Below are 51,750 nucleotides of genomic sequence, written 5' to 3' on the forward strand. Positions count from 1 at the left end.
AATAACCCTCGTTATATCAAGCACAAAACCAATTTTATCTATTCCGGTAATTCGCACTCCGGTAAGAAATGAAATTTCGCCTTCCTGCCTCCATTTGGCTTTTACAATCCTGTTTCCAAACCTCGACATCAACTCACGGGCAATTTTACAGTTGGTACGATGGATATCAATGGTTTCATTATCACTAACCAAACCCACTACATCGTCGCCTGGAATGGGATTACAGCAATCGGAAATACAATAAATCACTTTGTCGAAATCGGCAATCAGAACCTGGGTGTCATTTTTCCCTTTAAGTTTATTTTGCATGCTCTCAGAAAGGTTTCTCGGCTTATCTTCATTTTTTTGCTTGGAAAAAGGCATCCGTATGTATTTCAGCCAGCTATTACTTTTGTCGGATTCGTGGCAGCTGTTTTTCAATTCCTTGATACCTACTTCGCCAAGAGCAACCTTGTAATACAAATCGGTAAGAGAAGATAATTTATTAAATTCCTGAAATCGTATAACATTACTTTTAATAAATTCTATATTCAACTGGTTAAAAATTTCCTCCAGTATTTTTTTTCCTTCGGTTGCACGTTGTTTCCTTTCTTCGCGGAGGGCTTCCCTGATTTTAGCTTTTGCCCTTGCCGTAATTACAAAATCAAGCCATTCTTCTTTGGGTTTTTCTTTTTTTGATGAAATGATTTCTACTTTGTCTCCGCTTGTTAGCTGGTGTTTAAGGGTTACCAGCTTGTTATTTACCTTAGCAGCAATGCAGGTACTTCCCAGGTTAGTATGGATGCTGTAAGCAAAATCAAGGGTTGTGGCATTGATAGGGAGTATCTTGGGGTCTCCCTTCGGAGTAAATACGGTAATTTCCTCGGGATACAAATTAAGTCTGACGGTTTCTACAAAATCAAGGGCATTTTCGTCGGCATTCTGTACAATTTCGCTGATACGTTCAAGCCATTGGTCCAAACCGCTGGGAGTATTACTTCTTTCTTTGTATTTCCAGTGGGCGGCATAGCCTTTTTCGGCAATTTCGTGCATCCTGCGGGTACGTATCTGTACCTCCACCCATTGTCCGTTATCGCTAACGACAGTAGTATGCAATGCTTCATAACCGTTAGCTTTGGGAATTGAAATCCAATCACGAAAGCGGTTGGGCAATGGATTATAAAACCGGGTAACTATGTTATACACTTTCAGACACTCATCCTTTTCAACGAACTTATCGTTGAGGTCATCATCAGTTGATAATTCGATAATTATACGAATGGCAAAAACATCGTACATTTCTTCAAATGCCACTTCTTTTTTTTGCATCTTTTTCCAGATGGAAAAAACAGATTTATCATGAAAAATTATCTCAAATGCGCTGTTTCGTTTTTGAAGTTCTTTAACAATAGGGCTGATGAAGTGCGCAATAAAAGCTTTCCGTTCTGGTTCGGTTTCTTTTAGCTTTTTATAGATTGCGTTATAACTTTCTTGCTGTGTAAACCTGAAGGCGAGATCTTCCAACTCACTTTTTATGGCATATAAACCTAAGCGGTGTGCAAGCGGAACATACAAAAAAGTAGTTTCTGACGCAATTTTTAGCTGTTTTTCATGTGCCATAAACTCGAGGGTTCGCATGTTGTGCAGCCTGTCGCCTAATTTTATCAGCATAACTCTTACATCAATAGAAAGGGTTAACAAAATTTTACGGTGGTTCTCATCCTGTATTGTCCCAGTAGAAGAATCGGAAATTTTTTTGATTTTTGTGAGTCCATCCGTAATTTGTGCGACTTTTTCCCCGAATGCATCGCGAATATCTTCGAGTGGATAACCTGCATCTTCCACTACATCATGCAGCAAAGCACAAATAATGGAAGTTTCGCCCAATCCTATTTCTCCTGCGCATATTCTTGCAACTTCGAGAGGATGATAAATATAAGGCTCTCCACTTTTGCGTCGCATATCTTTATGTGCTCGCAATGCCAGTTTAAACGCCTTTTGTACCATAGAAGTATCGCGAAACTCCTTTGTATGCATACGCCAGGTATTTAGCAACTTGCGATACCTGCGAATGATTTCTCGTTTTTCCTGTTCCGGGTCTATCTGGTACATAAAGGGTATTAAAAATGCGATTATGCGCTTACAAAATTAATAAAATGCGAATTGTATTTTACTTTAAGGCTTTTCATCTTTCAATAAATTTGCGATGTTAACTGCATACTAAAAATAATCCGTAGTAAAAATCTTCGGATATTTTATATTTTTTATTATCTCCATTGCAACCTAGACTGGAACTTATGGGATTTTCTTATCTTTGTGGCAGGATTTTTGTAAATATTTATCAAAACCAATACCATCTATACTATGAAACGAGCATGTTCGTTAAACACAAATACGGATGAAGATCTCACATGCGAGTTCCATCCGATTTTAAATTTAAAAATTATTTACGGATGAAAAAGTTAATTGTAAGCGTACTTTTTGTTGTATGCACCGTTTTTTCCTTTGCCCAAAAATTTGCCTATGTTGACACGGAATATATACTCAAAAACATTCCGGAGTACAATGATGCCCAAGCCCAGTTGGACGAACTGTCTATACAATGGCAGAAGGAAATAGAAACCCGTTTTGCGGAAATAGATAAGATGTATAAAGACTTTCAGAATGAAGCTGTATTGCTTCCCGCCGACGCAAAAAAGAAGAAAGAAGATGCAATAGTCAGCAAAGAAAAAGAGGCTAAAGATTTGCAAAAAAAGAGATTCGGAAAGGATAGTGACCTTACGAAAAAGCGCCAGGAATTGGTAAAACCCATTCAGGAAAAAATTTACAACGCCATTGAAGAGTATGCCAACGAAAGTGGCTATGCCGTAATTTTCGATAAATCGGGCAGCCTTACCATGCTATATTCGAATGGGAAATATGATGTAAGTGACCAGATTCTCGACAAATTGGGATACACGTATTCTAAAAGGACAGATGAAAGCCCGAAAAAAGAAAGCAGTAAAGGCGGGAATACTGAGGTAAAAAAATAAAATTCCTATCTTTGCCGTTCCAAATTTATTAATAAACACTTTTAACCCATGAAAAATACTATTAAAGCTTGTCTGCTGATAGGAATTTGTATGCTTACAATTTCGGTTTCTGCCCAAACCAATTCAAAGTTGGGACATCTTGATTTTGCAAAACTCTATAGCTTAATTCCAGGTCAGGATTCTATTCAGAAAATTTATTCTGATTATCAAAAAACAATTAAAGATCAGTTTGATGCTATGCAGGCTGAACTCGAAAGCAAATACAACGACTACCAAGCAAACAATGCTACATGGTCGGCTATTATCAAACAAAATAAAGAAAAAGAAATAGCAGATTTACAAGATCGCATGCAGGCTTTCCAGCAAAATGCCCAGCAGGATTTGCAAAACAAAGAATCTGAACTAACCGCACCTTTAATTGAAAAAGCTAAAAAAGCTGTTAGGGATGTCGCCAAAGAAAATGGCTTTACTTATGTTTTTAACAGTGGAGACAACGGCGTAACGATACTTTATACTTCCGACAACAGTGAAGATCTGATGCCTCTCGTTAAAAAGAAACTCGGAATAAAAGAAGAAAAGAAAGAAGTAAAAAAATAATACCATTTGTATATAGTTACAACAAAAGCTCCCGTATGCACAGGAGCTTTTTTTATAGGCTACACTTTTAGTATCAAAAACTTTATTATTCACTTTTCGTAATGTGCTTTTTGCTGCTTAGAATAAAAAAAATTATGTATAAATTATTGTTTTTAGTTGGTCTGTTGATGTGTACTTGTACTGTTTTTCCACAGGGACAATCCTATACCAACGAACAATTAGCCTTACAATACATGATGAACCGTGAATTCGACAAAGCAGTGGAAATTTATGAGGATTTGTATAATAAAAATCCTACCCAGTATTATTTTTCCAATTATACCTTTTGCCTGATAGAACTGCAGAATTATGAAAAAGCGGAAAAAATAATTAAGAAACATATTCGATCCCACCCCAAAGAACCCAAATTTTTGGTAGATTTAGGCTACGTATACAGCAAAGAAGGTGAGCAACGCAAGTCTGAAAATGCATATAATGAAGCTATTGAAAAAATGAAGCCCGACAGGCAGCAAATCACAGAATTGGCTAATGCCTTTTTGGTAAAACGGGAAAATGAAAGAGCCATCGAAACCATAAAAAAAGGAAGAAACCTGCTTCCCGATAAATATCCCTTCAGCATAGAACTTGCCGACATTTACGAAAGGCAGGAGGACTGGTCGAATTATTATAACGAACTGCTTGACCTGATTATATTTGATTATCAGTATTTGCAAAATGTGCAAAATAAATTGCAGGATAACCTTACCAATGACCCCGAAAACAAAAAAAATGAAGCTTTCCGGAATATTTTGTTGAAACGGATACAAAAATTCCCGGAACAACAATTTTATGCGGAACTGATGATTTGGTATTCTATTCAACAAAAAGATTTTGCCTCTGCCTTGTTACAAGCAAAAGCTTTAGACCGCCGGAATGGTGAAAACGGACAGCGCATCATGGAAATTGGCGACTTGGCAACCACCAATAAAAAATACGAACTTGCAGAAGATGCTTATAGTTACATTGTTACAAAAAAAGGGGAAGAAAGTCCCTATTATGTAAACAGTAGAATTGCTTTGCTCGAAACTCGTATGAACAGGCTGATTCCGGATTTTCCATTGAACAAAGAAAAAATGCTGGCACTGGAAAATGAAATGTACAGTACACTGAGTACTTTGGGGAAGAATCGCAATACCATTCCCCTGATGCGCGCCCTTGCCCGTTTGGAAGCCTTTTATCTTTCAAAAAACAATACTGCCATAGCACTATTGAATGAAGCCATCAATATCGAAAATATAAGTACCATAATTCAAGCCGAATGCAAACTTGACTTGGCAGATATCATGCTTTTTTCGGGTGAACAATGGGAAGCCACCCTTTTGTATTCACAGGTTGAAAAATCCTTACCCAACGACCCGCTTGCACACGAAGCCAAATTCAGGAATGCCCGTCTTTTTTATTTTATCGGGGAATTTAGTTGGGCGAAAGCACAATTAGACGTTTTAAAAGCAGCTACAAGCAAGTTGATTGCCAACGATGCTATGCAATTATCGCTTTTGATTGCTGATAACACCAATCCCGATAGCACCTCTACCGAACTTGCCATGTACAGCCGCGCTGATTTTCTTCTTTACCAAAATAAAAAAGAAATGGCTTTGCAAACCCTCGATTCGCTACTTACAAGTTTTTCTTCACACCCTATAATCAGTCAGGTTATTTTTAAAGAATCAGAAATCAGAATTTTACAAGGTCGTTATCTGGATGCCGATACGTTATTGGGTCAGATTTTGGTTACCTATCCTTACAGCATTCTTGCTGATGATGCGCTAATGAAACGTGCTGAATTGTATGAAAATCAATTCCAAAACCCAACGAAAGCCATGTACTTTTACCAGAAATTGATGACCAATTACCCCGGAAGCCTTTTTGTAGAAGAAGCCCGCAAACGGTTCAGGGCTTTAAGGGGCGATCTGGTAAATTGATGCAAATAATATCTGCATAGGGCTATTCTGGTTATCCTTTAAATAGTTGTTTCTTTGAACAGTGAATGATATTAGATATTAACATAACAAGACCGTTGCAAAATGCTACGAGAGTTAGTTTTCTAACTTTGTGTTGATAATTTTTGTTTTTCGTGATAAAACAGCTTTTTTTACTATTTTCGCTTCATTATATCTCAATAATATTACTGTAAATGAGGGGAAAAACTCTTATTTTTTAGCATTGGGAGATATATAGAAACACCCGCCAATCCAACCACGGATATTACGGACATGGCTGCCTGTGCCGAAATAGTACACAAACACAATACACTAATGATTAACGTTTTTTTTATCAGGTTGCGTAAAAAATTAAATTGAACTATTTGTTAATGAAGAAGGATACCATTTAAAGGTATCCTTCTTTGAAAATTTCCCAACTTTAAAACGGAAAAACCAATAGTGGCAAACGGGTATGGTACAACATCCGCTTTGTCATACTGGGATTAAGTAACCTTTGGATGATGTTCCGTTTGTGGGTGGTCATGGCTAACAGTCCGATATTATTATTGCGGATATAGGTTTCCAGGCTGTTAAAAACATTGTCGCCCACTATCATTTCGCATTCCACTTGCATTCCACCAAATTTATCTTGTAAAAATTGCTGCATTTCATTAAATTTGGCTTTATCCCAGGGCTTTTTTATGCCGAGACTTACATGTACACAATGTACTTTGGCATTAAACGGCTCAATGAATTGCAATAGTTCACTCAATGCAAGAAAGTCAGTATCATCAAAATCGGTAGCGTACAATACATTTAAATTTTTATTGACGCCTTCAAACTGATAATCGTGGGGGATGGCGAGCACAGGGATAGAAGATTTTTCAATGAGTTCGGCAGTAGTACCTCCCACAACAGATTTTTTGTCTCCCTTCCCGCGCATTCCCATTATAATGATATCAGGTTTATATTTTTGCGAATACATCATAATGGCTTCGGCAGGGATACCTTCCGCTATAGATTTGCTGATTTCCGGCATGTATTCCGATTTGGTTTTTACTTGGTTTACAACAATCCGTTTGTATTTTTCCAAAGCTTTTTGCATTTCTTTTCCGGTATCGGTTACCAAGGAGTAGGTATCGGCAAGCATGGGAAAAGTATGATCTTCATAGGGCGATGCAGCAAAACTGGGCTGAAGATAAGTGTGTAACAAACGGATTTTGGCTTGCAAAACCCTTGCAAGACCAATAGCAAAACGAAAACCAACAGTGGATTGCTCTGAAAAATCAACAGGAACCAGAATTTTTTTAATCTTTCCTTCTTTTTTGGCAAGCAATTTCAGGTCTTCACCATATTCCTGCTTTACATCTTCAATAATTTTCATAGCATGTTCCACGTCGGCTTCACGAATCATGATTTGTACCCCTGCCGAAACATCGGGCTGAATCATATTTTCATTCAGCGTGAAGCATTCAATATTCTCGGATTCAAATCGCGCCTGCAGTATAAGTGCTCTTGAATACGAATAAGTTGCAATGTGTAATATCCGGTTTTTCATGGCTAACATTTTTTCTCAAATATAATAAAAAAATTATAATGCTTCCTGTTTTTTTACAAATTTTAAAAAAGATGCAAGTGCTATAAAATCAATGGTGTATTGAACACCTAGTATTTGTACCTTTGCTGCCCTATTTATAAAAAATGAAAAGAGAAGAATCGTCCTTCGGGAGAAGGAAACCTGATGAAAAGCATTCTGATGAAAAATCAGTATCTGGCAAAAGACCCCGGATAACAACTTACGGAGTGAAAAAATCTGAACCCTCTTACAAGGAAAAATCAAGAGATAAACACGAACGTCCCTACAAAGAAAGAAAATCCGGGAAGGAAGACGGTGCAAAACCTTACGAACGTAAACCTTATGGCGAAAGAAGTCCTCGTCGCGAAAGTAATGACAAACCTTACGAACGTAAACCCTACGGAGAAAGACGTCCACGTCGTGAAAGTGAAGACAAACCCTACGAGCGTAAACCCTATGGCGAAAGAAGTCCTCGTCGTGAAAGTGAAGACAAACCTTACGAACGTAAACCCTATAGCGAAAGACGTCCTCGTCGTGAAAGTGAAGGCAAACCCTACGAACGTAAACCCTATGGCGAAAGACGTCCACGTCGTGAAAGTGAAGGCAAACCTTACGAACGTAAACCCTATGGCGAAAGACGTCCACGTCGTGAAAGTGAAGACAAACCTTACGAACGTAAACCCTACGGTGAAAGACGTCCTCGTCGCGAAAGTGAAGACAAACCTTACGAACGTAAACCTTATGGCGAAAGAAGTCCTCGTCGCGAAAGTGAAGACAAACCCTACGAGCGTAAACCCTATGGCGAAAGACGTCCTCGTCGCGAAAGTGATGACAAATCCTACGAACGCAAAAAACCGGAAGAAGAAAGCGACAGCAAGCCCTTTATAATCACAAGAAGTTGGGATGCAGGCGACGAAAAACCCCGCCGAAAAACAAAAGAATTCAAAGAACGCCCTAAAACCAGGTTCGATACAAAAAACAAATCTGATGAAGACGCTGATATGCACAGCAAAAAAGATGAAGACGGCTTAATCCGACTCAACAAATACCTTTCCAATGCAGGAGTGTGTTCACGCCGCGAAGCCGACGAATTGATTCAGGCAGGAGCCGTTTCCGTAAATGGAGTCATCATCACGGAACTGGGGCATAAAATTTCGCCCGACGACAAAGTGCAATATGGAGGTGAAACTCTTCATCGCGAAAAGTACCAATATGTCTTGCTTAATAAGCCCAAAGGATACATTACTACCCTCGACGACCCCGATGAAAGAAAAACCGTGATGCTTCTGGTTCAGGATGCCTGTAAAGAGCGCATTTATCCTGTTGGCAGACTCGACAGGAACACTACTGGGCTATTGCTGTTCACCAATGATGGCGAACTGACGAAAAAGCTGACCCATCCACGTTACAATATCCGGAAAATTTATCATGCTACCCTTGATAAATCCCTTACACATAACGATTTTTTACAACTTACCGAAGGTGTCGAACTCGAAGACGGTTTCATAAAAATAGACGAACTGGCTTATGTAGGTGAAGGGAAAAAAGAATTGGGGTTGGAAATTCATTCCGGGCAAAACAGAGTTGTCCGTCGTTTATTCGAACATTTGGGATACGATGTTGTTAAGTTAGATCGGGTTTCTTTTGCCGGACTTACCAAAAAAGACCTGCCCCGTGGAAAATGTCGCCATCTTACCCAACAGGAAATAAATTTTCTGAAAATGATGAAAGCGTAATCAAATTTTTACAATTTTCGCACCCCAAAATTAACAAACCGAACATTATGTACATGAAAAAGTTCATTATCATCTGTTTTATTTTCACTGGCATAATCACAATATCTGCCTTTGCACAACAATACCCCACCCGCGAGCAAATTAAAAAACACCCTTTAAAATATAAGGTGGATTACCGGATAGACAATATGGCCTACTGGAAAAGAATGGCTAACTTAGGACTGGTAACTACTGCTCCTATTCAAAAAGTACCCAAGGCTATATTTACAGGAAATAATATCAATTCTAAGAGTGTATTAACTACTAATTCACTGGACGTTTGTATTACTTCAGAAAATTCCACACAAAGTGAAAATTCTGTCTTTATAAGTCCTTTGAATCCAGATAATGCGCTCAACTCCAATAATTCAACCCCTTTACCCGCAGGAAGCGTTTACGGTGCTGACCATTTTATTACCAATGATGAAGGCAATACTTGGGATGGCTCCATTTACGGTGCCGGCGGCGGCGATCAGGGCGACCCGACAACTGCCATCGGAAACAATGGACATATGTTTGTTGGATTCATTCACAGCAACAACGGTCAGGGCGTTTCTCATTCTACTGATGGGGGAACCACCTGGACTTCGGTAGTTGTTGCACCGGGTCCTCCGGGTTGGAACAGCCTTCTCGACAAAAACCATTTATGGATTGACAATTCTACAACAAGTGTTTACGATGGTAATCTTTACGATGCCTGGACAAACTTTGGCGGTTCAAATAATAACCAGATTGAAATTTCCCGTTCAACCGACGATGGACTCACCTGGTCAGCCCCGCAAAGCATAAGCAATGCAGTTAGTGCAGGAAGCCATAACCAGGGTGTGAATATCAGCACCGGTCCTGACGGACAGGTATATGTTTGCTGGGTTGTGTATGATGCAGGTGTGATGGATGAAAAAGCCATTGGATTTACCAGATCAACCGACGGTGGGGTTACTTATCAGCCGGCAATCAGAGCCATAAACAATCTGAAAGGAATCCGTACAGGCGGAACGTCAAAAAATATGCGCGTAAACTCCTTCCCATCCATGACTGTTGACATCAGTAACAGCGGACATCGTGGTACCATTTACATTGTTTGGGCTAACAAAGGAGTTCCCGGAATAAACACCGGCAGCGACATAGATGTTTACCTTATTAAATCCACTGATGGCGGAACCACCTGGTCGAATCCCAAAAAGATTAATACTGATGCTCCCGGTGCTGGCAAACAACATTACTTCCCATGGATTACCTGCGACCCAATTACCGGCACCCTCAGCGTGATTTTTTACGACGACCGTAATGTAACCAGTTCCCAATGCGAAGTATGGTGTGCCAATTCTTACGACGGCGGAGAAACCTGGGCAGATTTTAAAGTCAGTGATATCGCTTTTACTCCAACTCCGATTCCCGGCCTTGCCAGCTCTTATTTTGGCGATTACCTCGCCATAAGTGCAAGAAATGGGCAGGTTTATCCGGTTTGGACTGATAACCGTTCGGGTCATGCTCTTACTTATGCCTCACCCTATGTAACAGGAATGGCTCCGGTTGCAACAGTTTTCCCGATTCCGGTTGATTCTTCCAAACAAGTTCTTCCTTTTACAAAACTGCATTGGCAGGATACCAGTAACGTAAGCCCGGCTACCCTTTTCAAAATTTACCTCGGAACTGATAATCCTCCTACCAATATCGTAAGCGGAGGCATGGTAATGGATACGGTATTCATTCCTTCTCATTCTTTACCCGAAAATTCTACCATCTATTGGAGAGTAGATGCTTACAATGGTTTTGGAAATACTTCCGGAAACGTTTGGAGTTTTACTACTTTGCCTCCTGTTGAAGAAGATTTTGAAAGCGGAGATTTTACCAGATACCAATGGAATTTTAACGAACAGCCCTGGACTGTTACTAACCTTGCAAAACGCAATGGGGGTTACTCTGCCAAATCAGGCATCGTAAATGTTGGCGATACCTCTGCCATGCACCTGCAACTGGAACTTGCTGTTACCGATACCCTGCATTTCTGGGTAAAAACAACCACCATGGAAACAGTGAACCACCTTGAATTTGCTGTGGACGGGCAGGTGATGGAAACATGGAGCGGAACTCTCGACTGGACACAGGCAGCAATACCGGTTACTGCTGGTTTACACAACTATGAATGGCGTTATGTGAAAACAGCCCAGGATACCACTATCATTGATGCTGTTTGGGTTGATTATATTGATTTCCCCATGTTAAGCCCAATTACTGCCGTAGCCGGTAACGACGACGACATTTGTGTGGGTCAAACTTATCAGCTCAACGGGAGTTCAGTAAATTACTCTACTGTTCAATGGACTACCTCCGGAAACGGTACTTTCAATAATTCCGGCATACTAAATCCTGTATATACCCCTGGCAGCATTGACATTACACAGGGATTTGCAAAGCTTGTTTTAACGGTAACCTGTGGTTGTGGTGATGTTCTGAGCGATACGCTTATCCTTAGTATTCACGCTATTCCTTCGGCCTTTACCATACAAGGTGGCGGCGGATACTGCGAAGGCGGCAGCGGCGTAAGCATCAGCCTTAACGGCTCACAAACCAATATAGATTATGAATTATTACTGAACAATACTCCTACCGGTTACATTCTTCCGGGAACCGGTTCATCGTTGCTTTTTGAAAATGTTACTGTTCCCGGCACTTACAAAATAAAAGCAGCAAATGCTTATGGCTGCGAACGGGCTATGACCGGGCAGGTAAGCGTTCTGTTGTATCCTCTTCCTGTGGTACAGTTGGGTAGCGATACTATCATTTGTGTTAATCATGTTATTGAACTCGACGCTACCATACCCAACGCACAAAACTATCTGTGGCAACCCTTTGGGCAAACCACTCCAACCATCATGGTGGATTCTACCGGCGTAGGTGCAGGTGTACAGACTTACTCGGTGTTAGTAACCGACAACAATGGCTGTCAGACTACCGACGACATTACCATTACTTTCGATCCCTGTACCGGAATTACTGGCTATGTGAAAGGGCTTAAAGTGGATATATCGCCTAACCCGGCAAGCGAAAATGTTTATCTGACCCTTATTACCGATAAGAACTGTCAGTTTGGTGTAAAAATCACCAATGCTGCCAACCAGGAGTTTTACCATCAGCGGATGACAGTTAATGGAAAGATGATCAAGACCATTGATATAAGTTCTTTGGCAAGAGGCATTTATTTCGTTCATATCGAAGGAAACAAAACAAAACTTATCCGTAAACTGATAGTTCAGTAAGATAATAACCTGAATTCGGCGTAAGGTTGCAAACCATTCTATGATTTCGCTATCGCTCAGCAGTCAATGGCTAAATAAAAGAAAGTGCTAATGCACGGGTTTCCCGGTCGGTTTGTACATAATCGTCAAATGAAGGGTGCAGGACAAAAGAAGCTTTCGCCATACATTTTTCGATGATTTCCGGAATTTGCAGAAAACCTGTTTTGTCATTAAGAAATGCAGCAACCGCTATTTCGTTGGCGGCATTTAATATACAAGGCATATTCCCTCCCTGTTCCAGCGCAGCATAGGCAAACATAAGGCAACGGAAGGTAGTGATATCGGGTTTTTCAAAGGTGAGTTGAGGAAAATCCGTAAACAAGAAACGTGGAAAACTGGTCGCCAAACGGTGGGGGTATGATAGGGCATATTGTATCGGCAGCCGCATATCGGGCAGTCCCATCTGGGCTTTCAGCGAGCCGTCGGCAAACTGCACCAGCGAATGGATGATGGACTGTGGATGAATAATCACTTCTATCTGCGAAGCTGCCATCCCGAAAAGCCAGTGTGCTTCTATCACTTCCAGCCCTTTGTTCATCAATGTGGCAGAATCAATGGTAACCTTGCAACCCATATTCCAGTTGGGATGTTTCAGCGCCATTTCCTTGGTAACTTTCGCAAGATAATCATTGTTTTTCCCCCTGAACGGACCACCCGAAGCCGTCAGGATAATTTTTTCCACCGGATTGTGAAATTCACCTGCAAGGCATTGAAATATTGCTGAATGTTCCGAATCAATAGGGTAAATATTTACGCCTTTTTCTCTTGCAAAGCGGGTAACCAGTTCGCCGGCTACCACCAGGGCTTCTTTGTTGGCAAGGGCTATGGGCTTCCCGGCATTAATGGCATGCATAGTAGGCTGCAAGCCGGAAAAGCCTACCAATGCTGTCAGTACGATGTCAATAGAATCACTTTCGGTGATTTGTGTTAAGGATGCCTCGCCTGAAAATACTTTGATGTCATGCGGTTGTAAAGCATCGGAAACTTCGCGATAGTGCTTTTCGTTGACTATCACCACGGCATTGGGTTTAAATTCCAACGCCTGTTTAATCAGCAAATCGGTATTAGTATTGGCAGTAAGCACTTCCGCCTCAAAAACCTCCGGATGGTTTCGGATTACTTCCAGTGCCTGGGTTCCGATGGAGCCTGTAGAGCCTAAAACGGCAATTCTTTTTTTTGCTACCAACTGATGTAGTCTTTAGGGTTTACCGGACTTCCATTGTACCAAAGTTCAAAGTGCATGTGGGGTCCTGAAGATACTTCTCCGGTTTCGCCTACAATGGCTACAGGTTCTCCGGCATGTACATAATCGCCTTGTTGTTTGAGCAAAACGGAACAATGTTTATAGAAAGTGATGATGTTGCCTGTGTGCTGAATAGCCAACACCCATCCGTGTTCTAATGTCCAGTTAGCAAGAACAACGGTTCCGCTAAGTGCGGCTTTAATGGCTTCATTTTTTTGTGCAGCCACATCTATACCAAAATGGCGGTTCTGGCTATTGAAATTACTTATAATCATGCCTTTTAAAGGGCAATAGAAATTAACACTTCCTATATAGGAATTACTTACTCCTAACCCCTCTGAAGAAGTTTCGTTGCTGCTGAGCAGTGCGTATTTATTCTGGTTTTCCACCTCCACTCTGAGTAGCGAATCATCCGGGCTGCGCCTGTCGCTGATTTCGGAATAGGAAGTTGCCTTGGCAGTATCTTTGGTAAGGGAATAATCCGGGTGCAGGTCGTTGCCTGTGATGATATTTTTCAGGTTGGAGATGTATTTGTCCTTTTGTTGTAAAACCTGTTCTATGGAATCGGTTTTCAAGCCAAGTTCGTACACATTCTTCTGCAATCCCACGCTGGAATAACCAGGTATGTACTCGCGCAACGGGGTGAAGGCAATAATGTATGTGGTAAGAAATACAAGCAAAATGGATAATGTGCCCAGTGCAATAAAAACATTCAGCCTCGACAATTTGAACGAAAGTTTTTCTTCCAGCGTGCTTTCATTCATAATCACCAGGCGGTATTTATCCCTGAGTTTCTGATACCATTTGATGGTATTATGTTTGCTATGTTTTCTTTTTCTGCGCAATTGTTTTGTGTGTTGTTTTCCAGTGTGTTTATTGTAACTTTATTTTTGGCAAATATCGTAATTTTTCAGAGAAAGATTAATATTTCAGGATTTTAACTTTGTTTAACAGAAAAAGAAAATAAACGTATAAAAGCGAAAAACACGTGTAATTATTTATAAATGTGCAAACAAGTACATTTTTCATTGGAGTCAATTTTATATATTTCCGGTAATGGCAAACAAATAGCAAGTTTACGGAATTTTCTTCCCCCTTGCATTGTCCGCATAGAGCAAATTACTATATCGTTTTCCGGTACAATTGTATCTGAAATACTATTGTATTGGTTATTAACATATAACTATTAAATAATTTAATAAGATACTGGAATAAACTCGTATCTAATAAAAATAAAAATTGTGTATTTTTACGCCCTTCACTTTTGTTAAATTAACCATTCTATTGTTGTATGAAAAAATGTACTTTCCTCCTGCTTTTTTCCGCAGTTATTTGTTTTTCAGTTTATGCTCAAAAAGAAAAGACCAACCCGGAACTTAAACCCCTTTCGGCATCCGAACTTGAAAAACTGGCTTCTATTCCTGAGCTTGTCCTTCCGGCAGGATCCAGTGATGATGAACGTCCCTATGCTGTCGATAATTCACAATTACCATATTTCAGACCCTTATACCAACAATCGGGTCTGGAATGCGGACAAGCCAGCAGTTTGGGATTAGGACTTACTTACGAACTAAATTGCGCCAGAAACCTCCCGGGGAATGTGCCAGCTAATCAGCAGGCAACACATTTTGCCTTCAATTTTATTAATGGCGGTGGCGATTGCGGGGTAAGCTACTTCGAAACCTGGTATGTAGTAAAAAATTGCGGAAATCCTAATGTTCAGGAATACGGAGGTACACCTTACTATGGGGGATCATCTCGGTGGATGAGTGGCTACGACCTGTATTACAATGCAATGAAAAACCGTATCCGTCAAATGTTTGCCATTAAAGTAAATACAGAAGAAGGATTGAATACTTTGAAGGGATGGTTGTATAATCATTTGAACGGAAGTGCACACGGCGGTGTTGCACAAATGTATATTTCCTATACCAGCCCGGGCAACACTCTGCCTACCGGAACCCCAGAAGCGGGCAAACACGTGATTTTATCGTTTGGAGGAAGCCCCAACCACGGATTGACGATAGTAGGGTATAACGATTCCATACGATGGGATTTTAATAACGACGGACAGTACACCAATAATCTTGACACCAATGGCGATGGAATAGTGGATATGAAAGACTGGGAAGTAGGTGGTTATAAAGTTGCCAATACCTATGGAGGCATTAATACCTGGGGAGATCAGGGCTTTTCGTATGTGATGTATCGCACTTTTGCCGAACAATTGGAAGAAGGAGGAATATGGAATAGTGCCGTTCATGGGGTTTATGTAAATGAAAATTACGACCCACAACTTACTATCAAAGCCACAGTTACCCATTCTAACCGCAGTAAAATAAAAATTATTCCCGGCATTGCCCTCTATCAGGCTGCCACGGAACCTGATTTTACTCTTGATTTACCCATTTTTGACTTCCAAGGAGGAGACCTTTATATGCAGGGAGGAAGTTCTACAGCAGATAAAACTCTTGAATTCGGTCTCGATATCACTCCTTTATTAAGTTATATACAGAGCGGTTCTTCTGTAAAAATATTTCTCCAGCTTGCGGAAGACGATCCATCCAACGCTGCCACAGGTAAAATCCTGAGTTTCTCAGTAATGGATTATACCGGCACAGGCATTGTGGAATACCCCTGTTCGCAAACCAATGTTCCAATTGTTGAAAATGGTATTACTACACTTGATGTAAATCTACCTCTGAGTTTTAACAAAACGGAAATTACCACCGATTCTCTCCCCTTAGCTACCCTTTATCAGCCTTATGATTATACTTTATCAGCTTTGGGCGGTCGCCCGCCTTACCAGTGGGAAACTGCCAGTATGTATTCCGAACGAGACTCTACCGCCACATTTCCCCTGATAAATGCACACCAGGTTAACCTTTCGGGAACAGAAAATGGAATTGCCGAGCAGCCCTTGGATTTTTCATTTCCTTACTATGGAAAAATGTATGATAAAGTGTATGTTCATGGCGATGGGTATCTTATGTTTACCAACGAAGATTATCCATGGACTTTTATCATTGCCTATAAATCATTCATGAAGAATATAAAAGCCATTGCACCCTTTTCACTTAAAACAGTCTCTATCAATGCTGGCGATGGTGATGGAGTTTGGTATGAAGGCGATGCCAATTGTGCTGCTTTTAGGTGGAAAGCCTCTCTGTGGGATAATCCTTCGGGCACCGACCTTAATTTTGCAATAAAAATTTATCCTTCCGGAAAAATTGAATTCTATTACGGCGAAATTGTTTCTGTAGGTTATTTACAATGGTTTTCTGGTATTTCCGAAGGCAATGGCTATGATTACATTCTACGCTACGACTATGGCGACCAGCCTCCCGCAGCGAATTCGGTAAAAAAATACAGTTCCACACCTTACCCCTACGAAATGCAATTGAGCAGTAACGGAGAATTCAGCGGAGCACCCATGCAGGTATACGATAGTTGCATGATAAAATTTGTTGTAACCGACAATAACAACATTCGCACGATAAAAACCCTGCCGTTTACTACCAAGGGACTTGGAATTACTTACAACATACTGTCGGGTGGCGATGATGTAGTAGAATATGCCGAAGAAGCCGCGCTTACACTTATGCTAAACAATACCAATACACAACCTTTCCAGGGAACAGAAATGTGGCTCAAATGCAATGACTCATTAATTCAATTGACTGACAGTACAGAAAACGTTGGAACCATTCCCGCCTCACAATCGGTTTCTTTCAGCAATGCATTTGGTTTTACGGTTGCTGATGTTGTACCCGAGGGCTATGCCATACCCATGACGGTTTATATTGCTTCTCTTACCGATACCCTTTCAAGGCAGTTTACCATCATCCTCCATTCACCCGTTCTCACCATCGGAAATATTACAATTAACGATGGAGCAAACGGAAGTCTTGATCCGGGAGAAACTGCCGATATGATTGTTGAACTTAAAAATACCGGCGGAGCTAAGGCCACCGGAATACTTGCAAATATAAATTGTATAAATCCCGAAATTACTGTAAATAATGCACATTTTCAGAGTGATACACTCTCTGCCGGAGCCACCTTGCCCCTTGTATTCAATATTACCGCATCTTCTGGAATTGCAATCGGCAACGTAGTAACATTCCCTCTGAGTATACAAACGGATTATGATTATGGCATTTCCGATACCCTTGCCATTACCGTCGGACTGATTGCAGAAACTTTCGAATCGGGCAATTTTTCGAGTTACGACTGGCAATTTTCAGGAAATGCTGACTGGCAGATCGTGGAAACCAATCCCTATGAAGGAACGTACTGCGCCAAATCCGGTGCTATTGCTGACAACCAGGAGTCAGTTTTTTATATTACATTAAATGTACTAGCCGATGGTGAAATCAGTTTTTATAAAAAAGTATCCTGCGAAAACGCCCCCAGCGGTACCGGTTACGACTGGCTCGGATTTTACATTGATAATAACGAACTTAACAAATGGGATGGCGAAGTCAGTTGGAGTCAGGAAACCTATCCCGTAACTGCTGGCGAGCACACCTTAAAATGGGTTTACCATAAGGATTATTCAACTATTGGAGGTTCCGATTGCGCTTGGGTAGATTATATCATATTTCCCGCTTTTGATAATGGTACTCCAAACATGACAGTTACACCAAACATTATTGAAAAAGACCTCGATATCAACCAAATTGATGCCGATACTTTGGTCATTTCAAATCTTGGAGGTGGATATATTGACTTTAATATTTCCGTTCCCGACTCCATGCCCTGGCTTAGTGTAGTGCCCGCAACAGGTCATATTGGGATGTACGGCTCCTATCCTGTTCAACTTATTTTCAATACCAACTCGGTTCCTCCGGGAAGTTATTCAGGAACTTTCACCGTAAGCGATCAGATTGGAAACACAAAAGAAGTTCCTGTAAACCTGAAAGTAACCGATCCCAATGGAATCAATAATTTTCATGGTTCGGAGTCATGTTTTATATTTCCCAATCCGGCAAAAAATGTAATCACATTGCAAATAAATGAACAAATTAATGGCAACTTCAGAATTGAACTTTTCAAACCCGACGGGCTTAAAGTATTTTCTTCCGAAGGAAACATTTTTTCTTATAACAAATTTATCACATTAAACCTTAGTAATCTGAATTCAGGAATTTATTTTTGTAAATTGCAGATTTCCGACAGAACATTTATAAACAAAATAATAATAACACGATAAATATTTTAATTTTAACAATATGAAACTTCGTTTTTTTTGTATTACATCACTGGTTTTCTTACTTTCGTTTCAAAGTCAGGCTCAAAAGCTAATAAATGTAAATCCTGATAAAAAAGCCGAACCCTGGTATGCCGGGGGGCTTCGTCAGCTTACAACTGCCGATTACCAGTTTTTAAACAGTTTGCCACAATTTTCTGTTGAAGAAAAATACAAAACACGAGACTTGCCTTCGAGTATTGACAACTCCCAACAACCATTTTTTCGCCCGATTTTCAATCAGGACGGCGGAAGTTGTGGACAGGCAAGTGGAATAGGTTACAATTTTACTTATGAAATTGATTATATTCGTGGATTAAATGCAAATACTATTCAAAACCAGTATCCAACACATTTTACATGGAATTTTCTCAACGGTGGCAGTGGCAGTGGTTCCTGGTATTTCGATGGCTGGCAAATAATAAAATCAGATGGTTGTCCTAATGTTGACGACTGGGGTGGAACTTTTTACTATGGCGGACAAAGCCGGTGGATGAGTGGATACCAGCAGTATTACAATGGTATGCACAATCGGGTTCTGAATATTTATGCACAGAATGTTGTCACTCCCGGAGGATTGCAAAACCTGAAACAATGGTTTTACGACCACGGGAATGGTTCACCTGTAGGCGGACTGGCTTGTTTTGGCGCCGGAGTGTCCGGAAGTCATACCATGACTACCCTTCCTTATGGCACTCCCGAAGCCGGAAAATCGGTAGTAACCCGTTGGGATGCCGATGTAAACCATGCGATGACTTTTGTGGGTTACAACGATTCAATCCGCTACGATGTTAATAACGACGGACAGTTTACCAATAACCTTGATATTACCGGAGATGGCATTGTGGATATGCGCGACTGGGAAATTGGCGGACTGATCGTTGCCAATAGTTGGGGCGAATATTGGGGAAACAACGGCAGATCGTACATGCTGTACCGTTTACTTGCACTCGACCTTGGAAATGGCGGGATCTGGAGTAATACCGTTCACATGATTAGCACAAAAGCCGATTGCCAGCCATTGCTTACGGCAAAAGCTACCATCAAACATACTTCCCGCAACAAAATCCGCATTTCTGCAGGTGTTGCAAGCGATACTAACGCACTTCAGCCGGAACACACTCTTTCATTTCCCCTTTTCAGTTACCAGGGAGGAGATTTTTATATGCAGGGAGGCAGTTCGGAGGCTGACAAAACTCTTGAACTCGGTCTTGATATCACACCCTTACTTAGTTACATAAACAATGGCTCAGCAGCTCGTTTTTTCCTCCAGGTGGACGGGCAAGACCCCGAAAATTCAAGCGAAGGCGAAGTAATTGATTTTTCAATTGTTGATTATTCGAATGGTGAAACGGAAATTATCTGCCCCGAACACAATGTGGCGGTTAATGAAAATGGAACTATTTGGCTCGGTGTAAATTATACAATGAACATTGACGCCCCTGTTATTATTACTGACTCACTTCCATTAGCTTATGCTGGCGAACCCTATTCCTTCCAGCTAAGCTCAGAAGGTGGTTTAGCTCCCTACAAATGGAATCTCGAATTTAATTATAATGAAGACTTTTTACAGGGAGTTTTCCCGGCAATTACATCGCAGCAGCTTTTTCTTTCAAGCAACGACGACGGCTTTGCCATCCAAAAAATTGATTTTCCTTTCCCTTTTTATGGAAAAACTTATGATTCGCTGACAATTTCGTCTGATGGTTCAGTTTTATTTGGAAATAATTTTGAATACGTTCGCAACGACGAAAATCTACGAGCCATTCGTTCTATTACACCCTACGGAGCCGACCTGATGCTTTACCCCGAAACCGGTGACGGAATTTTTTACGAAGGAGATGCCAGCCATGCTACCTTCAGGTGGGAAATATCCATGTTCGATCACCCCGAAGTAAACATAGATGTTGCTGCAACACTTTATCCTACAGGGAAAATAGAATTATTTTATGGAAATGGCATCACAGAAGGCACTGGCTGGACAGCCGGAATTTCCGACGGAAGCGGTGCTAATTACACTTTAGCTTCAATTTCCAATACTTACCAGATTCCCGATGGCTACTCTACTTCTTTCCAATGCCCTGGTTACCCAATGGGAATGAGCGTTTCTGATGACGGGCTTCTTAGCGGCACACCTGCCGAAAACGGTAAAACCTGGAATATTAATTGTAAGATTACAGATTTTAATACTATTTCTGCCTGGAAAACCCTGATTTTTTCAACTGGTTCAGCGGTTTACGACGTTGTGGTGTCGCCCGACTCAATGGCTTTTCTCACCGATGAACAAATCTTTAATGGGATACCTTTTGTAATTAAAAATTTTAATGCCGGTGATGCTATGATAAATAATATTGAACACAGCAACAGCTTCTGGTATTTACAGGAACCGCTCATTGATTTTCCTTACACGCTTCATCCGGGAGATTCTTTAAAATATACGGTTATGATCGCCATCCCTATTGATATAAACTTAATTAATGACACTCTGGATATTGAAACAGAAGCCTCAACGCATCATCTTGTAATTTGGCTCGATACTGACTTGATTGGCGGCATACAAAAAACTACCTCCGAAAGCAGTCTCCTTTTCGAAAATCCTGTACCAAATCCTTTCCGTGATGAAACCACTTTACGTTTGTTTTTGAAAGAACCAGGGCAAGTTTCTCTCGAAATTTTTGCTGCCGACGGAACCAAAATCCAAACACTTTTCAACGGAAATCTAACTGCTGGCAATCATAGTTTTGAATGGAATGCTACCTCAAACAATCTGCAAGCTGGAATTTATTTCTGCCGTTTGCAGGCAGGAAAAACAATTTTAACACGTAAACTTGTTTTAATGAAATAGAAAATAATCCGAGGTAAGGATTTGAGATAGAAGAAAATAATTACTGGTTTTTTTAATTTCTTCAAAATTGAGGAAATTGTAAATTTTTATTTTTTAAAAAATTATTGTAAAACTTTTACAAATAGGCATGTTTTGCATAAATTTGTATGCATGTTTTAATTCTTCTTTCCCAATGAAACGGTTTCTTATTCTCCTCGCTGTTTTATTTGTTTTTTGCAAAAACAATTATTCAAACCCTATCGTTGTTGATCCTCCGCTGATTAACATAAGTGAGCTATATTTTGACAGCGAAAATAAATGGCATTTAGAGCTTGAAGTAAATGTTATTATAAATCCACTTTATTGTCTTGTTTTTGATAGTATTCAACTACGTTCAAACACAAGCACACATAGTTTTGTTACAAATCAAATAATTGGTTATCACATGTATGTTTTCGATCAGGATAATTTTCCCGATTTTATTATTAATCAGGAACAAGATACTCTACAGATAATAGCCTATTTGAATTACGAATGTTATATGTCTAATGTAAGTGAAAGTATTAAACTAATATATGGTTATTCAGGATGTTCCATTCCGGTTTTATATCCCGGTCAGTCAATTTGTTTTGAAAATAACTATTTCTATAAAACCAATTATCCTAACATTGGATTTGAGAATCTGGATTACATTGATTATGCTAAGGCATTGGTTTACGGAAACTTGTACGACCAGTGGGGAACGTTGGTAAATAATTCAAATTTAAACGAATACTCCATTTCGTTAGATAAAAACATTGAGGCATATTATTATTATCCCGATCCATACATCCATTTTGTATATCATAATTCCTTATTTTTCATTGATTTCAGCTCTTTCGGCAACTATTTTTCATTTATTCTGCCCCGCCAGACTACAATAAACAGTGTTCAGCATTACTACAACTATTACGATGAATCTTTTATTGCCACGTTTAACTGCACTCCTGTAAATCTGAACATGGAACCCGGAGATACCGTTTATACAGATATTCAAATCATTGACACTAATTTTACCGTTGGTTTGCATGAACATTCACCACTTCCGGCATCGCTGTATGTGGTTTGCTCGCCAAATCCATTTTCGAGCAACATTAACTTTTTTATTGATTCAAAAGACAATCTTTCGGATATGAGTCTGCTGATATTTAATATTAAAGGTGAAAAAGTGAAGGAATTTGCATTGCCTGCAGAAAAAAGCATCAACATCAATCTGACGAAAGCAGAAATTGGGAAAAGTGGAACTTATGTTTATATAATCATCAAAAACGGAAAGAATATTTGCTCGGGTCAGATTATTTGCAATTAAAATATGCCCATTAAATATCAATATCTTATTGTAAGTGCCCTGTTGGTGTTTGCATTGAAAAGTAATGCACAAAGCCTGGATTTTTTCCGCGAAGACCTTACATTTGAAATTGATTCTGCCTGTTTTTATGTTCAGGGTGATTACTATTTCCGCAATAACGAGAAAAGACCACGGGAGATTGACATTCTTTACCCTGTCCCTAAGAATGATTACACAAAACTAGTTGACACTATAATGGTCTTCGACCAGAAAAATATTAGCAAACCGCTTGATTTATCGGTAAAGGACAGCGTTTTTTCATTCAAATTATTCTTAAATCCTGTTTCGACGAGTATTTTGAAAGTTTTTTACCGTCAGCATCATGATGGGAAGAGTTGCAGGTACATTTTGCTTACGACTCAAAAATGGGGGAAACCTATTGAAAATGCAAGATATAGCTTGGTTGTAAAACAAAATATTAAAATCATATCCTTTTCATATCCTCCCGACAGCATGAAGCAGTTTGGCGATTCGATAGTTTATTTTTGGGATAAAAAAAACTTTATGCCCGATAGGGATTTTATCATATACTTTGATGAATAAAATATAACCTAAATTCAAGTAATTGATGCAACATATGGAATCCGGCATGTGGATTGTAGTGGAAGCATTCAATATCCGATATCTATTGAATAGCCTGATTATTTTGAAGGATAAAATTTAATAATATTGTTAATCGCATATAGAATAAAACAATCAGAAGAAAAAATAATAAGAGGGTAATTAAATATGAAAGCAATAATTAAAACAATGGCGTTATTTCTCGTTTTTCTTTGTCTGTTTCTGTCATATACGATTAAGGGACAGAATTATACTATAAAAAAGGAACGGGAGTCTAAAGATACTACCGACATTAAATATATTCTGATTTTTCCATCAGAGAAACAAAAATTATTTAATAAAGTATTGCCAGATGTTGATTTTTATTGCAAAGAAATGAAAAACAGAACAATACAAACTGATGAATTCTCCTCCTTATCCGGCCCATTGGCAGGATATAAAAATAAAGATTACTATTTTGAAAAACAGTTTAATGAACTATTAATGGATATTGATAAGGGAAAAAAAGGAAAACATTTAAAAAAAATATCTGAAGAGGAGATTATTAAAACCTTTTTATGGATTTCGTTAAGCCATTGTGAAGATGAGTTAATAAGCATTGATTCTTTTCGTTATTTGGGAGAAGATTATAAATTCCGATTTCCTAATAAACCAAAATATATTCGAGATGTTAACTATAAAATATCTGTAAAAATGAAACATTTTAACATGGGTATATATTATTATCTAAACAAAGATTTATATCTTTACATAAAAAATAAACAAATTCAATATATAATTCAAGAAAGTGATGGATTTGCATATCCATTTCTATTTGTTGACCCTGTAATCGTGAAGCCTATTCTAAAAGATTCAAATAAAAATTAAGATATTAAATTGATAAACCATGCGGGAGTTAGTACTTATTCTTGTATAAATACCAATATCAATAAAATATATTTTATAATTAATGATTACTACTGATGCGTTAACTTTTAAAAATATTTTTCAACAACCAATATATCAAATATATATGAACGTTCTTTGATTTTTTAATTTGATTTGAAAATTAGCTTTGCAAGCTTAATTGTAAAGCTATGAATTCTGGTAAATATGTTTTTGCTCAGCTGCTACAGTTTATTTCTCAGTATGAATTTGATAAATATGTATCTGAATATAATGGCGATTTCAGAACAAGAGAACTCAACTGTTGGAATCAGTTTATTCAATTGTTTTTTGGTCAATTAACTTCAAGGAATTCCCTTCGAGATATTTGTACCTACCTGAAAGCTCATAGGAATAAATTGTATCATCTTGGTATTAAACAATATGTGAACCAATCTACACTTTCACGGGCAAATGAACGAAGGGATTTTCAAATTTTCTCAGATTTTGGCAATGACCTTATTCAACAAGTAAGACCAATGTATGCAAACGAACCAATTCCAGATGTTGATATTGACAATGAAGCCTTTGCATTGGATTCGACAACAATATCTTTGAGTCTTAAGCTATTTAGCTGGGCACCGGGCAAGTATTCCAGAGGATCTGTGAAAAGCCATACATTACTTGATTTAAGAGGAAATATCCCTACTTTTATCTTGATTACAGATGGAAAATATCATGATAGTAATGTCCTTGATATACTTACTCCAATATCAGATGCAATTTACATTATGGATAAAGCTTATATAGATTTTAAAGCTTTGTATCATCTGCATGAATTGGGAGCTTTCCCCGGCTGAGCGGAATTTTTAATTCAGCAGAATAAAAAGCAAACGTTATAAAACAAATGAAAATAGAAAATTACAAATTTTCTAAGCGTTACGAGCGGAATTGCAAATTCCGCTCAGCTAAGATGAAAAAATAGACAAATAAAGATTTTTAAAATTAACTAAAACTAAAATTATGATCAGAGCCATTATTGTAGAAGATGAATTACCTTCACAGAAAGCTTTAATAAATTACCTTGAAGAATTTTGTCCGGATGTTGAAATAGAAGCTACCGCGACGAATGTAAAGCAGGGTATTTCAGTTATATCAAAATGTCATCCTGAATTAATTTTTCTCGATATAACACTTCCCGATGGATTAGGATTTGATATTTTAAAAAAATTAAACTATAATGATTATTTTGTAATCTGTTTAACTGCCTATGAAGAATTTGCTATGGAAAGTTATAAATATCAAATATTTGATTATTTAATGAAGCCAATTGAGGTAGATGAACTTGTTAATGCCGTTAACAATGTACAAAAAAAAATAAATAAAATAAAGTACTATAATAATCTCGATGAAGTAATCAAATATAATGGTTATCAAATGAATTATTTGAATAAATTATTAGTTTCAACCGGCCAAAAAATTAGAATAATAGATTTTGACGAAATAATTTATTGTATGGCTGATAAATATTGCACATTATTCTTCTTAATAAAAAACGGAAAAATTATTAGTTCAAAAAACCTTAAACAATTCGAAATAAAACTTACTTATAATTTTTTCATGCGGGTTCATCATTCCTATATTGTAAATCTGAAATATGTTATAGGATTAACTAAGGACAATACCATTGAGATGAAAGAACAACATAATATTCCATTGGGTGAAAAATATAGAAAATTATTTTTGGAAAGATTGAAATGAAAAACAAATGGAATGTTTATTAGCAGATAAATCTTATTATGTTTCTAATATAATTTAATAATATTATATATTATTTGAGCATATATTTATTATTTATTTTTGATTATTAATAATAAATTACTTTTAATTATTTCCTTAAGATTTCTGTTAGTTAAAAAGGGGGTTCTATTAGTTAAAAAGGATGGTTTATTAGATTTTTCTCCATATTAAAAATCCTATTTATAACTTTGAATAAAGTTTTAATTGCGTTCTTTTATTTTTATGAATAAACATGTTTAAATTCTTAAAGCATTCTTTATTGTTTAGTTTCAATAAAATTAATTAATAAGCTAAAGAATTTTATTTGTATTTAAATAAGCTAAAATTTGATAATGATTAATTTGGCTATTTGATAATTTAAGTTGATAAAGTAGTCAGATTTTTTATTGAAGCAAAATTGCATATTGGCAATGTAGTATCAGGTTTTTGCTTATCGGTAACGGCTTTAGATAAAGTAGCCATTTGGTTTAACTCAATGGAAAAGGGATTTGATGGAGCAGTCGTTTGGTTTAGCTCAATGGTAAAGGCAATAGATGAAGCAGTCGTTTGGTTTAACTCAATGGTAAAGGCAATAGATGAAGCAGTCGTTTGGTTTAGCTCAATAGTTAAGGGATTAGATGAAGTAGTCGTTTGGTTTAACTCAATGGTAAAATGATTAAATAAAGCAAATGTTAGGTTTAGTGAAGCGGTAATGAAAATTATTTAAATATAATTTTTGATAAAATATTACTAATGAATAGACAATAAATATTAAACTCAATGGTCATGAAATATTTGAAGTTTTAAAATTTTGATACCTATAATAACATTAAAAATAACCATATCAAATTGAAACATAGTTTTTAATAATTTTTAAAATGAAAAAAAATGAAAAATCAGGAAGAAAATACAATAGACTCATATATGAGGTTAATCAATCATTGTTTAAATAATGAAACAATTTTTAAGGTTTATAAACCTTTTGTTGCAACTTTTGATTTATTCAATGGAAACGTTATAAAAATTAATCAAAACAGAGAAAAACTATTGGCAAACAGTACCGGAATAAGTGCAGACAAAAAAAATAAAAGATCGGTAGCTGCTGAAACATGTCTTATCATAGCCGGACGTTTACGTTCAATGGCTTCAACCGCCAATAACAACACATTACTTTTAAAAGTTAAAATTTCGCAATCGGAATTATTACTTTGTCGCGAAAATGAATTTAAAGATATATGCAACAACATTCTGAATCTTGCCATCATTAATAAAACTGAATTGGCAGATTATGAAGTATCTGATGAATTAATTAACAAATTTCAGGAACTAATAACTGATTATTCAAAATCAATACCCTTGCCCAGGGAAGCAAAATCAATACATAAGTTAGCACTACAAAATATCAGGGTTTTGATACGCGAAAACAATAAAATACTAAGCGAACGCCTCGATATTGACATTGAATATTTCAAAACATCACATCCGGATTTCTATAAAATGTACAAAGAAGCCCGTAATATTATTGATTATGGAATGCATCATTGCAAAAAGAATATACTGAAATTAACAGGAACAGTTACCGATTTTGAAACAGAACAACCAATAGCAGGAGTTACCTTAAAAATAAAAGAAACAGAGTTAACGGCTATTTCTGATGTCAAAGGGAAATTTAGTATTCAGCTTACCGAAGCAGGCAAATTCACCCTTGAAGCAAATTTTACGGGCTATCAACCCTACTCTCTCGAATTTGAAATCAGTAAAGATGAAAGCCTCGAAATGGAAGTAGAACTTGAAAAAGAGGAATAGTTAATTATCAATTATGAATTAAAAATTACGAATTACGTAGCGAGGAGTTTGGAGCGAGGAGCAAATTACAATAAATTACGAATTAATAGAAAAATTAACGCATCATTAGTAGTTAAATAACATATTTTATAATTGGAAAGGAGAATGCTATATGTGAGATTAATATTATCTATGAAAAGTATATAAAGCAATTATTTTAATATTAAATTTAAAAATATGAAAAATTATAAAATATTTAAAAATATATTATTTGCAGTAGTTATTTTTATAATTGGATCTTGTTCGAAAAATGAAACTATTAAGCATGACACCGTTGATAGTAATGCTAATGCAAATGTTGTTGAACAAAAAATACTGAACTTTATTAATATTAATAATGCTAATAAATTATTAAAAAACGATCAAAAAATATCTATGGAAGATGCTGTTTTTTACATAGATGGAACATTAAATTATACTTATTGTTACCCTGAACATAAATTAAAGTATTGTATATGGGATACTACTAATATAGAAATACCTTATTCCATAGACAATGATGTATTAATGCAAGATGAAGTTTCAGCCTATAATTCTGCTGTAAGCTTGGTGAGAAATATGTATAATAAAATTTCCGATACAACTAAAACATTACTATGTGTTGTTGTACAAAATATGGGGTTAGACCAGAATAGCAGACAAATTAAGCTTCGCTTAATTGCTCAGATTGGCATTGGTAAAGGAGTTGTATATGAACCATTTGGTGAAAATGATGATTGGGATTTCAGGAGATTTACTTGGAATTGTGATATGACAATAGTGGATATTGGTGGTGCATTAAAAATTGAAGAAGCTATTCATGCTAATAAAGAAGTGTATTTGCCCTGCCCAAATGCAAGAATCTGGTATTCCTCACCTGAAGTATATACCCCTTTATCAACTTGTTTAAGGAATCCTTTTAATCCATTTGACGTTGTTGATAATTATTGTGATTATGCAATTTTTTATGCTACAAGCCAGGTTGCTGCAATTACTGATGAAACAAAATGTTTGGATGATAAAGAAATGAACTATTATTACAATGGAACAAGTAAAGTTATTTACGACTGGCAAAATAATACATTACTGAATCCTCTTGGGAAAAAGTTTATGAATTGTTTAATAAATGGACTTGAAACAACAGATGGTACTATTTATAAAATTTTTCATGAAGTAAATGCAACATATGGAATAAGGCATGTGGATTGTAGTGGAAGCATTCAATATCCGATATCTATTGAATAGCCTGTTTATTTTTAATGATGAACATTGTTAAAGGATAAACATAATGAACAGAATAATAGCACTAATAATAGGTATTCTTCTTTTTTCTGTAATCAGTATTAAAGCGCAAAACACTTACCAGTTATTGATAAGTTCACCTGATAACGAATGTGTTTTAGATGTTATAGAATATAAGCCAGACTATTTTGTAATAGTAGGTGTACGTAATCCCAAAGACAACGTGTATGACAGGACGAGCATGTTATTAAAAATAAAACCTGATGGGGATACCACCATCAGGTTTTTAAAAATAAATGATTCTTCTTTAATGATAAGTAAAATTATCCCGTACGATAATAATTTTTTTGTATTTGGGTGTTTGTCGCCACCGCTGGAGTTTAATGACCGTTTTTTTATAGGGGAAATGGATGAGAATTTTAGCCTTAAATGGCATAAATCTTATGTGTTGAGTGATACAAATATATTTTTTCAAAATATGTTTGTATTGAATAAGAAAGACGGGGGTTACTATTCCTGTTTTGATGCTACGGACGAAAACTACCTGACAAATACATATTTTGTAAATTTGGATATTAATGGCGATACTATCGAAACAAAAAAGATACCCTTTTCTTCAGGACAAAATACTACTGGTTTTTCCTATAATGCAGATTCTACAAAACTATGGCTTTGGGGAACATGGTATAGTACCCAAAGTAGTAGAGGATACAGAATAGAAGTTGATACAAGTTTTGTGGTTCAGAGAGTTCAGACATTGCCAAATGATATATTAAACAGCATAAATATTTTATGGCTTAACGATACGGATATCATGGTTTCAGGAGGATATATCCGCAGTTCAAATCCGCCTGATAATGATATTTGCATCATGAAGATTGATACTTCTTTGTCTCTTAATGCTTTACAGTACTATGGGCTGTATGATACCATTGATTATCCTGCATGGAACAGGAATATAAGTTGCCGGACAACAGATTCTATATTTTTTCTTGGGCAGCTTAATAATGCAATAGCATTTTGGCCCGAAGAGCCTTCGTGGATTTATGCGGGGATAATTGATCCGCAACTTCACTTATTGTCGGAGAAACGATTGGGTGGAGATGCAAATTATGAACCGAGAAATATTCTTGCTACATCCGATGGCGGATGTATTATTACTGCACAAAGATATGATTATAAGACTCAAAAATATGAGTATGATATAGTAATAATAAAGCTGGCAGCAGATGATTTTATAACAGAAATAAAGGAAGATACAATATGCTATGCAAAAGAGATAAAAGTATATCCTAATCCCGGGGGAAATGTCATTTATATTAATAGTACGGAAAAGAATGCAAGAATGTTTCTGTATGATTTGATGGGAAAAATTGTATTGGAAAAAGAATTATCTTTTGGCATTAACGCAATAAATGCTACTAATCTTAAATCAGGAATATATTGTTATCGAATAGTCAATTTTTCAGGATATATAATTAACGGAAAATGGTTTAAAATATAATTAATTATGAGGAAACTTAATATTTTTAAAATTTATGTAGTTTGTCTGGTTAACCTGTGTTTTTTAGGGTTTTCCGGGAGAATTTTCTGACAAACCTGTGTTTCATGCGATCACACAATAACAACAGGAACTTATTCAAGCGCAATTGGTTATTCAACAAAAGCTACTAATACGGCCACCTTTGCTTCTGGTAATGCATCAGAGGCAAATGGAATAAGTTCTACGGCAATGGGCTATCAATCAAAAGCAAATGGCCATTATTCGATGGCACTTGGACAAAGTTGCATTGCACAGGGCGATCAATCGTATGCAATTGGGCATTTAGCAAAAGCCAATGTTGGACAATCATATGCAATTGGCAGATTTGTAGAAACATCAACATCCGGTGCTTTTATTATTGGTTCTGGACTTGGTCCAATAAGCGGACAGCAAATGGTTAATTCAATTGCAAACAGCCTAATGATTGGATTTCAGAGTACGGTTCCAACATTTTTTGTCGGTACTACCCCTCCAGGAAGTCAAACTGGTAATGTTGGAATAGCCACTACCGATCCAAAGCAAAAGTTACATGTTATTGGTAATATTTTGTTAAGTGGTACAAATAATAATGGTATTCTTTTTGATGATGAAACGCTTAATGGCAGTTCAGGAGAATGGGGCATCCAATATAAGAATGGCGGCTTGAATTTTTGGAAGCCAACAGGGTCTAATACTCCCGGAGATAATTTTGTTTTTATTAAAGACGATGGAAAAGTTGGTATTGGAACAGGAAAACCTGAAACGAAACTTGATGTAAATGGCATTGCAAAAGTAAATTCATTGTTTAGTGTTGGGAATGTTCAGATTGGAAGCAGTGAAAGCGATGGTAATATGGATATTTTCGGAATGTTGAATGTATCGAAAAATGCTGCAATCGGAAATAAAACAGTGCCTGCTAATATTGATATCTGGGGGATAACTAATTGTTATAATAACATTAATATTGGAACAGAAGAAAAAAATTCAATATTGAACTTATATGGAACACAAAATATTCATGGAGTAACTAATTGTTTTAGTGTTTTGAATGTTGGGACAACGGAAATAAATTCAACTTTAAATTTATATGGCCCGCAAAATACTTATGGACAGACCACTTGTTTTGGGGATGTTCAGATGGGAACCAGTCAAGCTAATTCTACCTTAACTTTGTATGGCTCCCAGATTGTTAATGGCAGTTTATTAGTAAGCTCACTGGCTTCATCTGAAGGTAATAAGATGATTATTTCTGACTCACAAGGGCTGTTATCTTTACAGGATATTCCGGTTGGTGCAGATGATTTAGGATCGCATATAGCTACACGTAATATCCGTATGAATGGATTCTATTTGTCGGGGGACGGGGATAATGAAGGAATATTTGTTAATGCTCAGGGTAAAGTTGGTATTGGTACTTCTAATCCGGCTGCCAGATTGGAAATCAGAACAAGTGGGCAGGAAAACAAAGTGTTAATGTATGCTTCTTCGAATAACCAGGCAAGATTATGGGTCGCTAATGACATATCTGCATACAGTATTGGCATTGGTTCTGATGGCAAAGGACATATCTTTACGAATCTTAATTCTCCTTCAGCAATAATGACTTTTTCTGATGGTAATGTAGGTATAGGCATAACTCCATTGGCTGGTACACATAAATTATATGTTGCCGGAGGCATTACAACAGAAGAAGTTAAAGTTAAACTAAGTTCTGATTGGGGTGATTTTGTTTTTGAAGATTCTTATAAATTAGCTTCGTTAAAAGAAGTGGAAATTTTTATAAAAAAGAATAAACATTTGCCCGATATTCCATCTGCAAAAGAAGTTAGCGATAATGGAATAGAATTAGCTCAGATGAATAATCTGTTGCTTCAAAAAGTAGAAGAGCTTACCCTTTATATTATAGAACAGGATAAAAGAATAAAGCAATTAGAAGGAAAAATATCGGAGGGTAATTAAATATGAAAGCGACGATTAAAATAATAACATTGTTTTCTCTTTTTCTTTGTCTGTTTCTGTCATACACAGCTAAGGGACAGAATTATACTATAAAAAAAGAACGGGATGCCAAAGACACTGCTTGTATTAAAAATACATTGGTTTTTTCTTCTGAAAAACAAAAGCTGATTAATAAAGTATTGCCAGGAGTTGAGTTTTATTATTGTGAATGCAAAAATAGTAATAGAAAGCGATTATCGATGCTCTGGGCAGAGTATAAAAACAAAGAATATCATCTCCGTGAACAATTTAATGAACTATTGTCAGATATTGACATAGGCAAAAAAGGAAAGCATCTAAAAAAAATATCTGAAGAAGAAATTGTTAAGGCATTTTTATGGACGGCAATGAGTTATTCTGACATAGAATTATTATCCATTGATACTTTTCAATATTTAGGAGATTATATGTACCAGTTCTCCAATTTTCCTGATCGCAAAGTAAAAGTTAATTATAAAATATCTGCTAAAATCAGAACTTATTCGTCAGATATAGAAGATTATTTTAAGCATACCGTTACACTTTATGTTACTGTAAAAGATAAGCAACCTGGATATGTTATAGCTGATTTTGGAAATGGAGATGCGTTCCCATTTATATATACTTATCCGGTTAACCGTTTATTAAAGTTAGAAAATTCTAAAAATACTTATGACATTAATTTAATATATAATACAGGAGTTAACACTCAAACTTGCATAAATTCAAACAATAATATTAATAATACATATTTCCATTTTATAATTAATGATGATCAGACGCATACAACAAAATTTCAGGTTACAGGATTGAGCAATCCGGCTAATTATGAACTCCGGATTTATCTTCATCCATCATTTGTCGATCCCAATACTGAAGTATTAATTTGGCAAAGTAGTTTGAATGGTAATGGCATAACGTCTAATTATTTCACGCCTCTAAATGATGATAAGGATGGCTTTTGTATATTTAAAATCTATTATAATAATGCACCTCTCCCCGAAACGTTTAATAAATATGTTGTAAAAGAAAAAATACAAACAGGGGCTATTGGTTCAGGGGCTGACTATATGATTCATTATGCTTCCCGTTTTTTTTATTGGCAGCCTGGAGGTATGGGTAGCGTTGCTTCTTATTTAACGAATTTAGGTCAAAAATTTACGAATACATGGAATACACAGATTAATGACTGGAACTTATGTTCCGATATCAGTGGGAATAAACCAATAAATATAAGAGCAGATGGATATTATTACATATGTGTTAATCATGGAATAAGAGCTCAAGATATTGATTTTTGGGGTGACCATGTTTCCAGTAGTCCGTGTTCGTCATACTGGCAAGTTAATATAAAGGTTTATAGGGATTATGAATTATATAATTATGATAATGAAAACGATTTGTTGACATCAACAATTCCTCATGAATTTTTTCATACAATACAGTTTTCTCATAATCCAAATTTTCCACATAATGATAATAAGATGCAATGGTTAATTGAAGGGCAAGCAAGGTTTATACAAACTGTAGCATGTGAAGAGTTGGAATATAATTCGTCTAAAGACAGGTTGTACAGAACTGATGCTAATAATTTCTTAAACCCAAATGTGAGCACAAGCCTATATTATCAAGGATATAAATACTGCTTATTTTGGAGGTTTTTATATGAAAAATATAATTCCGGTGGTTCAATTGCTGATAAACTTAATATTATAAAGGAAACACAGTCAGGTTATAGCAATACGGATATACCAGCTATAAAGACTTTTATGGATAACAAATTGAATTCGTCCTCTTGCCCGGATTTTGATTCTGCATTGAAAGTTTTTTCTAAATGTGCTTATTTTAATAATACTGTATATGACTTATGGAATAAAGGGGATGATAATTTTTACGTTGTCCCTTTTATTACGGAAACAATAAATTATAATGGAGCAATCGTCAGTAAAGCTGATAGGATATCAAGTTCTTTCGGAATTGATTATTGGGATATTAATTTTCAAACAGGTAGGCAGGTATATTTAAAGTTTAATGGAAATATAAATAATAATGGTGTGCATCCTACCTATTATGTTAATTTTGTTTATGATAATTCATCTGCTCAGCTTGATGATCATATAATTACCCTAACTGAAGGAACTGGTGAGATTTTACTTGATATACCTTCTGTGAATCAGAAAGGTGTATTAATTATTACACGGCTTGACGATGAGGAAGGTACTATACCGTTTATAGAAACAGATTACCAGGTTGTATTGTCTCCATTATCGTCTCCAAATACAATAGCAGCTGATTTTACAGGAGCGCCAACAAATGTTCCAATTGGCTCTTCTGTTTTTTTCACCGATGCTTCAATACCTGGTAATAATTCAACAATTACTCAATGGCAATGGGAATTTGATGGTGGAACACCGGCTACATCAAATGAACAAAATCCAACAGTAACTTATAATACTTCAGGTGTATATAATGCCTCTCTTACAATAACTAATTCAAATAACGAAACTTCTACAAAAACGAGATCGGCTTATATCATTGTTTATGAATCATCGCCAGGTAATGATCTATTTTTAACCTGTTTTGCACCTTGGAGTGGTAACAGCGGGGAAAGCCTTTTTTTTACAGCTTCTGTAATGGATGGAGAACCACCATATAGTTTTATTTTTACTTTTGGAGATGGATATGATTTCCAGATTGAAAATATCTATAATACATTCGTTTCCTGCAATCATACCTATTCAGCAAATGGCATTAAACATTTTTCATGCAGTGTTTTTGATGCAAATAACAAAACTGATTACTATGAACAAGATATTATAATAGGGACCGCAGGAACTCACAATGTAGATTTCGATTGGGATTTTGAATATGGTAATGCGGGAATAAACCAGGATGTCTCTTTTACAAATTTAACCGAAGGTGGTATGTTGCCATATATCAAGTATTTTTGGGAGTGGGGTAATGAATTGAATACAAATACTGCACCTGTTTCCTCAACCGGTATTCCCTGGGAAATAATAACACAAAGTTATGCAAATCCTCATCCTACAGGAAATCCACAGACAACTATTCAGTATCCGGTATATGGGACTTACCCTGTTACTCTTACCGTAACAGATAATGAGGGATTTGATGTAACAAAAACAAAGTATATATATGTAAGTGGGGATGTAGATTGTTTTGCCTTGCGCACTTTTAATGTTTATCCTGGAATTTATATATATAATTTTAATTATGGAGAAGAGTCATTAAAAAAAATCAGAAAGGGAGATGAAGTTCTTTTTTCTGGTGCTCGAGATCCATTGAATTATAATGAGAACACATGTGTGTATTGGCCTGCTCCAAGTTATCATGAGATACAATGTTATTTAAAAGATGTAACAAATGTGAGATGGAATGTTCTAAATACCAATAAATCATATAATAATTATTATGAAGGAATTCAAAGTGAAGCATGCGCTTGGTACAGTGATAGAGGTGGTCATTATTGGTATAATTCAGGATCATTTAATAATGAAGGCAAATATACCGTACAGTTAGAAGTGTGGAATAGGTATTGGGGTGATGACCCTGATATGTTATATTATGATGCAAGGTATGGAACTCCAAGTGCCTTAAATCCAAGTATTAGAGGCGACTTAAGATGGTATGATGCAGATTGGGAAACATTTTCTGTAATAGATTGTGAAAAGAGAGTACATGTTGTTGAAAATATTCCTTCGGGTCCCCATGAAGATGTTTATGCCGGCTATTTTGATTTCGCAGGCACAGTAAATGTCAATGTTGAACCTGATGCTAAAATAAAATATGAAGCATGTAATGAAATCGATTTGTTACCTGGGTTTACATCAGAAATTGGAACTGATTTTACTGCACGTATTGACCCGATAATTGTTTCTGATAAGAGCAGCGCAAATTATACTTTTCCCTTATTTTCTAATGATGAATTAAATGAACATTTGGGAAAATCGATGCTTCAAGTTCTTCCTAATCCTGCGAATAGTTTTATTAATATAAAAAATGAAAACTCAAATGTAAATATTGAAAATATTAGTGTCTATGATGTTTTGGGAAATCTAATCTTTAAGATAGATAACCAGCATACTAATGCATATACTTTACAAATTTCCAATTGGCAAAATGGTATATATATTCTTCAAATCTTACTTTCTGACAAAAAAGTTGTGCAACAAAAAATGGTAAAGTGTAGTCAATCGGTTTTTTAAAAAGGTAACACTTTTATGAGATATATTTCTAAATAACAAAGCTATCTTACTAAAATAAAAACTTTTTCAAAAAAATCCGTGCAGGTGTATAACTTTTTACTTTTTTTATCAATGTTAAGCTAATCCCTTTATTTTATCCGGTTCAATCCGGCTTTTGCTTTTTGGTGAATGCTGTTTTTGTATTCCGAAGGGTTCATGGCAAGGCATTGCCGGTAGTATAATCCTGCTTTTGTGTAGTTTCCAGCCGTTTCGTAAATCATTCCCAACTGCAATGCTGCATTGGCAGCAAAATACCATTCTTCATCCTTTCCCTGTCGGATGGCTTGTTCATACAAGGGAATAGCATCAGCAGTTTTCCCCCATTCATGGCAGATACGGGCTTTGCGATAAACCATCTCTGTAAGCAGACGGCTGGTTGTAAAAGAGACAATCGTCTTTTGATTCGTTAAAATACCAAGTGCTCTTTCATAATACCCTCCATCGAAAAGCAACCGGCTTTTCAGCAGGTAAATATTTGGACTTTCGCCCGAACGGGCTTCTTTCTCCGCCTCTTTGTCCTCATCAACATTGGAATTACCATAGCAAAGAGCTTTGGCAAGCATCTCCCTGTAGGTTTTTTCGTCGTCACGAAGCAAAAAACTCCATGCCAGCCGCTGGTAAGCCGATTTGATATAATTCTGCCCCCGGAAATTTTGCAAAAAACGGAGGTAATAAAACGAAGCATCTTTGTCGAGGCTATGCAGCAAGGCGTTGCCGGTAAGGTAATCAAGGTAATGAAAGGGGAAATACTGGGCACTCAGAGTCCTGTTTTTCAAAATTTCTATAGCTTTATTGTTGTTTCCGGTGCGTAAACAAATGGAAGCCATGCAGTAGGTAAGCAACGGGTCCTGCTTACATTCTGTTAGCATTGCCTTGTTACAATATTTTTCAAACAATGTGCGGGCGTCTTTTTTGTCGCTTTGCAGGTTCAGATAAATAAAAGTAAGAAAAAACAGGCTTTCGTTTTTCAGGTAAGCGAAAGAAGGATTGGCAAGCGATATACCAAGCACTTTTTGCAATTCCACTTTCCCCTGCTTAACGGTTCCTTTAAACGACATGAGATTTATAAGCCATTTGTAATTATCGGGTATGGTTCCGATTAGCGTATGCAAGATTCCCATACTCACATCATCGGGAATAAAAGAAGGAAACATCCCGCGGTTTTCTTCGAGCAAACGGTAAGCTTTGTTGATTTCGAGGGCAGCTGTACGGTATTCCCCAAATTTTATTCTTGCAAATGCCCATTGCAATTGTACCAGAGCTATGCTGTGGCGATACCAGGGTGAACTTTTGTCTCCTTTTTGCAGCCGTGTAAGTCGTGGTTCTTTATTTTTTTCGAGTCTTTTAAATTCTTCTCTGTTTTCGGCAATAAAAAGTGTCAGAAAATCAATTGTGTTTTCTATACTATAGGGGATATCATTTGAAGGATGTTCTTTTTTTTCTTTTTCCAACAAGGCTTTTCCTTCCTTAAACCGCAAGCTCATAACACACTGATAAGCATCACGGCAACGGGCATTCATATCGTACCCGGCAGTTGCACAGAAGCCATACATTGCCAATAAAAAAAACAAAAGCTTGTGGAGCATAAAGTTTTTATTTTCCCCAAAAATATAAAATTATATCATGCTTATTTTGAATTGTTTTTTTTAATTAAAACAAAAAATATTTGTTTTCTTTTTCTGGTGAATCTGGAAATTATTTTTGTAAATATTTAATATACAATTTTTTATCATTTATAAACCCATTATCAATTTTGTGAGCAGTTAGCTAAAGTACTGGTTATTCGACCTAAGAAAATACACCAAGAGTTTTATTTTCTTACTTTGACTTAAATTTTTTTAAAATATTTTTATATTTGCCAAACAAGGAGATGCTTTTCATATCTGTAACATTAAAAAAACAATATGAAAAAGTTTGTATCAAAAAATATTGAGTACTTACAAAAATACCACTATGATAAAATATGCACTGGTAACAGGTGGATCAAGAGGAATAGGCAGGGCAATATGCATTCAGCTTGCCGAGATGGGCTATAACATCCTGATAAACTATGCGAAAAGCCATCAGGAAGCCGAAAAAACCCTCGGATGGGTACAGGAAAAAGGAGTATCCGGAGAAATTCTTCAGTTTGATGTTGCCAATAAAGACGAAGTAGAAAAAGTTTTAAATAACTGGCACGAAGCGCACCCCGAGTGTTTGGTAGAAGTATTGGTAAACAACGCCGGAATACGTCGCGATGCATTGTTAATGTGGATGAAGGATGAAGAATGGTTTGATGTGCTTAATACAAATCTGAACGGCTATTTTTATGTTACCCGTTTTCTGCTGAAAAATATGCTTATCAATAAATACGGCAGAATTGTGAATATTGTCTCTCTCTCGGGGATAAAAGGGTTACCAGGTCAAACAAATTATTCGGCAGCTAAAGCAGCTATCATCGGAGCCACTAAAGCCCTAGCTCAGGAAGTAGGCAAAAAACGCGTTACCGTAAATGCTGTCGCTCCCGGTTTCATTACAACCGATATGACCAAAGACCTTGATGAAAAAATGTACAAACAGGCAATTCCCCTCGAACGGTTTGGTACACCGGAAGAGGTTGCAGCCACCGTAGGTTTTTTGGCTTCAGAAAAAGCCTCTTACATTACTGGTACTGTAATTTCAGTCAACGGAGGGTTGTACACCTGATTTTCCCTTTTTGCAAATTTGGAAGTTGTAAACATGAAACTTATCTTAAATATTGGCAAATGAATCGCGTAGTAATCACAGGATTAGGAATTTACTCCTGTATCGGCAAAAATCTTGACGAGGTAAAGGATTCGTTATATTATGGAAAATCTGGGGTTATTTTTGATGCATCCCGAAAACAAATGGGTTTCCGTTCCGCACTCACCACCCATCTGGAACGACCCAACCTTAAAGGCAAACTCGATCGTCGTATGCGGATAGGAATGGCTGAACCAGCCGAATATGCCTACATGGCGACACGCGAAGCTCTTCAAAACGCATGTATCAGTGATGATTTCCTCAACGAAAACGAAGTAGGAATTTTTTACGGGAACGACAGCACTGCCGAAGCTGTAATTTCAGCCAGCGAAACTCTTCGTGAAAAAAAAGACACTGTTTTGTTGGGTTCGGGCTCTATCTTTCAGTCCATGAACTCAACGGTTACCATGAACCTTTCCGTAATTTTCCGTCTGAAAGGAATAAACTTTACCATAAGCGGAGCCTGTGCCAGCGGTTCGCATTCTATCGGCATGGGTTATGTAATGATAAAACATGGTTTGCAGGATATTATCATTTGCGGAGGTGCCCAGGAAATTAATCCTTACTCTATGGGCAGTTTTGATGCACTTAGTGCTTTTTCTATTCGGGAAGACGATCCTCAACATGCTTCACGTCCTTTCGATCGCGACCGCGATGGATTGGTCCCCAGCGGAGGAGCTGCTTCCGTGATTCTCGAAAACTACGATTCAGCCGTGAAACGCGGAGCCCCCATTCTTGCCGAAGTAGTAGGTTACGGCTTTTCGTCTAATGGCGAACACATCTCTCAACCTAATGTTGACGGAGCAGTACGTTCCATCGAAAAAGCGCTACGCGAAGCTCGTCTCTCCCCCGAACAAATTGATTATATTAATGCTCACGCCACATCAACACCCATCGGCGACATGAACGAAGCCATAGCCCTGCACAAAGTATTCGGAAATGCCCACCCTCTTTTAAGTTCTACAAAATCAATGACAGGGCATGAATGCTGGATGGCTGGTGCCAGTGAAATTGTATATTCTATGCTTATGATGCAACACAATTTTATTGCCCCCAATATTAATTTTGAAAATCCGGATGCATATTCTGCCCATTTGAATATTGTTACCGAAACTCTTGAAAAAAATATAAATATTTTCCTTTCCAACTCATTCGGTTTTGGCGGGACGAATTCAACTTTGATTGTTAAAAAGATTTAATGTACTTTTGCCCATTGCAATAAAATTCTCATGGTTAGGATAAATTCCAATATTCTTGGATGTATTTTTAATTATGAGGATTTTTAAGGATACCCGGAAAAAGAATTGGAACATTAAAAAACAAATTATATACGAATGAAAGAAGAGGAAATTATCGCAAAAATCAATGATATACTTATTGATGAATTTGAAATTGAGCCCGAACAACTACAACCCGATGCCAATTTAATGAAAACTCTCGAAATTGACAGTCTTGATCTGGTGGATCTGGTGGTTATCATCGAAAAAAATTTCGGGTTCAAAGTGAAAGCCGAAGAATTTGCCAACATTAAAGTTTTACAGGATTTTTACGATTATATCATTCTTCGCCTCAGCAACAGTACTTCAAACTAATCTACTTATTACCAAACCCTGAAGCATGAATTCGTGGAGTGGAAAAACACGTGGAGGAATTTGCGGATATAAGATATTTGTTTTTCTGTTACGGAACGTAGGTATCAGTGCGGCATATTTTCTGTTAAATTTTGTAGCCCTGTACTATTTTTTCTTCTCCCGTAAAGCCTTTAAATACCAATACTATCTTTTCCATACCATTTTTGGTTATTCGATAGCAAAAGCAATGCTATCAGTTTACAGGAATTTTATCTTACTTGGGCAAACACTCATTGATAAAGTATGCATACTTTCGGGTACTGCTACACATTTTACTTTCGATTTTGAAGGAGAAGAGCATCTCAGAAAAATAGCAAAGGATGGGAAAGGTGGTATACTGCTGAATGCTCATATTGGCAATTGGGAAACAGCCGGGCAACTGCTCAACCGATTGTCTTGTAACATAAACATCCTGCTGATGGACATTGAACACGAAAACATAAAACGTCTGCTCGATCAGGTCATGGTTGTCAAATCCGAAAACACACAGGTAAAAATTATCGTTGAAAAAAAAGATTTTTCACATCTTATCGAAATAAAAAAAACAATCCTGAATAATGAAATATTAGTTTTGCATGGTGACAGGTTTGTTCCCGGGATGAAAGTTCTTTCTACAACATTTATGGACAAAAAAGCAACATTTCCCTATGGTCCGTTTTTTCTTGCCGTACGTTTTGGGGTGCCGGTTTCCTTCGTTTTTGCATTGAAAGAACGAAAAAACCATTACCATTTTTTTGCAACACCGGCTAAAGTATACACTCCTGCAAATTCAACAATTACAGAAAGCGACTTGTTGCCCATTCTCAATGATTATACAGCAACCCTGGAAAAAGTATTAAGAAAATATCCCTTACAGTGGTTCAATTATTACCCCTTCTGGGAAAATCAAACCTGATGAACAGTAAGTTACTTCTTGTATCGGCAAACCGCTTCAATATACCTTACCCGGTTTATCCCTTGGGCATTTCATACCTTGCTACTCATCTTAAAAAGACTTTCCCGGGTTTGCAGCTCCGTTTTTTTGACTGTTTCAACAGGACGAATGAAGATCTGATTTCCGAAATTACCTCCTTTCAGCCACATTATATTGGTGTTTCGTTACGGAACATTGACAATGTTAATTTTTATGAATCGGAAAGCTTTATTTCTACTTATCGTTCGCTGTTTGAAATTATCCGCCGACACAGCCGGGCAAAACTTATTGCGGGAGGTTCGGCATTTTCTTTATTCCCCAAAAAGCTTTTCCAGCTTCTGCAACCCGACTTCGGGATAGTGGGAGAAGGCGAACAGAGCTTTGCCAAACTCATTGAATGTCTTAACCTGGGCAGGGACTACACAACAATAGAAGGGCTCGTATATGCCAACGAATATGCTGTAACCATAAACCCCCGCAGCAACTTTCTTCGTTGTCCCGACCTTGAATTTGAATCCGATTGGTTAAGCTACTATTGGCAACATTCGGGGATGCTGAATATTCAAACCAAACGCGGCTGTCCTTACCATTGTATTTATTGTACTTATCCCCTCATCGAAGGGAGCGAGGTGCGAACCCTCGATGCCGACAAAATTGTTGACACTTTGCAATGGCTTACTAACGAAAAGAACATCAGTTACGTATTTTTTACCGATTCCGTTTTCAATATCAGTAATCCATTCAATACCATCCTTGCCGAAAAAATTATCCAAAGCGGGATAAAAATAAACTGGGGAGCGTATTTTTCGCCCCATTTACTGGATGAAACCCTGCTTTCTCTTTTCCAAAGAGCAGGGCTTACCCATGTGGAGTTTGGTACCGAGTCGTTGAGCGACAAACAACTTGAAAACTATGGCAAACATTTTACTTTTGATGAAGTGTTGGAAAAATCGGAGTTATGCAATCGCTTTCGTGTTTTCTTCTGTCATTCGATGATATTGGGTGGCTATGGCGAAACCGAAGAAACTCTTGCTGAAACTTTTGAAAATTCTAAAAAAATAAAAAATACAGTTTTCTTCCCATTTATCGGGATGCGTATTTACCCCGGAACGCCTCTCCACCGCATTGCCTTAACCGAAGGTACGCTGGATAAAAACGATTCCCTACTTGAACCGGCTTATTATATTTCGAAAAACATTGATCTTACAACACTGAAGGAAAAGGCAAAAAACAGTGGAAGAAACTGGATTTTCCCCGACGAAGAATTGTCGCCTATACTTTCCCGTATGCGCGAACGAAATAAAAAAGGACCCCTATGGCATCATCTCAGAACATAATTTGCAGTGGAAACGACCTGTTGCGGCTTATTCCGCAACGTCCTCCTATGGTAATGATTGATAAGCTACGAAGCTGCGAAAACAAGGTTACTATCACAGCTTTAACACCTCAGGCAGATAACTTGTTTGCAGAAAATGGGCTTTTTACCGAACCCGGTTTAATAGAAAACATAGCCCAAACAGCCGCTGCGGGTGTGGGCTACCGAGTTTCGCGCGATGCCACTGAAGGAAAAACTGAAATTCCTTTGGGGTTTATCGGGGCTGTAAAAAACCTGAAAATTTATTTTTTGCCCAAATTAGGTGATGAAATCATTACTACGGTTACCATAGAACATGAAGTGCTGGATGCTACGATAATAAATGGCACTATCCGGTGCGGAGGACAACTGGTTGCCGAATGCGAAATGAAAATTTTCCTGAAAAAATAAGAAAATATCACTTAGCTCGTTATCGGGTTTCGATTATTCTAAAAAAACACTTATGTTTGTTTTCCGGATAATAAAAATGAATTTATGGAAAACGAAAATGACGATTTTCATTTCGGAGCACAGAAAGAATTATTTTATTCTTTTGAAGGAAGAAAGTTTACTACCCGTTCGGACTATCATTCCGATTCGGATAAAATTTTCATGAGGCAAAACTGGGAATTGTACAAGGAACGTGCCCGCGATGCTCGCAACAAAGTATTAGCCGGAAAATCAAGTCCTATTCTGTATCATATGGAAAAACGTGGTATGGAGTTGAATGTATTGGCTGCTTCAACGGGTATTGCCAAATGGAAAGTCAGGTTACACTGTAAACCCTGGTTTTTCAAAAAACTCAACAATAAAATTCTTCAGAAATATGCCTCAGTTTTTGAAATCGAAATTTCCGGACTTAACAATATTGATGAAAATTAATAATAATCCAAACTTTACCCTCAAACTATCAGCGAACACCAACAGCAAAAAATGATATTAAACTACGAACATCGTCAGGCAGGGCATTGCGAAAGCGGAGTTACCTCAAATCTTTTAAGAAATAAAGGGTTAAATATCAGCGAGCCCATGATACTTGGAATCGGATCGGGAATTTTTTTCAGCCATCTCCCCTTTTTTAAACTGCAGTTTGCCCCGGTAACAACTTTCCGCACATTGCCGGGATTTATTTTTAACCGTTCCACCAAAGCTTTAGGTATAGAAATATATAAAAAAACTTTCAAAAACCCCCATGACTCCATGAGTGCCCTCGATCGGGCAATTGAGCAGGGACATCCCGTGGGTTTACAGGTAGGAATTTACAACCTTCCCTTTTTCCCTCCGGAATATCGCATGCATTACAACCTACATAATCTGGTGGTATATGGAAAAGAGAACGGCGAATATCTTGTCAGCGATACCGTAATTCCTGCGCCTGTAAAAATTTCTTACAACGATTTGATGAAAGTCCGTTACCCAAAAGGGATTTTCGCACCTTTCGGAAAAATGTACTATCCGCTTGCATTACCTGTACAATACGATTTACACAAGGCTATCGTTAACGGCATTCGCAAAGCGAGCAAAGACATGATAAAAATCCCTTTTTGGATGGTTGGCGTTAAAGGAATACGTTTTCTTGCCAGAGAAATGCTGAAATGGGAAAAAAAGTTCGGAGAACAAAAAGCCAACTATTACCTCGGACAAGTTCTGCGTATGGAAGAAGAAATTGGAACCGGAGGTGCAGGGTTCCGGTTTATTTATGGCGCTTTTTTGCAGGAAGCCGCTGAAATACTTCAAAACGAAAAGTTAAGTGATATTTCCATCGAAATGGGAGAAACCGCCAACCGTTGGCGCGATTTTTCCTTTCTTGGTGCAAAAAACTGTAAAAAACGCGGCGGTGTTGAAGTTGCCTACCAGGAACTTGCCAAAATACTTTTTGAAATTGCCGATCGCGAGAAAAAAATTTTTTCCACCCTGTTAACGATGAAATTAGATTGAAACAAACGGAAATGATAACAGTTAACAACCTAACCCGGTTTTACAAGGGAATGAACATTCCGGCTATTGACGGGCTTAGTTTTAGCATTACCATGGGCTCATTTTTCGGCTTATTGGGACCCAACGGAGCAGGAAAAACAACAACCATTTCCATTCTTTGCGGATATCTTAAAGCTACTTCGGGTGAAATAATCATGGATGGAATTGATTTTTCTCACCAGCAGCAACTGGTAAAAAAGATTATAGGCGTTGTACCCCAGGATATTGCCCTCTATCCTACTCTTTCAGCACTGGAAAATCTTCGTTTTTTTGGAAAAATGTACGGATTAAAAAGCAAACAGCTTTCTGAAAAAATTGAATATTATCTTCGTCTTTTCGGACTTGAGAACAACAGCCATCGCAGGGTGGAAACTTTTTCCGGAGGGATGAAACGCAGGGTAAACCTCATTGCAGGAATTTTGCATGCCCCAAAAATTCTTTTTCTTGATGAACCTACCGTGGGCATTGATGTTCAGTCGCGCACGGTGATTGTTGATTTTTTAAAACAGCTTAATCGTGAAGGGACTACTATAATTTATACATCGCACCATATGGAAGAAGCTGAACAGCTTTGCAGCACAGTAGCAATAATTGATTACGGAAAAATTATTGCTTACGGAAATCCGGAAGAACTCATTGCGAAAAACCCGGAATGCAATACCCTCGAAAATTTGTTTTTATATCACACCGGCAGAGATTTAAGAGATTGAAAATGCAAAAATTATTAGCATCCACTGGTAAGGAGTTTTTAGTGCTCATTCGCGATAAGGCAGGATTAGCCATTCTTTTTCTGATGCCTATGATAATGGTTCTCGTGATAACGCTGGTGCAGGATTTTGCTTTTCAAAGTATCAAAGAAAACCAGATTAAACTGCTTTTACTTGATAATGACAGAGATTCACTGGGAATATTTATAGCTAATGGTTTGAAGAACTCGGAATATTTCGTGGTAACGGAAAAATTAAACGGGAAAACCCCTTCTGACGATGCGGTACACAAAGCGGTAGCCGCCGGCGACTACCAGATAGGTATCATTATCCCCGCCCATGCCACCCAGGTAATCCGCTCCCATGCCCGGGCAAAAATCACGCGCATTTTTATGAGCCTGAAAATTAATACGCCTCTTCCCATTGTTGACGATACTGATTCGGTACGGCTGACTGTTCTTTTCGACCCGGTAATTAAAAGTTCATTTAAAAATTCTATACTCAGCACCCTCGACAAGTTTACCTCGAAAATAGAAGCCAAAGTGGCATTGGGCGAATTTGCCTACATACTTGCCAAAATGTTTAATCGTCCGATAACTAATTTACATTTCGACGACATGAGCATTGTACAACTCAATCCTTCCTATGCTGCAGACAGTAAATGGAGTATAATACCCAATTCGGTACAGCACAATGTACCTGCATGGACAATGTTTGCTATGTTTTTTCTGGTAATACCTCTTGCCGGCTGCATCATTAAAGAACGTGATGAAGGCAGTCTTTTCCGTCTTATGACTATGCCGGGTTCTTATTTTAAAATTTTTTCCGGGAAAATTATCGTTTATCTGGTAGTGTGCATCATCCAGTTTTTACTGATGATAGCCGTAGGGGTGTTTTTCTTGCCGATACTGGGATTGCCCCAACTGGTACTGGGTTCCAATTTTGCTGCAATGGCATTGATTGTACTTTCATCGGCATTAGCGGCACTGGGATACGGCATGGCTACGGGAGTATTCTTTAAAACCCATCAGCAGGCGGCATCATTTGGTTCTATTTCGGTAATCATAATGGCAGCATTGGGCGGTGTTTGGGTCCCCGTACATTTTATGCCACAGGTAATGCAACAGGTAGCAACGTATTCTCCTCTCAACTGGGGGCTAAACGGATTTTACGACATTTTTCTCCGCAATACCGGAGTATCTGGTATTTTGCCCGATGCTTTTAAACTGCTTGCCTTTTTTGCCATCACTTCAGGTATAGCTTATGTTGTTTTTCTCTGGAAAAGGAGATAGTAAAAAGGTTGTGTGTAAAACATTAATTATGGATCTCCTGACAGAGAATTTACAAAAAATAAAAAAATCCTTTCTATGGATATTAAAACCATAACTAATTATTTATAAGGCAGATGTAAAACATATTTTATCCTGAACTGAGGTTATTAGCAGTATTGTAACAGTAAAAATATCAGCTAATTATAACATTGCAGCATATAAGTCTATTGAAAAGGTGACTCAAAATAATTTGTATTGTTTGAAATCATAAAAAAAACCGGGAAGAATCCGGTTTTTATATTTTATCCACAATGGAAATATTGTTCTACAAGTTGCAGTATTTTTTCTTTATCGCGATGAATTTGTTCGCGAAGGTTTTTATCGTTAAAATTTTTGAGCCTTTGGATAATTCCTTCAATAATTGCGGGAGTGAATACTCCGTATTTAAGATAAATGTCTTTCTGTTTTGCAAGCATTTCAGCCGATTCCCAGCACGAAGCAGGAAGATGGTTCAGCCTGTTTAAGGTTTCTTTGTGTTCATCCATGAAAATATTAACATCCACATAGGCATTCCGGGCATTTTCAAGGGCATTTTCCATTTGCAGGCCGTGGCGGGCTGCAACAGTTAATCCTGCAAATAATAAGTAAATATCTGCTGAGCCATCCGGACAACGGAATTCCACAGTTTGCTTAAACGACAGATCGTTTGCTACAGTTTCTTCAATGGGGTTGGCATGTTTGTTCATATTATTAGCCCCCGACCAACCCAAAGGAACCCTAACCAAAACAGAACGGTTGCGGTCGCCCCAGCAAATATTTGTAGGAGCTTCCTGGTGTGGAACCAAACGGAAATAAGAAGTTGGATTCATATTTCCGAAAGCCGTGAGCGAAGGAGCTAAATACAGATACCCGGCAATGGCTTTTTTAGCAGTATCGTTTAACATTCCGTTTTCTACCATTTTGTTTATTCCATCTTTTACCAGTTTGGTATGCACGTGCAATCCGCTTCCGGCTTTACCTGTAGTAATTTTGGGTGCAAAAGAAACGGAAACGCCATACTTGTAAGCCAACGAACGAAGTATCCATTTGGCTACGACGAGTTGATCGGCGGCATCTTCAAGCGGAGCAGGAAGAAATTCTATTTCATTTTGTTCGTAATCAAGCCCATTCATATTAAAATTACCTACTTCCGAATGACCGTATTTTATCGTTCCACCAGTTTGAGCAATGGCATGCATGGCTTCCACCCTGAGTTGTTGCCATTTATTAAAAGGAGTAGATTCCTGGTATCCTTTCTGGTCGGGTGTGGGAAACAAATGATTTTGTTCACTTATAATATAATATTCGAGCTCCCCCATAACTTCAAACGATAAACCGGTTTCCATCTGAAGTGCTTCATGTGCTTTCCGCAAAATATATTGGGGTGAACTGGCAAGCGGTTCGCCGTCTTTGTTGTAAAATGCACAGAGAATATCGAGAGTAGGAATAGAGGCAAAAGGGTTTAAAAAAGCAGTTCTGTATCGTGGAATCACATACAAATCGCTGGAACCGGCTTCCACATAACTAAACAGGCTGGAACCATCCACTCTTTCACCGGAAGTTAAAATGCTTTCAAGATGTTTTTTGCTGTTGATAACAAAATTGAGGGTTTTCAATCGCCCGTCTCCGCCCACGAATCTGAAATTAATCATTTTAATGTCATGGGCTTCAATAAACTTTACTAAATCGTTGCGTGTAAAATCCCCGGCAGGCTTATTCAAGTAGCGAACAAGGGGATTGGGGTTCATATCAATGATATTCGTCATAACTTATGTATTATTAAGAGGGCACAAAGTTAGACTTTTTACATATTCGGCAAAATACAGTGGCAATTACTTTTTCGACAAACTGTGTAAATAACTATCAAGCAATTTTTGTGCTGCCACATAGGCACTTATCTTCCCCTCAAGGACATTTTGTTCGGCAGAAGGAAGAGTTTTTTTAATTAAAGGATACCGATAAAAACTGTCGGAAAGCTGAAATTGGATATAGTCCGACATTATTTGTTGCGACTGTTCTTTTCTTTTTTGGAGAAAATATCCGTTTCTTTTTGTGAGGTCAATATAATCGAGTACAGTTTTCCAGATTCTGCTAACACCGTCCTTAGTAACAGCAGAACAAGTATCTACCTTAGGTTCCCATCCCGAAGGAGGTGGCGGAAATAAATGTAATGCGTTTGTATATTCGGTTTTAGCAAGATTTGCCTTGGTTATGTTATCGCCATCAGCCTTATTGATAATTATCGCATCAGCCATTTCCATAATGCCGCGTTTAATTCCCTGCAATTCGTCACCGGCACCGGCAAGCATCAGTAACAGAAAAAAATCCACCATTCCATACACAGATGTTTCCGATTGACCCACACCAACGGTTTCAACAAAAATCACATTAAATCCGGCAGCTTCACATAAAATAATGCTTTCGCGTGTTTTCCGCGAAACGCCACCTAACGAACCTGCTGAAGGGGAAGGACGTATAAAAGCAAGTGAATCAACGGCAAGTTCTTCCATTCGTGTTTTATCTCCCAGGATGCTTCCTTTCGAGCGCTGACTACTGGGGTCAATAGCCAAAACCGCCAGTTTGTTCCCATTTCTGGTTAAATACCGTCCGAGAGCTTCGATAAATGTACTTTTCCCAACACCCGGAACGCCTGTAATGCCTAACCTGATGGAATTTCCGGAGTACGGCAAACATTTTTCAATAATTTGCTGCGCCAAGTGCTGGTGTTCGGGGAGCACACTTTCAATGAGGGTTATCGCACGGCTAAGGATTGTTCTGCTACCGGAAAGAATTCCATCCAGATATTCATCAACCGAAATCTTTGGCGTTTTATGCTTTTGTATTTTATTGATTATTGATGGATTAACAGATGATGGCTGTTCAATACCCTCTTGCACTCTGAGTGCAGAATTGAAGTTTTCGTTAATTTTAGTCATAAAACCAGTCAGATGGATTGTGAATTTTGTAAAGCAAAAATATACATTTTTAAAAAGTATTACTACCTTTGCAGCCCTTTAAAACTCTCCGTAGCTCAGCCGGTAGAGCAATTGACTCTTAATCAATGGGTCCGGGGTTCGAGTCCCCGCGGGGAGACAGATATTCAGGATTAGATTTTTTGAAGAGTTTTAAAGTTAAAAAAGAAGAAGAAAACAAAATTTGTTCTTGGAAATAGAGTAAATACATTCGGGATAAACTCCGCCTGGTAGCGTATCCCGATAGGGTTCGGGAGGGTCGCTGGCTCTCAATCCTGATAATACAAGCGAATTTCGGGATATAGTCCCGAAGGTTCGGGATAAACTCCGCTTGGTAGCGTATCCCGATAGGGTTCGGGAGAGTCGCTGGCTCTCAATCCTGATAAATACAAGCGAATTTCGGGATGTAGTCCCGAAGGTTCGGGATAAACTCCGCCTGGTAGCGTATCCCGATAGGGTTCGGGAGGGTCGCTGGCTCTCAATCCTGATAATACAAGCGAATTTCGGGATGTAGTCCCGAAGGTTCGGGATAAACTCCGCCTGGTAGCGTATCCCGATAGGGATCGGGAGAGTCGCTGGCTCTCAATCCTGAAATACAAGCGAATTTCGGGATGTAGCGCAGCCTGGTAGCGTACTTCGTTCGGGACGAAGGGGTCGCAGGTTCAAATCCTGTCATCCCGACTACCATTGCCACTTTAGCTCAGTTGGTAGAGCGGCGCATTCGTAATGCGTAGGTCGTGGGTTCAAGTCCCATGAGTGGCTCTTTTCTTTATTTTCAATGTCGTATTTCTTGTATATCCTTCTAAGTGAAAAAAATGAAAAGTTCTATATCGGTTCTTCCAACGACCCGGAACGAAGACTTTACGAACATAATATTGGGCATACTACTTCTACCAAGTCTGGTATACCTTGGAAAATCATATTCCTAAGAAAATTCTCGGAACGTTCGGATGCCATCCGGGAAGAATTGCGTCTCAAACGCATGAAAAACAAAAAATAGGCGTAATGGACATTTTTGATGCTGTTTATTTTCATGATTTTTTATTCACCTTGTGTTTAATTTAATAGTTTTGTTTATCAAGTAAGCGGAAGCAGGCTCTGCTGAGGAGCAACCTGTCAGGAATAACTTGATTGACTGGAATGGTCATAAAGGCTGGCAAATGTC

The 51,750-nt window shown here is 37.6% G+C and carries 37 protein-coding genes and 3 tRNA genes (1 of these 40 cut by a window edge); 32 read left to right on the top strand and 8 right to left on the bottom strand.

Going from position 1 to position 51,750, the window contains the following annotated elements; all coding sequences use genetic code 11:
• Positions 1–2,091 carry the 5' portion of a RelA/SpoT family protein gene (locus M0R21_01350; GenBank protein MCK9616463.1) on the bottom strand. 165 nt of this gene lie to the left of the window's left edge, so 2,091 of the gene's 2,256 nt are visible here — the first part of the coding sequence; its start codon is at positions 2,089–2,091; the stop codon falls past the left edge of the window.
• A gap of 341 nt (positions 2,092–2,432) precedes the next feature.
• Here M0R21_01350 and M0R21_01355 point away from each other — a divergent pair, with 341 nt between their 5' ends.
• From M0R21_01355 to M0R21_01365, 3 genes are all read left to right on the top strand, one after another.
• The gene (locus M0R21_01355) at positions 2,433–3,011 is read left to right on the top strand and encodes an OmpH family outer membrane protein (GenBank protein ID MCK9616464.1); all 579 of its coding nucleotides are present in this window, start codon (positions 2,433–2,435) and stop codon (positions 3,009–3,011) included.
• A gap of 48 nt (positions 3,012–3,059) precedes the next feature.
• Complete coding sequence (locus tag M0R21_01360) at positions 3,060–3,608, top strand: OmpH family outer membrane protein (protein ID MCK9616465.1); 549 nt, start codon at positions 3,060–3,062, stop codon at positions 3,606–3,608.
• Between the two features lie 134 nt (positions 3,609–3,742).
• Complete coding sequence (locus M0R21_01365) at positions 3,743–5,569, top strand: tetratricopeptide repeat protein (GenBank protein ID MCK9616466.1); 1,827 nt, start codon at positions 3,743–3,745, stop codon at positions 5,567–5,569.
• 439 nt (positions 5,570–6,008) lie between these two features.
• On the opposite strand, the gene M0R21_01370 is transcribed toward M0R21_01365, so the two are convergent.
• Entirely contained in the window at positions 6,009–7,127 is a 1,119-nt protein-coding gene (locus tag M0R21_01370) for a universal stress protein (protein ID MCK9616467.1), read from the bottom strand.
• Between the two features lie 143 nt (positions 7,128–7,270).
• Between M0R21_01370 and M0R21_01375 the strand changes: the two genes are divergently transcribed.
• Complete coding sequence (locus M0R21_01375) at positions 7,271–8,881, top strand: pseudouridine synthase (GenBank protein ID MCK9616468.1); 1,611 nt, start codon at positions 7,271–7,273, stop codon at positions 8,879–8,881.
• 53 nt (positions 8,882–8,934) lie between these two features.
• Entirely contained in the window at positions 8,935–12,180 is a 3,246-nt protein-coding gene (locus M0R21_01380; protein MCK9616469.1) for a T9SS type A sorting domain-containing protein, read from the top strand.
• Between the two features lie 70 nt (positions 12,181–12,250).
• Here the strand turns inward: M0R21_01380 and M0R21_01385 are convergent, their stop codons facing one another.
• Positions 12,251–13,405 (bottom strand): 1-deoxy-D-xylulose-5-phosphate reductoisomerase, encoded by a 1,155-nt coding sequence (locus tag M0R21_01385; protein MCK9616470.1) that lies wholly within the window; start codon positions 13,403–13,405, stop codon positions 12,251–12,253.
• Positions 13,399–14,307, bottom strand: coding sequence for a M23 family metallopeptidase (locus tag M0R21_01390; protein MCK9616471.1), 909 nt, complete (start codon positions 14,305–14,307; stop codon positions 13,399–13,401). Before M0R21_01390 ends, M0R21_01385 begins: the two co-directional genes overlap by 7 nt.
• A 446-nt stretch (positions 14,308–14,753) precedes the next feature.
• On the opposite strand from M0R21_01390, the gene M0R21_01395 reads away from it, so the two are divergent.
• From M0R21_01395 to M0R21_01455, 13 genes are all read left to right on the top strand, one after another.
• Complete coding sequence (locus M0R21_01395; protein ID MCK9616472.1) at positions 14,754–18,677, top strand: T9SS type A sorting domain-containing protein; 3,924 nt, start codon at positions 14,754–14,756, stop codon at positions 18,675–18,677.
• Positions 18,678–18,696: 19 nt separating this feature from the next.
• On the top strand, positions 18,697–21,558 hold the full coding sequence (locus M0R21_01400) for a T9SS type A sorting domain-containing protein (GenBank protein MCK9616473.1): 2,862 nt from the start codon (positions 18,697–18,699) through the stop codon (positions 21,556–21,558).
• A 172-nt stretch (positions 21,559–21,730) separates the two neighbouring features.
• Positions 21,731–22,885, top strand: a complete 1,155-nt coding sequence (locus M0R21_01405) for a T9SS type A sorting domain-containing protein (GenBank protein MCK9616474.1) — start codon at positions 21,731–21,733, stop codon at positions 22,883–22,885.
• Positions 22,886–22,888: 3 nt separating this feature from the next.
• Positions 22,889–23,467: a DUF4424 family protein gene (locus M0R21_01410; GenBank protein MCK9616475.1), complete on the top strand. Its 579-nt coding sequence runs from the start codon at positions 22,889–22,891 to the stop codon at positions 23,465–23,467.
• 186 nt (positions 23,468–23,653) lie between these two features.
• A complete protein-coding gene (locus M0R21_01415; protein MCK9616476.1) occupies positions 23,654–24,352 on the top strand; it encodes a hypothetical protein in 699 nt (232 codons plus the stop codon).
• A gap of 209 nt (positions 24,353–24,561) precedes the next feature.
• Positions 24,562–25,209, top strand: a complete 648-nt coding sequence (locus tag M0R21_01420) for an IS4 family transposase (protein ID MCK9616477.1) — start codon at positions 24,562–24,564, stop codon at positions 25,207–25,209.
• A gap of 163 nt (positions 25,210–25,372) precedes the next feature.
• Positions 25,373–26,110: a LytTR family DNA-binding domain-containing protein gene (locus M0R21_01425; protein ID MCK9616478.1), complete on the top strand. Its 738-nt coding sequence runs from the start codon at positions 25,373–25,375 to the stop codon at positions 26,108–26,110.
• A 514-nt stretch (positions 26,111–26,624) separates the two neighbouring features.
• Entirely contained in the window at positions 26,625–26,804 is a 180-nt protein-coding gene (locus M0R21_01430) for a hypothetical protein (GenBank protein ID MCK9616479.1), read from the top strand.
• 212 nt (positions 26,805–27,016) lie between these two features.
• Positions 27,017–27,934, top strand: coding sequence for a carboxypeptidase-like regulatory domain-containing protein (locus tag M0R21_01435; protein ID MCK9616480.1), 918 nt, complete (start codon positions 27,017–27,019; stop codon positions 27,932–27,934).
• Between the two features lie 216 nt (positions 27,935–28,150).
• A complete protein-coding gene (locus M0R21_01440) occupies positions 28,151–29,197 on the top strand; it encodes a hypothetical protein (protein ID MCK9616481.1) in 1,047 nt (348 codons plus the stop codon).
• A gap of 43 nt (positions 29,198–29,240) precedes the next feature.
• On the top strand, positions 29,241–30,698 hold the full coding sequence (locus M0R21_01445) for a T9SS type A sorting domain-containing protein (GenBank protein MCK9616482.1): 1,458 nt from the start codon (positions 29,241–29,243) through the stop codon (positions 30,696–30,698).
• A gap of 228 nt (positions 30,699–30,926) precedes the next feature.
• On the top strand, positions 30,927–32,675 hold the full coding sequence (locus M0R21_01450; GenBank protein MCK9616483.1) for a hypothetical protein: 1,749 nt from the start codon (positions 30,927–30,929) through the stop codon (positions 32,673–32,675).
• Between the two features lie 2 nt (positions 32,676–32,677).
• Positions 32,678–36,919, top strand: coding sequence for a PKD domain-containing protein (locus tag M0R21_01455; protein MCK9616484.1), 4,242 nt, complete (start codon positions 32,678–32,680; stop codon positions 36,917–36,919).
• A 128-nt stretch (positions 36,920–37,047) separates the two neighbouring features.
• Here the strand turns inward: M0R21_01455 and M0R21_01460 are convergent, their stop codons facing one another.
• Positions 37,048–38,544, bottom strand: coding sequence for a hypothetical protein (locus tag M0R21_01460; GenBank protein MCK9616485.1), 1,497 nt, complete (start codon positions 38,542–38,544; stop codon positions 37,048–37,050).
• Between the two features lie 370 nt (positions 38,545–38,914).
• On the opposite strand from M0R21_01460, the gene fabG reads away from it, so the two are divergent.
• The 10 genes from fabG to M0R21_01510 all read left to right on the top strand — a co-directional run bounded on the left by fabG (position 38,915) and on the right by M0R21_01510 (position 47,595).
• Positions 38,915–39,643, top strand: a complete 729-nt coding sequence (gene fabG / locus M0R21_01465; GenBank protein ID MCK9616486.1) for a 3-oxoacyl-ACP reductase FabG — start codon at positions 38,915–38,917, stop codon at positions 39,641–39,643.
• A 59-nt stretch (positions 39,644–39,702) separates the two neighbouring features.
• Entirely contained in the window at positions 39,703–40,920 is a 1,218-nt protein-coding gene (locus M0R21_01470; GenBank protein MCK9616487.1) for a beta-ketoacyl-[acyl-carrier-protein] synthase family protein, read from the top strand.
• 135 nt (positions 40,921–41,055) lie between these two features.
• Complete coding sequence (locus tag M0R21_01475) at positions 41,056–41,313, top strand: acyl carrier protein (GenBank protein MCK9616488.1); 258 nt, start codon at positions 41,056–41,058, stop codon at positions 41,311–41,313.
• A gap of 25 nt (positions 41,314–41,338) precedes the next feature.
• Positions 41,339–42,247, top strand: coding sequence for a hypothetical protein (locus M0R21_01480; GenBank protein MCK9616489.1), 909 nt, complete (start codon positions 41,339–41,341; stop codon positions 42,245–42,247).
• Positions 42,247–43,602 (top strand): radical SAM protein, encoded by a 1,356-nt coding sequence (locus M0R21_01485; GenBank protein ID MCK9616490.1) that lies wholly within the window; start codon positions 42,247–42,249, stop codon positions 43,600–43,602. The genes M0R21_01480 and M0R21_01485 overlap by 1 nt, the downstream gene beginning before the upstream one ends.
• Positions 43,581–44,030: a hydroxymyristoyl-ACP dehydratase gene (locus tag M0R21_01490; protein MCK9616491.1), complete on the top strand. Its 450-nt coding sequence runs from the start codon at positions 43,581–43,583 to the stop codon at positions 44,028–44,030. The genes M0R21_01485 and M0R21_01490 overlap by 22 nt, the downstream gene beginning before the upstream one ends.
• Positions 44,031–44,114: 84 nt before the next feature.
• On the top strand, positions 44,115–44,501 hold the full coding sequence (locus M0R21_01495) for a hypothetical protein (protein MCK9616492.1): 387 nt from the start codon (positions 44,115–44,117) through the stop codon (positions 44,499–44,501).
• Between the two features lie 51 nt (positions 44,502–44,552).
• Positions 44,553–45,557 (top strand): BtrH N-terminal domain-containing protein, encoded by a 1,005-nt coding sequence (locus tag M0R21_01500; GenBank protein ID MCK9616493.1) that lies wholly within the window; start codon positions 44,553–44,555, stop codon positions 45,555–45,557.
• Between the two features lie 11 nt (positions 45,558–45,568).
• Entirely contained in the window at positions 45,569–46,306 is a 738-nt protein-coding gene (locus tag M0R21_01505) for an ABC transporter ATP-binding protein (protein MCK9616494.1), read from the top strand.
• A gap of 2 nt (positions 46,307–46,308) precedes the next feature.
• On the top strand, positions 46,309–47,595 hold the full coding sequence (locus M0R21_01510; protein ID MCK9616495.1) for an ABC transporter permease: 1,287 nt from the start codon (positions 46,309–46,311) through the stop codon (positions 47,593–47,595).
• Positions 47,596–47,876: 281 nt separating this feature from the next.
• Here M0R21_01510 and M0R21_01515 read toward each other — a convergent pair whose 3' ends face one another.
• Together M0R21_01515 and meaB are read right to left on the bottom strand one after the other, a co-directional pair.
• Entirely contained in the window at positions 47,877–49,379 is a 1,503-nt protein-coding gene (locus M0R21_01515) for a glutamine synthetase family protein (GenBank protein MCK9616496.1), read from the bottom strand.
• Positions 49,380–49,445: 66 nt separating this feature from the next.
• A complete protein-coding gene (gene meaB, locus M0R21_01520) occupies positions 49,446–50,549 on the bottom strand; it encodes a methylmalonyl Co-A mutase-associated GTPase MeaB (GenBank protein MCK9616497.1) in 1,104 nt (367 codons plus the stop codon).
• Between the two features lie 84 nt (positions 50,550–50,633).
• On the opposite strand from meaB, the gene M0R21_01525 reads away from it, so the two are divergent.
• Positions 50,634–50,706, top strand: a tRNA-Lys gene (locus M0R21_01525).
• A 148-nt stretch (positions 50,707–50,854) separates the two neighbouring features.
• Here M0R21_01525 and M0R21_01530 read toward each other — a convergent pair.
• Entirely contained in the window at positions 50,855–51,067 is a 213-nt protein-coding gene (locus tag M0R21_01530; GenBank protein ID MCK9616498.1) for a hypothetical protein, read from the bottom strand.
• A 125-nt stretch (positions 51,068–51,192) separates the two neighbouring features.
• Here M0R21_01530 and M0R21_01535 point away from each other — a divergent pair.
• The 3 genes from M0R21_01535 to M0R21_01545 all read left to right on the top strand — a co-directional run bounded on the left by M0R21_01535 (position 51,193) and on the right by M0R21_01545 (position 51,585).
• Positions 51,193–51,266, top strand: a tRNA-Pro gene (locus M0R21_01535).
• Positions 51,267–51,274: 8 nt separating this feature from the next.
• Positions 51,275–51,347: transfer RNA gene (locus M0R21_01540), tRNA-Thr, on the top strand.
• A 16-nt stretch (positions 51,348–51,363) separates the two neighbouring features.
• The gene (locus M0R21_01545; GenBank protein MCK9616499.1) at positions 51,364–51,585 is read left to right on the top strand and encodes a GIY-YIG nuclease family protein; all 222 of its coding nucleotides are present in this window, start codon (positions 51,364–51,366) and stop codon (positions 51,583–51,585) included.
• Positions 51,586–51,750: the final 165 nt, after the last annotated feature.

The organism is Lentimicrobiaceae bacterium (genome assembly GCA_023227965.1).
Lineage (GTDB): Bacteria > Bacteroidota > Bacteroidia > Bacteroidales > JALOCA01 > JALOCA01.

What these genes read in the sequence shown, in the direction of transcription:
- M0R21_01355 (MCK9616464.1), top strand. Translation starts at nt 2,433, where the DNA reads ATGAAAAAGTTAATTGTAAGCGTACTTTTTGTTGTATGCACCGTTTTT.
- M0R21_01360 (MCK9616465.1), top strand. Translation starts at nt 3,060, where the DNA reads ATGAAAAATACTATTAAAGCTTGTCTGCTGATAGGAATTTGTATGCTT.
- M0R21_01365 (MCK9616466.1), top strand. Translation starts at nt 3,743, where the DNA reads ATGTATAAATTATTGTTTTTAGTTGGTCTGTTGATGTGTACTTGTACT.
- M0R21_01370 (MCK9616467.1), bottom strand. Translation starts at nt 7,127, where the DNA reads ATGAAAAACCGGATATTACACATTGCAACTTATTCGTATTCAAGAGCA.
- M0R21_01375 (MCK9616468.1), top strand. Translation starts at nt 7,271, where the DNA reads ATGAAAAGAGAAGAATCGTCCTTCGGGAGAAGGAAACCTGATGAAAAG.
- M0R21_01380 (MCK9616469.1), top strand. Translation starts at nt 8,935, where the DNA reads ATGAAAAAGTTCATTATCATCTGTTTTATTTTCACTGGCATAATCACA.
- M0R21_01395 (MCK9616472.1), top strand. Translation starts at nt 14,754, where the DNA reads ATGAAAAAATGTACTTTCCTCCTGCTTTTTTCCGCAGTTATTTGTTTT.
- M0R21_01400 (MCK9616473.1), top strand. Translation starts at nt 18,697, where the DNA reads ATGAAACTTCGTTTTTTTTGTATTACATCACTGGTTTTCTTACTTTCG.
- M0R21_01405 (MCK9616474.1), top strand. Translation starts at nt 21,731, where the DNA reads ATGAAACGGTTTCTTATTCTCCTCGCTGTTTTATTTGTTTTTTGCAAA.
- M0R21_01410 (MCK9616475.1), top strand. Translation starts at nt 22,889, where the DNA reads ATGCCCATTAAATATCAATATCTTATTGTAAGTGCCCTGTTGGTGTTT.
- M0R21_01415 (MCK9616476.1), top strand. Translation starts at nt 23,654, where the DNA reads ATGAAAGCAATAATTAAAACAATGGCGTTATTTCTCGTTTTTCTTTGT.
- M0R21_01420 (MCK9616477.1), top strand. Translation starts at nt 24,562, where the DNA reads ATGAATTCTGGTAAATATGTTTTTGCTCAGCTGCTACAGTTTATTTCT.
- M0R21_01425 (MCK9616478.1), top strand. Translation starts at nt 25,373, where the DNA reads ATGATCAGAGCCATTATTGTAGAAGATGAATTACCTTCACAGAAAGCT.
- M0R21_01430 (MCK9616479.1), top strand. Translation starts at nt 26,625, where the DNA reads ATGGAAAAGGGATTTGATGGAGCAGTCGTTTGGTTTAGCTCAATGGTA.
- M0R21_01435 (MCK9616480.1), top strand. Translation starts at nt 27,017, where the DNA reads ATGAAAAATCAGGAAGAAAATACAATAGACTCATATATGAGGTTAATC.
- M0R21_01440 (MCK9616481.1), top strand. Translation starts at nt 28,151, where the DNA reads ATGAAAAATTATAAAATATTTAAAAATATATTATTTGCAGTAGTTATT.
- M0R21_01445 (MCK9616482.1), top strand. Translation starts at nt 29,241, where the DNA reads ATGAACAGAATAATAGCACTAATAATAGGTATTCTTCTTTTTTCTGTA.
- M0R21_01450 (MCK9616483.1), top strand. Translation starts at nt 30,927, where the DNA reads ATGGGCTATCAATCAAAAGCAAATGGCCATTATTCGATGGCACTTGGA.
- M0R21_01455 (MCK9616484.1), top strand. Translation starts at nt 32,678, where the DNA reads ATGAAAGCGACGATTAAAATAATAACATTGTTTTCTCTTTTTCTTTGT.
- M0R21_01460 (MCK9616485.1), bottom strand. Translation starts at nt 38,544, where the DNA reads ATGCTCCACAAGCTTTTGTTTTTTTTATTGGCAATGTATGGCTTCTGT.
- M0R21_01470 (MCK9616487.1), top strand. Translation starts at nt 39,703, where the DNA reads ATGAATCGCGTAGTAATCACAGGATTAGGAATTTACTCCTGTATCGGC.
- M0R21_01475 (MCK9616488.1), top strand. Translation starts at nt 41,056, where the DNA reads ATGAAAGAAGAGGAAATTATCGCAAAAATCAATGATATACTTATTGAT.
- M0R21_01480 (MCK9616489.1), top strand. Translation starts at nt 41,339, where the DNA reads ATGAATTCGTGGAGTGGAAAAACACGTGGAGGAATTTGCGGATATAAG.
- M0R21_01485 (MCK9616490.1), top strand. Translation starts at nt 42,247, where the DNA reads ATGAACAGTAAGTTACTTCTTGTATCGGCAAACCGCTTCAATATACCT.
- M0R21_01490 (MCK9616491.1), top strand. Translation starts at nt 43,581, where the DNA reads ATGGCATCATCTCAGAACATAATTTGCAGTGGAAACGACCTGTTGCGG.
- M0R21_01495 (MCK9616492.1), top strand. Translation starts at nt 44,115, where the DNA reads ATGGAAAACGAAAATGACGATTTTCATTTCGGAGCACAGAAAGAATTA.
- M0R21_01500 (MCK9616493.1), top strand. Translation starts at nt 44,553, where the DNA reads ATGATATTAAACTACGAACATCGTCAGGCAGGGCATTGCGAAAGCGGA.
- M0R21_01505 (MCK9616494.1), top strand. Translation starts at nt 45,569, where the DNA reads ATGATAACAGTTAACAACCTAACCCGGTTTTACAAGGGAATGAACATT.
- M0R21_01510 (MCK9616495.1), top strand. Translation starts at nt 46,309, where the DNA reads ATGCAAAAATTATTAGCATCCACTGGTAAGGAGTTTTTAGTGCTCATT.
- M0R21_01515 (MCK9616496.1), bottom strand. Translation starts at nt 49,379, where the DNA reads ATGACGAATATCATTGATATGAACCCCAATCCCCTTGTTCGCTACTTG.
- meaB (MCK9616497.1), bottom strand. Translation starts at nt 50,549, where the DNA reads ATGACTAAAATTAACGAAAACTTCAATTCTGCACTCAGAGTGCAAGAG.
- M0R21_01545 (MCK9616499.1), top strand. Translation starts at nt 51,364, where the DNA reads ATGTCGTATTTCTTGTATATCCTTCTAAGTGAAAAAAATGAAAAGTTC.